Genomic DNA, 57,671 nt, shown 5'->3' with positions numbered 1-57,671 from the left:
CAAAGAAGCTGCCATGAATCCCCATCTAAAAGCATGGATATCTCTAATCCCTCCAGCATCCTTAACATCTCCCAACAAAGGACAAATCGACTGACCTAAGAAAGCCCCGATATTGATTCCCATATAGAAAATAGTAAAAGCACTATCTAATTTTGTTTTCTCTTGTTTAGGATATAAACTTCCCACCATACTCGAAATGTTTGGCTTGAAGAATCCGTTACCAAAAACAATAACTCCTAAGGCAGAATACATGATGATTTTAGCTAAAGGTAAATTATTTTCAAATATACTTCCGCTGGTAAACAACAACATTTGTCCTGTTGCCATTAATAATCCACCCAATAATATACAATTTCTATTTCCTAAAAAACGGTCTGCTACAAAACCACCCAACATTGGCGTTAAATAACAAAGTCCAAGAAAACCACCATAAATCAATGAAGCTTCTTCCTCCTTCATTAATAATGAGTTCACAAGAAATAAAGTCAATAAAGCTCGCATCCCATAAAAATTGAATCTCTCCCACATCTCCGTTCCAAACAATACCCAAAGTCCTTTTGGATGCGCAGTTTTTACTTGAGTTTCTCCCATATTATTCATTATTTGTTTAAGGTTAATAAAGTTATTCTATAAATTTTCTTTGATAAAGTTAGTCATTTTATTATAAAGCTGAATTCTCGTCTTACCACCGTAAATACCGTGGTTTTTATCAGGATATATCTGAGAATCAAATTGCTTATTTGCCTGAATTAATGCTTCCATCATCTGCATTGAATTTTGCACATGAACATTATCATCTGCTGATCCGTGAATCAATAAAAACTTACCTTTTAATTTATCAACATGATTTATTGGCGAATTTTGATCATAACCACTTGCATTTTCTTGTGGAGTCTGCATGTATCTTTCTGTGTAAACGCTATCATAAAAACGCCAGTTCGTTACCGGAGCAACTGCAATTGCCATTTTGAAAACATCGTTTCCTTGAAAAATACAGTTTGACGACATAAAGCCTCCATAACTCCATCCGAAGATTCCAATTCTTGAAGCATCAACATACGGATAAGCTCCAATTACTTTTGCAGCATCGATCTGATCTTCAACTTCATATTTCCCAAGTTCCTTTTGAGTTACTTTTTTGAAATCAGCACCTTTAAAACCTGTTCCTCTACCGTCTACACAAGCAACAATATAACCTTGTTGAGTAAGTGATAAAAACCAATAATCATCTGAATTATTCCAATCGTTGTTTACTTGTTGAGATCCCGGACCAGAATACTGGTACATGAAAACTGGATATTTTTTAGAAGGATCAAAATCTTTTGGCTTTAAAATCCATGCATTAAGCTCGTTCCCTTTAGCTGTTTTTAAAACAAAGAATTCTTTTGCTGGAAGATTATAAGCTTTCAATTTATCGGCAAGAGCCTGATTGTTTTCGATTACCTGAATTTCTTTTCCAGTTTTTGCCTCGTTTAAAGTATAAGTTGTAGGCTGTAAATTACTTGAGAAAGTATTAATAAAAAATTGGAAATTAGGACTAAAAGTCGCTGCACTTGTTCCAACTTTTGAAGTTAAACGTAATTTATTTTTTCCGTCTAAACCAATACGATAAATATCTCTGTTTATTGAACCATTCTCCGTAGATTGATAGAAAATAGTTTTATTTTTTTCGTCGAAACCATAGTATGAAACAACTTCCCAGTTTCCTTTTGTAACCTGATTTTTAAGTTTTCCGGTTTTATCGTAAACATAAATATGATTAAAACCGTCTTTTTCACTTGTCCAGATAAAACTATTGTCTTTTAAGAATGTCAAATTATCTGTAACATCAACATAAGCTTTGTCTTTTTCATTTAAAACAACTTTTGCAGCGGCCGTTGTTCCATCTACAAATAATAAATCAAGATTATCCTGATGGCGATTTAAAACCTGCGCTGATAATACATTATTATCATTTGTCCATTGCAGCCTTGCAATATAGAAATCATTATAATTTCCTAAATCAACTTTTTTAGTTGCATTTGCAGCCGCATCATATATATGTAATGAAACTACTGAATTTTTTTCTCCTGCTTTTGGATATTTAAACGTTTCAACTGTTGGATACAAATCTTTATGAAAAATTGACATAGAAAATTCAGGAACCGCACTTTCGTCAAAACGAATATAGGCTAATTTTTTACTGTCTTTACTCCAGTCAAAAGCACGTACAAATGCAAACTCTTCTTCATAAACCCAATCCGTAATACCGTTAATTACGGCATTTTTCTTCCCATCAGCTGTAACTGTTGTTACTTTTTTAGAAGCTACATCATAGACATAAAGATTATTTTCCCTGGCATAAGCGATTTTAGTTCCATCAGGCGAGAAAGTTGGCTCCTGAATCTGAAAATCAAAAAGCTTAACTAGTGACTTTGAAGCGATATCGTATAAAAAGTAATCTGCTGTAAAAGAGTGGCGAAAGATATGTTTAGAATGACAAGCAATTAAAATCTTTTTTTCCGAAGCATCAAAAGTATAGCTATCAATTCCGTCTGAAAGTTCTTTGTGATTTTTAGTATCGATTAAATTTGATACTTTTTTTAGAGTTGCAAAATCATACAAATCGATCTGCATGCTTCTGCTGGCCTGATCAACATTTAAAACCGTATATTGATCTGTATTTTTTAAGGATTGTAATTCATCCATTCCTTTTGCCCGGAATGTCCCGCCATAAATGTTTTCGACAGTAATTTTTTGTTGTCCAAAGACAGTAGCAACCAAAAATAAAAGTACTACCGTTATTTTACTTGTATTCATTATAATTATTTTAAATATAAAAAGAGCCCAATTTTAGTAAAAAAAATAAACATAATACACATTTTAAGTGTTAAATGTTAAAAAAAATAACGATTGCGTACTTTTCAAACTTTAAATAGATTGCAAACAAAACCCTTAAATTGGTATCTTTGTCAGCACATTATTATTTAATATACTGAGAATGAACTACGCTGTTGCCGGATTTTCGAAATTATCCAAAAAAGAAAAAATAAACTGGATCGCAAATGAGTATTTTTCAACTCCTGAAGAAGCCCTAAATATTATAAGAAATTACTGGAATTCAGACGACAAGCTACAACAATTGCACGATGAATTCATCGAAAACACGATCACAAACTTCTATATTCCACTTGGAGTTGCTCCTAATTTTTTAATCAACGGAAAATACAAAACGATTCCAATGGCAATTGAAGAAAGCTCAGTTGTTGCAGCAGCTTCAAAATCAGCAAAATATTGGTCTACTCGTGGCGGATTTAAGACAACTATAATTAATACTGAAAAGATTGGCCAGGTACATTTTACATTCAATGGAGAAGCTGAAAAACTACAATCTTTCTTTGATCAAATAAAGCCAAAATTCTTTTCTGACACACAAAGCATTACCAAAAACATGCAACAACGTGGAGGTGGAATTTTAGACATCAAACTTAAAGACAAAAGAAGTCTACTTGAAAATTACTACCAGCTACATGCCACTTTCGAAACAAAAGATAGTATGGGTGCTAACTTCATTAACTCTTGTCTGGAACAATTTGCTACAACTTTAAAAGAAGAGTTTCAGCAATCTGATCTCTTTTCAGATGACGAAAATATTAAAGTAATTATGAGCATTCTATCCAATTATGTTCCGAATTGCCTTGTAAGAGCAGAAGTTTCATGCGCAGTTGAAGACCTAACTGAAAAACACATTACCAATCCACAGGATTTTGCAGAACGTTTTGTTCAGGCCGTTCAAATTGCCGAAGTTGAGCCTTTTAGAGCTGTAACCCACAATAAAGGCATCATGAACGGGGTTGATGCTGTAATTCTCGCTACAGGAAATGACTTTAGAGCAGTTGAAGCAGGAGTTCACGCTTATGCTTCTCGAAATGGTCAGTACTCAAGTTTATCGCATGCTAAAATCGAAAACGGAATATTTACTTTCTGGTTAGAGATCCCACTAGCCTTAGGAACTGTTGGCGGACTTACTTCTTTACATCCGTTGGTGAAATTATGCTTGGAAATGCTTGAAAAACCTTCTGCACAAGAATTAATGGAAATTGTTGCCGTTGCAGGCCTGGCGCAAAATTTTGCTGCATTACGTTCGTTAACTACGACAGGAATTCAGGAAGGGCATATGAAAATGCACTTAAATAATATCATTAATCAATTTGAAGCCAACGAAGAAGAACGCTATTTAATAAAGTCACATTTTAAGAAAAATGCAGTTTCTCATAGCGCTGTTGCTGAATTTATTAAAAACTTAAGAAAATAAAACAAATAAAAAATTCCAAATGTTTTAGTTTGCGAATAAAAATTCCAAATCCCAAAAATAATTGGAATTTGGAATTTAAATATTGGAATTTATTATAAAATATATCAGGGCTAAAAAATACCGATGAAAAAGACCTTTTACAGTAACGGAAAACTTTTAATAACAGGTGAATATCTAGTTTTAGACGGCGCTAAAGCATTTGCATTACCTACAAAATTTGGACAGGATTTAGTTGTTAAAAATGGTTTCAACAAAGAAATACAATGGAAAAGTTACAATTTTGATGATAATCTTTGGTTTGAAGACACTATTTCATTTTCAGAAATTATAAACAATGTTGATACAAAAATAGAAACTATTAAAACTACGTTGATTACTATTCTACATGAAGCCTATCTTTTAAACACTGATTTCATAAATAATGCTGAAGGGTATGAAATTAGCACACATTTGACATTTCCAAAAAATTGGGGACTAGGCACTTCATCTACATTATTAAACAATATAGCACAATGGACCAAGACTGACGCTTATACACTGCTTAAAAATAGTTTTGGAGGCAGTGGTTATGACATTGCGTGCGCTCAAAACAACACACCAATTATCTATCAAATAGAGCAAAACACTCCAATTGTAGAAAAAACAGAATTTAATCCCGAATTCACTAAAAACATTTTTTTTGTTTACCTAAATAAGAAACAAAGTAGTAAAGTAGCAATCACTGCTTATTACAACAATAAAAATGAAAATTTAGCTAAAAACATCCTGGACAACAATAAAATTACCGAAGCTATTCTCGAAGCAAAAACACTTAACGAGTTTGCCCATTTTGTAGAAAAACACGAAATTCATTTGAGTAATATTCTTGAACTGGAAACTATTAAAGAAATTGCATTTCCAGATTTTAATGGCGTAGTCAAAAGTCTCGGCGCTTGGGGCGGAGATTTTGTAATGGCAATTTCAAAAGAAAACCCAAAAGAATATTTTACAAGCAAAGGATATGAAACAATCCTTACTTATGACGAAATGATTTTACAGATGTAAATCGAGGTACTATTTAAAAACAAAAAAGTGAATTTAATAATTCACTTTTTTGTTTTTAATATCTTTTGTTTCCAAACGACGAACCTTTTGACTTTCCTGCTCATTAGATTCAATAAGCGTATTATGTAAACGTTCTGCCATTTTTTCGATACTATTATTAATAGAATCGTATACTAATTCCATCCTACGATGCTTCTCTTCTTTTACCGCTTTTAAGACATCTTCAACAAAAGTCTTATCATATTTTTCGGCTACAGAATCGCGTGTATTAGTCAGTCTTATAACATAATCGTTACTTAATATGGTGACTTTAAAATGCTGTTCTTCGTTACTTAAATAGTACTTACCTCCTAGCTCATCGACATTGATGTCGGTGCTGCTTACTTTTAAAAGTTCCGTTATTATCCCATAAATATGGTTCTCTATTTTGGAATATACTCTAGGCTTTCTTTTAAAAAAGTTAAACACAAAAAACATTAAACACTTGATTATTAAGGTAATTTTTTGTCATTTTTCCACACATTTTAGTTAACATTCATTAAATCAAATCTAATTTCCTAAAACGAAAATTCGAGCAAATTAACTGTTAAATTTTGAATATCACAAATTTTTTAAATTATATTTCGATTATTCCTATATAATTAAATAAAAAAGCGTAAGTAATTATTATAAAAAACAAGTAAAAGCAAAAAACCCGAAACATTTAAATGTTTCGGGTTTTATATGATAATTAAATACTAAATACTAGTAGTTAAATTGCAGTCTGTTATCTTCAATTTTAGCATTGTTTTTCAAAGCTGGTAAAATTCTGCTTCCATCAGATGCGCTTTGAGCTTTTACTTTAGCAACATATTCTGCATGATTAGCAATTGCCGGAGCTTTTACAGTACTGATATTTTTTACAACATATACACCAGTATTTCCTTCAATTGGAGCAGAAATTTTGTTTGCAGTCAAAGCAAACGCATTTCCAACAACTTTTGGTTCTTGTCCAACTCCACCAGGTAAAACCGGATTATCCATAGTAACGTTTGCAGCTTGTTGAACAGCTACACCAGCACTTTTAGCAATAGCTTCAAGGCTTGATCCTGTCATTTTAGCTTTTAACATTTCAGCTTTTTTCTTGTTTTTCAATATTGGCTCAACATATGGTCTAGCTAAAGTTACAGATACTAAACCAGATTTGTTTTCACTTTTGTATTGAGCAATTACGTGACCAATATTAGCTAATTCAAAACGTTTTACATCTCCAATGCTAGTTTCTTTATCAAATGCCCATCTTACGATGTTACGTTGATTCCCTAATGGACCAAATGCTTCGTCCATAGCTTTTGCAGTAACCGGAGCAGCAACTTTTAAACCTAATTCTTTTGCTGTAGCAGCAAAATCTTTATCAGCAGCATCCATTTCGAATTTAGTAGCCAATGTAAATACTTTATCAGAAGTAGCTTCAGATGGCTCTATTTTTTGAGCGATTGTAGCTAAACGAATTCCGTCTTGTTTATCAGTGATTTTAATAATGTGAAATCCAAAAGGAGTTTCTACCAAACCAACTTTTCCAATTCCGTTACTGAATACAAAATCATTGAAAGGTTTTACCATTTGGTTTGGACCAAAATATCCTAAATCACCTCCCTGTTGCGCAGATGAATCATCAGAAGTTGTAAAAGCCAACATCATGAAACTATCAGGATTAGCCTGAACCTGTGCTAAAACTTCTTCAGCTTTAGCTTTAGCCTCTTCTTTAGTTCTTTTTTCTTTTTGGTTTGGAGTTTGAGATCCTTCGTAACCAATTAAAATATGACTAGCTTTTGCGTTTACTCCAGCTTTAAACCCTAAAGATTTAGAGATAGCGTAGTATCTTCCAAAAACATAAGGTCCGTAAATTGCACCAGCAGGTAAGCTGAATAATTTATCAGCGTCTACTGCAGGCAAACTATTTTTAGGTACATAAGTAGAATCGTAAGGAACATCAGAATTTGCGTTTACAAATTCAGCGATGTTAGTTGCATTTCTAAAACCTGCCAAAGTATCGTTTTTACCAGTCTTAGCATTATAAACAACGCTTCCGTTTAATAATCCAGTGATTTTAGCTTTAATTTCTGCTTCATCTTCTTTCGAAGCTTTGTCTTCAACTAAAACATATTGAATTTCACGAGTTTCATCCGCTTTGAATTTCTTCTCGTTTTTCTTCATATAATCAACAATTTCATCATCCGAAATTTTAACTTCACTATCTTTAATAGAAGAATACAATGCACCAGCATAAGCAAAGTTTACTTTGTTAGCTTCCATTTCGTATTTCAACTTTCCTTCACTAGCAGTTGTGTAAAGTCCAGATTTAACTAAAGTATTGTAAATTTGATATTTTGCATTTAATTCAGCATCTTTTTCTTTTTCAGAAATATATTGTGCTGCTTCAGGATTTGTTTTGAAATACTCTTTAAATTTCACAACATCAAACATACCTGCTGCATTTAAGAACATCGGGTTTTTTCCAATGTTAGGATCAGCTTTCAAAACTTCAAGCAAGTGTTTTTCACCAACTCTCAATCCTAATTTATCAAACTGAGCTGATAATAATGCGATTGAAACTTCTTGATCCCAAACTCTGTTTGCAGCTTCAGTGGAAGTTATCCCTTGCCCACTTTTTTCAACATTACTAACTTTAATTCTAAAGTCTTCAAATGAAATATCTTTTCCGTCGATGCTTCCCACATCCTTTGAACTTTGACTAAATGTCCCTTTACCGATTAGATCTTGTATTATAAATGCAAATAATGCAAGTGCAATAACTCCTATCAATAAAGCGGAACGCTGTCTAATTTTTGCTAAAACTGCCATTTTTATTATCGTTAATTTTATATTCAGTTTGCGAAAATACAATTATCTAGTTAATAACAATACAACTAGCAATTTATTTTGCACAATTTTTTTAATTAATAAAAGAAATCACTCTTTTACTGTCATTTTTACCAATTCAATTTTCTTATTTGTAGCTTCTTCTATCACAAAATGATAGTGATCTATTGTAATTTCTTCCCCTTTCTGAGGAATTTCCTTCGTAAAGTTTACAATAAATCCTCCCAGAGTACCGTAAGAGTCTTCTTCAGGAATCATCAATTTATAAGTCTCATTCAAATATTCCACATCTAATCTGGTAGAAAACAAATACTTACCCTCTCCTAATTCCTGCTCAATTAGTTCTTCATCTAAATCGTGCTCATCTTCAATTTCTCCGAATAGCTCCTCCACAATATCTTCTATTGTAACAATTCCGGAAGTACCTCCGTATTCATCTAAAACAACAGCAACATTTTTTCTCTTTTTAATCAAAATGCTTAAAGCATCTTTTATCAAAATAGTTTCAGGAACAAACTCCACAGTCATTAAAACTGATTTGATCGTTTTTGGCTTTTTAAACAAATCAAATGAGTGCACATAACCCACAATATCATCTAGTGAATTTTGGCTCACTACTATTTTAGAATAACCGGTCTCAATAAAAAGCTCTTTAAGATCAGCTATACTATCAAATAAATCTATATCAACAATTTCGGTACGTGGCGTCATAATATCACGCGCTTTTACGCCCGAAAATTCTAATGCATTTTGAAAAATCTGAATTTCAGAATCCACCTCATCATCATCTTCAACTGAATTCATTTGTTCTGTGATATAATTCCCAAGCTCTACTTTACTAAAATACAATTGTACCTGATCTCCTTCTGTTTTCAAAAATTTCCTCAAAACAAAGTCAGAAATCCAGATAAAAAAGGTAGAAATATAATAGAATAACCTGTAAAATAAATAAGCAGGAACAGCCAAAATCTTAATTAATGAATTGGCATAAATTTGAAAAAAAACTTTCGGAAGAAATTCAGCCGTAATCAAAACTATAAAAGTTGAAATAATAGTCTGAATCAATAAACTGGTAATATCTGAAAAATAATAACCCACTTTGGCTATACATCTTAAAACCAAATCACCCATGAAAAACCCGTAGATTACCAAAGCAACATTGTTACCAATTAACATTGCGGCGATAAATTTTGAAGGATTTTCAGTAAGTTTAGTTAGAATTTGTGAAGCAAAATTATCTTGTTTCTTTTCGATTCCAAGATAAATTTTGTTCGAGGAAATAAAAGCTATTTCCATTCCTGAAAAAAAGGCAGATAGTATTAAACAAAGTATTATAATACTAATTTCCATTTTTACTGTTTTTTATAATGATCGTCAAATTTTTTAGCGTATTTCCTTCTAAAGAAAAACATAAAAACACTTACTGCGGCAATTCCAAAACTTAACCAAGGACCTGCAGCAGGATCATTTAACTTTGTAATTCCATCATATATAAAAGCAACTGCAATTAACAAGTAAAGGTATTGCGTATATTTTAATAAGCCCATAATCTATAATTTTATTCTTCGGCTTCTAATTCGCCTGTTATTCGTTGTGAATTTATCACTTTAAAATCTTTACTAAAATCAATTCCCTGACCATTTGAGACTCCTTTAGCATCGGTAAGTTTGAACTTTCGCTCCGTGTAAAACCATTCGTTTTTCTGATCAAAATACAGCTGCTCTGTTTCGAGCATCTGACCTGTCTCTGAAGTAATTTTGACTTTTCCCTGCAAATCTATAATACCGGTCTGTTTATAGGAAACTGCGTAATTTGCTACTATAAAAGTACGCTTTTGTTTTTTATCATACAGTGTAACATCAATTCCTTTTGGAAATTCAGTAAATGGAAATTCAAGATTAGAATAATCCAGCATTTTTCTGCTTTTCAAAACTCCTGTAATACGTCCTGAATCTGTATATTTTATATTGACTGTATCAACATCACTTCCTGGAACGAATTCTGAAAAGTTAATCTTTTGAACTTCCTTAAAATTACTTTCGCATCCAAAAAACAGTGTCACAGCAAGAACTGTGACAGCGTTTATAATATATTTCTTTGGTAAATTCATTTGCCAAATGTAGTAAATTGTAATGAGCTTAAAAAAACATAAAAGCTTATGCCTAGTTGAATTTACTTTTCACGAACCATCTGTCGTTAAAAGAGAAGCTTAAACTAAAATTGAAGTAATTTTCCTGAATTAAACCAGCATCCGTAGTTCCTCTTTTACCAAATTCAAGACCTAAATTCACATTTGAAAATTGTCCTGTAATTGGGAAACCAGCTCCCAATGTCATTCCGACATCATTAATTGATTGATTATTAATTACCAAACCAATTTTTTCATATTTTAAACCAGCTCTATAAGTAATTCTGCTGAAGTAACTTGAAAACGAAGTATAGTTTGGAATATAATAACCTCCAATTGCATATTTCGAATATTTCTCGTAACGAACATCATCGCTGGAGTTATAGTAATTAGCATATTGCCCATCACCCTGAAAAGCTAATGTAGTACCAACTAACCATTTTCTTGCTTCCCCAACCCCAACACCAATCGTCAATTTATTAGGCAATTTCAAATCAGTCTCCGTTTTTGGATATTCATAAGGATCTGGATCTCCAGAAACAAAAATAATTCGTTCGTTATCAGACCTTAAAGTACTAGCAAAAGTATAACTTAAACTAGTAAACAAACTCATCTTTTTATAAATCTTTCTCTGATACATCGTACCAATATTAAAATTCAGACCAGACAATTCAGATTGATTCGTTTCACGTGTTGCACTTGCAACGTCCGTAATACCCTCAACACTTGTTGTTGTAATTTGCCCAAAATTATATTGCGCATCTGCTCCAATATTCCAGTTTGGCATTATTTTATAACCCAGACCAAAAAACACTTTATTAACACCACCTTTTCCTTCAAACTGACTATTTGTGGCACCACTTACATCTGAATTGTTATTTAAAATTTTATACCCAACAGAAGACAATGGCACCAGACCAAAAGCAGCTCCAAATTTACCCATTGGAATTCCCACTGCTAAATAATCAAAAGTCGCTCTTTGTGCTTTTTCAGATTGGTTACTATTTTTTAACGTAGATGTTCCAAAACTTCCTCCAACCGTAAATGTAGTTTGTATTAAACTTGCATAACTTGAAGGATTATCAATATTCAAGTGTATACTATCTTGTTCTACTGACACACCACCCATCGATCTATTTTCGAGTGTGCCTTTAAATCTTGCATCACCAATTCCGTAAAAAGAATAAGGAGAAGCTGTACCTTGTTGAGCAAATGAAACGAACGAGATAAGTAAACAAGCACTTATTATAATTTTTTTAATCATTGTCGATTTTATATTGAAATGTTTGGTTCAAACTTTCCAGTAGGAAATTTGAATTGGCAAATATGGTATTTTTTAATCGTTTAGCCAAAAATTCTGCATCGCCACCCGTTAAAATTATTATAAAATTTGAAAAGTTCTGCTGATATTCATCGATAAAACCATCAATCTCATAGACGAACCCGTTGACAACTCCAGAATGAATTGCCTCTTTAGTAGAGTTTCCAATATAGGATTCAGGAGCATCCATCGTCAGCAAAGGCAGTTTGGCAGTATAATTATGTAATGCTTCATAACGCAATCTCAAGCCTGGCGAAATCGCTCCGCCCAGATAATTATCATTTTCGTCGATGAAATCGTAGGTTATACAAGTTCCGGCATCAATAACCAATCTATTTTGTTTTGGGAATTGCAAAGTTGCTCCGGCTGCCAAAACCATTCGATCAATTCCTAAAGTTTTTGGCGTTGCATACTTATTTATAAAAGGAAAAACATCTTCATGTGTTAAAAAATGGATTTTTAACTGATTTTCGAATGTCAAAAAAGATTGTTTTTCGACATTTCCGACTGAAGCAACAACCAAATCCGAGCAATTTTGAAATTTTTCTAAAATTATTTTTATTTTTTTTTCGAGCTTATTTTTCTCAAAAACAAAATTTTCAAGAACAGTACTACCCTCAAAGACAGCTGCTTTAATTCGAGTGTTTCCAACATCAACCGCTAAAACCATGTTTGTTTTTTTATCACTGCGAAGATACGAATTGATTTTTTTAAAAAAATGTTTTGGATAAACGAAAAATGATTCTATCTTTGCACCCGCATTGAGCACAACACGGTACCTTAGCTCAGATGGTAGAGCAATGGACTGAAAATCCATGTGTCCCTGGTTCGATCCCTGGAGGTACCACGTTTAAAACCCGAATAGAAATATTCGGGTTTTTTGTTTTTTAATACTTTTAGGGAAATTTTGAAATTCCAATTTTTTAAAATTGCTTCGCCTGTTCGCTAGCGCTCGAGTCCAAATTCCAATTAGGATTAACCGCAAGGATTAAGGCTTGTATATTCACTTTCTATTTACATACGATGTTCCAACGATTGAAACCATAGCGCCCTTTGCGTAAATCTTAGCGTTCTTTGCGGTTAAATTTGCTCGGTTTGAAACTTAAATACTATTAAAAAGTGTAAAGTCAACAATTAACCTGTTTTTGTTAAAAAAGTACCAACTAAATAAAAAAATATCTTATATATTCGTAAAATGATATCTTAATTTTTTATTTATTACTAAAAACATAGATCATTTTATGAGCAAAACTTCTACGAAAGGCATTTGGAAAGTTATTTCGGCTTCTTCAATGGGAACCATGATTGAATGGTATGATTTTTACATTTTTGGCAGTTTAGCTGTTGTTATTTCAACCAAATTCTTTCCCAGTGATAATCCTACAGCTGCATTTTTATCGACTTTAGCGACTTTTGCTGCCGGATTTGTAGTTCGACCTTTTGGTGCTTTGTTTTTTGGAAGACTTGGAGATATTATTGGACGAAAATATACATTTATGGCTACCTTATTATTAATGGGTGGTTCTACCTTTTTAATAGGCTGTATTCCGAGTTATGAAACTATAGGTTTTTTAGCTCCTTTATTAGTTTTAATTTTACGTTTATTACAAGGACTTGCTCTTGGTGGCGAATATGGCGGCGCAGCGACTTATGTTGCAGAACACGCCCCAGCTGGTGAAAAAGGATATTGGACTTCCTGGATCCAAACTACTGCAACTGTCGGTTTATTTATCTCTTTAATGGTCATATTGGCAACTAAAAATGTGCTTTCTGCAGAAGATTTTGATAGCTGGGGATGGCGCGTTCCGTTTTGGGTTTCTATCGTAATGGTTGGAGTTTCTTATTTGATTCGAAAAAACATGGATGAATCTCCAGTATTTGCAAAAGCCAAAAAAGAAGGAACAACAAGCACGAATCCGCTTAAAGAAAGTTTCGGAAACCGATATAATCTAAAATTTGTTTTATTGGCTCTTTTTGGCGCTACAATGGGACAAGGAGTCGTTTGGTATACGGGGCAATTCTACGCCATGAGTTTTATGAAAACGGTGATGAATGTAGATTCGTCGCAAGTTGATGGCCTTTTAGGGATTGCACTTTTAATAGGAACTCCGTTTTTTATTGTTTTTGGATGGTTAAGCGATAAAGTGGGTAGAAAATATATTATGATGCTTGGAATGTTACTCGCGATTTTATCCTACAGATCTATTTACAAAGAAATGTATAACACCACTAATGTAAATTACAAAACCGAAATTGTTGAAAAAACAACCAAAAATGTTGAAACGACCAAAAATAATGACATTTTAACAACTATTTCTAAAACCTATACAGACGGAACTTCGTATACAGAAAAGAAAACACATTTTGCTAATAAAAAAGAATCACAAAGTACTATTTCGATCAAAATAAATTCTGAAGATGAATGGATATTAATTTTCTGGGTTTTTATTCAGGTGTTATTTGTAACAATGGTTTATGGACCAATTGCTGCATTTTTAGTAGAGATGTTTCCAACAAAAATCAGATACACTTCTATGTCTCTGCCCTATCATGTTGGAAATGGAATTTTTGGAGGCTTGCTTCCTGCAATTTCAACCTACTTTGTAACACATGCAAAAGCTAGTGGAAAAGCCGATTTTTACCTTGAAGGACTTTGGTATCCTATCATTATTGCTTCAGTCTGCTTTATAATTGGAATGGTTTACATTGATAACAAAAACAAAACGAATCACCTTTAATACCTACATAGAATATGAATACAATTAAAAGAATTTTAGGTGTTTTATGGGTTATACTCTCCATTGCCGCTGCTTATTTTTGTGTGTTTGAATTTGGCTTACCCAAGTTTTTATCAGACAAACAAGATGATTTGGTCTTCGGAATTATTATCCTATTTATCCTCACCCCATTAATCGTTTTAGGCTTGGGAACGTTTGGCTATTTTTCTATGATCGGAGAATACGATCAAAAAAAATAACCAAAATCAACTTAAACTTGAAAGGGCTGTCAAAAAATTGACAGCCCTTTCGCATTACTAAACTAACCAAACATTCCTTAATTAGGAAATACTTTTATTTTATTTCTTAATAAATTTCATTACCTGAACTTTATTATTTTCATCTATAGCCTTTACAACATATAATCCTGTTTTTAATTCGCTTACGCCATATTGAAAATCTGTATTTCCATTTGGAGAAAAGCTTTTTACCAATTGACCAGATATTGCATAAACCTGAACTTTTGCCGGAGCAATATTTAAGGTAAAATGATTTAATACCGGATTTGGATATAAATTAACTGAGTTCTCTTTTTCAAATTCAGGAATTGCCAGATTAGCTGTTTTGTTTCCATAAATTCTATATTCTCCCGGCGCTAAATTGATTGTAGCGTTAACATCAGTTACATTCATAGAAGTATTATCCATTAAATTATACCATGTCCCGGTGTATTGAAAACCAGTGGCTACATTTTTCGCTGTCACATCAAAATTGGCTAAAATCAATACATCTTTTAATTGTGTTACAGCAAGATTACTGTTTGTAATTTTTATATTAACCGTTACAGTATTAGCATTTGCCATTGTAGCGGTACCCAAAAACACTGGTTCCGTTACTTTAAGGTTAATCATTTTTGCCCAATCGTAATAAATTTTATTTCGATTCGTATTTCCTAACCAATTTTCTGCCCATTGTGGCTGTGGTTTCGTATCTAATTTACAATCGCCTGAAAGCGTTCCCGAAGCATCATTTACACTTCCATCTTTACAGGTAAAAATAGAGTCATCCCAACCTAATTCACCAAAATGCCAAATCATTTTTGGCCCTGGAATCAACAATGAAACTGCTCCAATTGCAGACATTCTTGACAATGCTGTATTCAATGTTTTTACGTTATATGTTCCTGCAGCATTTCCGTATTGTACATTTTTATACATCAAACGTTCTTCGTCATGACTTTCTGCATAACCCATTAAACGGTTTGCTGTAAAACCACGGCTTGAACTCATCATTCTCGAAATATTATTCTCTGTAGGGTATCCCATTGACAATTGATTGTATTGATCTGTCATTTTTCCCCACATCATAATACCTTTACTCGGCGTTTCAGTGATTTTGTAGTTTGCCCACTCCTGTTCTTCAGCATCAGATCCTAAATGCTCGAAAATAGTATAATGTGTAGGATCAAGACCCCATGAATAATCAGCATATTTTTTCAAAATATCTACCCTATCTTGTTGGTATCTGTTTGTACAAGCCTCATCTGCGGCTGTACAAGCCTGAGTAAAACCTTTAGTTAAATCCCAACGGAAACCATCAATTTTATACTCTTCAATCCATTGCTTAACCACACGCTCAACATAATATTGTGTTTTTAACGATTGATGATTAAAATCCTCCCCAACACTATAACTATGTTTTGCTACTGTATTGAAATATGGATTTTCTGCTGTTGGCGAACCAAAACCATCTCCATCAGCATCATTCATCCACATTCTTACCATAGGATTTCTTCCAAAGGCATGATTTAAAGCGACGTCAAGAATAACTGCAATTCCGTTTTGATGACATAAATCGATTAGCTCTTTTAATTTATCAGAAGTACCGTAAAATTTATCTAAAGCCATGTGGAACGAAGTATTGTAACCCCAGCTCTCATTGCCCTCAAATTCCATTACTGGCATTAGTTCGATTGCATTTATTTTAAGTGTTTTAAAATATTCTATTTTATCAATTAAACTTTGGTAGTTTCTTGCAGCATCAAAATCACGTACTAAAACTTCATACACAACCAATTTATCTTTTTCTGGTTTTGTAAAATTAGTTACCTGCCAATTATATGGAGTTTTTCCTGTTTTAAGAACTGTAACCTCAAAATTTTGCCCTGCCGGATAAACTGGAATATTTGGATATGAAGCCGCAGGAATTCCAGCATCATCATAAGGTGACAAAACCAAAGTTGAATAAGGATCTGCTGTTTTTACCATTGAAGGAGAGTTTGCAAGCGGAGTTGCATCAACTACCCAATATTGATATGTATTATTTTCTCCAGAAACTAATCCCGTTAATTCTAGCCAAAATTTCCCAGATGTTGGATCCTTCTTCATCGCATAAGCCGAAGAAGGCTGCCAATTGTTAAAACTTCCGGCAACGTATACAAAATCTTTTAAAGGCGCATCTAAAACTAAAGTTGCTCTTGTAGCATCAGTAGCATTATAATTAATTCCATCAACTAATCCAGAAGGCATAGCTTCAGAAACAGTATTTGGATTTACAATTACATTAAATTTTTTCGTAACTGTTGTAACTCCTTGCGTTACATTCAATTCATAACTTTGGTTATCTATAATATTGGTATGATTAAATGTATAGGAAGAAACACCTGCACTTGTATTAATTATCGTTCCATTCGATTTTAGCGTATAAGTAGCAACCCCATTTGTATTTGTAGCTGAAATATTAAAACTAGAACCAGAAGCAAGAATGGTATTGCTGTTTTCAGCGGGAGAAGTTAATGTTACTTGAAAAGAACCTACATTAAGAAAAAAATCAGTACATGATGGCGCTAATTTTAATGTTTGCGATCCGTTTGCATTTCTGAACACAAGACCCATTTTGGTTGCCGCAGTTTGTTGAGCCGATGATAATCCAAAATATACACTTGGTGTAATTGTAATACTCCAAGTACCATTTCCGTCTTTTGTCATCACTCCCACTCCATCATCAAGACCCCAATTTCCTTTCGTGGTCTGCCATGGATTCGCTTCAGTTCCTATTCCCGAATGCATATACACCTTCGTAGGACTACTTCCCATTGTATTACATGTACTTGAAGTAAAAGAAGCTGTAATAGTTATAGGTTCATTAACCTGAAATACGGCTGGCGAAACTGTTATTTGCTGAGAATTTGTAACAATTGATAATAAAAAGAAAAATAATAGTAATGTTTTTTTCATAATTTTAACTTTTTGATATGCGAAATAGGATAATTATAAAGATAATTTATTAATAAACATCTTAATTATAACGTTTTCGAAATTACCTTCGCAAACGTTGTAGTGTTTAAAACTTTATTTAAATTTTAAGGGTTATTCCTTATAAAAACAAAAGGGATATCTAAATTTGATAGCCCTTTTTATTTAATATATCATTTATAAGTTACAATGTAACAAACGCAGTTCCATCAATATTTACAATTAATGTTGGTTTTGCACCAGCAGTAACACTAAAGTTAGCTCCTGTTCCTCCATCACCAACAAAAAGTAAATCACCTACGTTGAATGTCCATCCACCATCAGTTCCATTGATATAAACACCAGTGTTTCTAGATCTAAATTTCATTTCTCCAGGTGTAATATCTGTTCCTGCGTATGACCATTTATTAGTTGCAAAATCATAGCCCATTGCACTTTCATCATTCCATCCGCCAGCAGTAGCAGCACCGATAACACCCCATTGCATTTTGATAACTTTAACTTTCATAGCATCCATGTCAACACGTACATAATACAATCCTGATCCATCAGCTTCAGCAACTTTAAGATCACTGCTTCCTCCTGAATTAGTTAAAGCATATTCTTGTCCTCCTGAAACAGCTGCAACAGCTCCATCAGTACCGTAATTACCATTATCCCATGTTTTTCCGTCACCAGTGAATTTGAATCCTTCTCCAGCAGCAACTTTAACAAAACCTTCAAAAAGTTTAGTTGTTCCGTCTCCAATATATTTTAAAGCAATACCGTTTTTCTCATCCCATGCTGATTGTCCATAATAAGCTTGTGGCGCACCAACTAAGAATAATTTAGGAACAATAACAGTAATATCTTCAAAAGCATTAATTTTCATTAATTGAGGTAAAGAATATCCTATTGATTGTGATTTATCAGCAATTGCTTTTACTCTAACATCAACTTCTGCTAAAGCTCCAAATCCTAAAGATGCTTTTCCATTAGCTACAAGTGTAGCATTCAATCTTGTTAACGCACTGTTTAAATCTCCAAACGTAAAGCTTTTTGTAGGTGTTGAAACACTTTCAGCAAATACATTTACAGCATCAGAAAAATCACTTCCAGCAGGAGCAATTTGAATGTAATAAGAAACTGGACCATTATATTCTAACTCTGCTGCTGACCATTTAAAAGTTCCTGCCTCGGTAGCCTCGTTAACATCTTGTTCAACTACATATTCAGCTGGTGCCGGTAATGCTTCTAAAACAGGCAATGTTGTTATTTTTTCTGTACCATTTACAATGATATCCGGATCATCATCACTACATGAAGTTATAGTAAATGCAAGTAGTCCTAGTAATAAAAAAGTTAATTTTTTCATTTTGATTTATATTTTTATATTATTAATATCCTGGGTTTTGTGGCAATAAATTTTTATTTGCATTAATCGCATATTGAGGAATTGGGAACAATCTGTGGTTAGCATCAGTATCTGATTTCTCCCACCAAATGTTTTCAAATTTACCGTTACGGATCAAATCCTGGCGACGGTGTCCTTCCCACATCATTTCTCTACCTCTTTCTGCTAAAATATCATTCAATGTATATCCACTTGTTTGAGCAATACCTGCTCTGCCTTTAATTTCATTAACTAAAGCATCACCAGCACCAGCACCATTTAACCAAACTAGAGCCTCCGCTTTCATTAACTTAACATCCGCTAGTCTGAAAAGAGGGAAATCATTACTTAAATTATCTCTAGCACCTGCTGCAATTTCCCATTTTACTGGTCTTGCACCGGCCATTCTAATTTGCTCTTGTGTATTAGTTCCTAATGACATTTGCAGATTTGGAATATTAGCTGTAAAAACTAAACTTGCATTTCCTGACTTAGGATCCTGGATATTATCGCCAGCTTTTGTTTTTTGTTGTCCAACAAGGATTCCTGCTAACCTTTTATCTCCAGAAGGAAACGAATTATAATGTGCTTCTAAAGTTGCGAATCCATTCCATGGAGCTGTACTCATATTGAAAGTCTGTTGAGATAAGTCAATTAAAGTACGCATATGAAGATTGAAACCTTTGTAAGTATCCTGATCATAAGCAATTGTATAGATATTTTCTTTACAATTTTCATTTTGAGTTGCAAATGGTGCTAAAGGATTAGCTTCTAAAGAATACCCTAATGCTAATACCTTATCACAAGCTGCAATAGCTTTTTCCCACATTGCAGTACCAGTGTAAACTTTTGCATTTAAATACAATTTAGCCAAAAGTGTATATCCCATACCTTGCGTAATATCACTTCTTACAACACCATCATCGCCTTGTTTTGGCAATAACGCTACATTATCTTCTACATCTTTAACAATGGCAGCAAAAACTTCTGCTCTTGGAGTTTTAGAAGGAAATTCTTCAGCCCCTGTAAAAGTTGTTGGAAAAGGAACATCTCCAAAATTATCTATAGCTAGATAGTAATAATAAGCTCTTGAAACTTTTACCTGAGCTAAAACTTTAGCTACCCTTGGGTTTGCGGCAGAAGCTGGTGTTAAAGTTTCAATTGCATAATTTGCCTGAGGCACTGCAGAATAAATCATTCCATATAATTGAGTGACAGCTTCAGTTTGAGGTCCCCAAGTATGTCTTGATAAAGCTCTCCATTTTCCACCATCATCCCAGTCAGCTCCTCTTGTAGGACAAACTGCTTCATCAGAAGTTAATTCCTGAGTAAACCACCATCCTCCGCCATCAAGCATTCCTTGTGTCTTAGCAAAAACAGGTGTAGCAAGATTGATAGCTTGTTCTGTAGTTTCAGGATATTGTTCTCCTGTCAAATACTCGCTATTTGTTGTATCTAAATCAGTACAAGAAAAAGCTAAAAAGCTTAAACCTAATACCGTTATTTTATTTTTTAGTTTCATGATTTTTGTATTAAAATGAAAGATTCAAACCAAATGTTAAGGTTCTTGTTTTAGGATAGTTGTTGTAATTATCTATTCCAAAAAAGATTTCTTTATTGTCTTTTCCTCCAGAAAAATTAACCTCAGGATCCGCACCACCATAATTCGTTAAGGTAAATACATTGTTCATAGAAGCATAAAAACGAAGTTTTGAAATTGCAGAAGCAAATGACGGGTTTACAAAAGTGTAACCTAAGTTAATATTGTCTAACTTAATAAAACTTGCGTCTTCAATGTAATATGACAAAGCGCTATAAGCTCCCTGAATTCCAGCATCATTCAAAATTAATGCTTCATTGTTTACACTTCTGGTTCCTACCTGATCAGGATTTCCAAAAACCTGATTCGTTGCATTGTAAACATCATTTCCAACAACGGCTCTAAATGACATACTCATATCCCAGTTTTTGTATTTAAGATAGTTACTCCATCCCATTTCAAAATCTGGTAAAGCATTACCAATTACTTTTTTGTGATCATCAGAATTAGCTACATCTTCTAAATAGTGTAATTGATCGTCATTTCCTTTGATCAACCACTTCCCATTAGATACTCCAGCGTACTCATATCCGAAAAACGTACCTAATTTATAACCCGCCTGCATTCTTTGTGTTGGTACACCAACTAATCCAGGTCCAGAAATATAACCTGTATTAATAAACGAATAATTATAACGGTCATTTCCTAAAGCAATAACTTCTTGTTTGTTTTGAGTATACACTACTGTTGTACTCCAGCTAAAGTCTTTACCGTCAACTACTTTACCTGTCAAAGTTGCTTCAATACCGGTATTTTTCATTTCTCCACCATTAATAAAAGTAGTATTTGAGAAATTTGTTTCAGTTGGAACGTTTGTATTAGCAATCAACATATCAGTAATTTTTTTACTGTATAATTCAACTGACCCACTTAATCTGTTATTAAATAAACCAAAATCAAGTCCAAAGTTGGTCTCCGTATTTTGATCCCATTTTAAATCAGGATTAGCATTGTGATTATAACCATAAGCTACTAATCCACCTTGAATAGAAGGTCTAACTGCTAAATCTTTAGCATCAACTGGCAAATTACTATTTCCAGAAATACCCCAGCTTCCTCTGAATTTTAATAAATTCAATGCGCTTACGTTATCTCTAATGAAGTTTTCGTTAGCAATATTCCATGCAACCTGAACTGATGGGAAATAACCCCATTGTTCATTCTCTCCAAAAATAGATGAACCATCTCTACGAATCATTCCTGTCACGTAGTATTTAGATTGAAAGTCATAAGTTGCTCTTGCAAACATACCAATGTCTTTACGCTCATTTTTATATGAAGTCAAGTTACCCAAAACAATAGTTTCGAAATTTTGAAAATTATCAGAACCTAAAGTATTAGAAGTAGAGTTGTTAGCTTCCATAGCAAAACCATCACTTCCGGTCGTTCTATAAGAGTAACCTCCCAATAATGTCACATTGTGCGAATCAGCAAACGTAGTTTTATACGTCAAAGTAGCCTCAACTAAACCTTGCTCCCAATTAGCATAAGATCTTTTTCCATATCCTAAATAAATTGGAGTTTCAGTAGTACCTGTAAAAACATAGTTGTAAGTAGGCTCAAAATAAGTACTTTCACTATCGTTTCTTAAATAACTACCAGAAACTTTACCTACTAACCCTTTTGCAAACTCATAAGACAAACCTAAATTACCAGAAAGGAATTTAGCATCTCTATTGTTCTCAATATTATTAATTGATTGCATTGGGTTATAATAATTATTTGTTCCCGGTGCTTCAAATAACGCTCCATCAGCTCTATAAACTGGATCGGTTGGTAGCCTTTGAAAAGCCTGGTAAATCACCTGATCTTTTCCATCAGTTCCATAATTTACATAGTCATTGTGTTCTATAGTAGCCGAAAGCCCCATATCAAAAACTAACTTATCGTTGAATGCTTTTTGAGTCACGTTTAATCTACCAACAGTTCTCTTTTTTCCTGAGTTTCTAATAACTCCTTCAAAATCACTATTAGAAATAGATCCTCTGTAATTTCCTGTCTCACTTCCTCCAGAAACAGCTAAACTATTAACTTTAGTAAAACCGGTTCTGAAAATTTGATTTTGCCAGTCTACATTTCCACCATTATCAGTAAAATCGATACTTGGATGTGCTGCTATGTAATCTCTATATTGACCTGCAGAAATAAAATCTTGCTCATTAGCAACCTGATCTGTAGCTATAGATGAATTAAATTCAATTAATGTTTTTCCTGATTTTCCTTTTTTAGTTGTAATGAAAACCACTCCATTTGCTCCATCAGCACCATAAATTGCAGTCGAAGCCGCATCTTTAAGGATATCATAAGAAGTAATATCGTCTGGAGAAATCGTTGTAGGATCTACACCTCTAACACCATCAACTACATATAAAGGCGAACCTCCGGCAGCAAAACCAGCAGCTCCACGAATACGAACATCAAAACCTTTATTTGGGTCACCCCCTTGTTTTGTGATCGAAACCCCTGCTGCTTTACCTTGTAATCCCTGGATAGGATCAACTAAAGTTCCCTGATTTAGGTTTTCAGCAGTAACTTTAGATACCGCACCTGTTACATCCTTCTTTTTTGTAGAACCGTAACCTACCTGAACTACAACTTCTTTAAGTTCATTTGCATCTTCTTGTAAGGTTACAGTTAAATTTTTCTGTCCATCATAGATAACGGAGTATGTTTTGTACCCAATGAAAGAAACAACAACTTTGTCTCCTTTTTTTACATTAGGTAACTGAAACTTCCCGTCGAAATCTGTAGAAGCACCTCCTGGCGTGCCCTGAACACTTATATTTACTCCTGGAATTGGTTGTCCGGACTTTTCGACAACAGTACCACTTAGCGTACTTTGAGCGAGTACAGTAAACGGCAGCAGTAGGAATAAAAATAACAACTTTTTGTAAATTGTTTTCATACTTTTTGTTTAAATTAGTTTGAGTTTGTGATTGTTAGTTAAGTTTTTAATTTTACTTCGAATTTCAAAATTAGGAATATTTTAACACGCCCAACAAGAGGCAATTTTAATTGGTTTACGAAAACGTGATAGTGTTGAAAACTTTCTGTTTTTTGTAATCTTTTAAGTCAAAAAATGCTAAATCATAAAATAAAAGATATCTTTATTATTAATTAGATTTTTTTCAATACTACATATGAAACGTAAAATCACGCTAAAACAGATTGCAAAGGAACTGGACGTTTCTATTTCAACTGTCTCAAAATCACTAAGAAACAGCTTAGAAATAGGAGAAGAAACACGCTTAAAAGTGCAGGCTTTTGCCAAATTTTACAACTATAAACCCAACAATATTGCCCTTAGTCTAAAAAACCGGAAAACCAAAAGTATTGGCATTATCATTCCGGAAATTGTACATTATTTTTTCTCTACTGTAATCAACGGAATTGAGCAGGTTGCCAACGAAAATGGTTATAGTGTTGTCATCTGTTTATCTGATGATTCTTTTGATAAAGAAGTCCTAAATATGGAGATGTTAGCCAACGGAAGCATCGACGGTTTCATCATGTCACTTTCTAAAGAAACCCAGTATAAAGGTGACTTTCATCACATTACCGAGGTTATAAATCAGGGAATGCCAGTTGTAATGTTTGACCGTGTGACCAACGATATTTTGTGCGATAAAGTTATTATAGATGATAAAGCTGCGGCTTATGAAGCAGTTCAGAGCCTGATTGATAATGGACGAAAAAAGATCGCATTAGTCACTACTGTCGACTATGTAAGTGTTGGAAAATTAAGAACCGATGGTTACGAAAAAGCGCTTTTAGACAACGGATTACCTTTCAACGAAGATTTAATTATTAAAATTGAAGATGTAGATACTTGCGAAATAACAATTAGCCAACTTTTGCATGACAGGGCTTTTGATGCTGTTTTTGCTGTAAATGAACTTTTTGCAGTAACAATTATCAAGACTGCAAGCAAAATGGGACTCAAAGTTCCTGAAGATTTGGCTGTAATTGCTTTTACTGACGGAATTATTTCTAAATACTCAACACCAAGCATTACAACCGTAAGTCAGAGTGGTGAAAAAATGGGAAATAAAGCTGCTAAAATGCTAATTGAAAGGCTTGAAGCAGAACACGACGATGATGACGAAGAGAACGAAAATTACACTACAGAAGTAATCGAAACTCACTTAATAAAAAGAGAATCTACTGACTAAAATTCTTAAAATCAACCCTTTCTAAAGCCATAAAAAATATTTATGGCTTTTTTGTTAGCATTTATCTAAAAATAATTTATACTTTTACGGCCGTCAAAGCTTTTACTTTTACTTCGAAAAAACAGTAAGTTTTGATAAGCAAAGCGCTTATCGTCTAATTAATTTTTTAATTACGATAATGGAAAAGCGTAAATTAAGTTTCTGGGAAATTTGGAACATGAGTTTCGGTTTCTTAGGAATACAATTTGGTTTTGCACTGCAAAACGCAAATACTTCAAGAATTTTTGAAACCCTTGGTGCTAAAATTGATGAAATTCCAATTTTATGGATTGCTGCTCCTGTTTCAGGTTTAATAATTCAGCCCGTAATTGGTTATTTCAGTGATAGAACCTGGACTCGTTTAGGCAGACGTCGCCCTTATTTTTTAATTGGAGCCATTTTATCATCTGTTGCTTTATTCATAATGCCCAACTCTCCAACTTTATGGATTGCTGCGGGTACTTTATGGATAATGGATGCGTCGATAAATGTTTCGATGGAACCTTTTCGTGCCTTTGTAGGTGACAACTTACCTGAAAAACAACGCACTTTAGGTTTTGCAATGCAGAGTTTCTTTATCGGAACTGGTGCTGTTGTAGGTTCTGTTTTGCCGTATCTTTTTACAAATGTCTTTGGAGTAAGCAATACTGCTCCTGAAGGAATTATCCCCGATTCGGTTAAATGGTCTTTCTACATTGGAGGTATCGTATTTTTACTTTCGGTTTTATGGACTGTTTTTAAAACAACCGAATATACACCGGAAGAACTTCATGAGTTCGAACTTCAAAGCAAAAAAGACAGAGAAGAAATCATTAATCCCGAAACAGAATCTAAAAGCAATATTAAAAGGCAATTGTTTTTGGGAGTATTATTGGCATCAATTGGATCTTTAGTTTCCTTTTTGATTTTCGAAAACAGTTTAGCAAAAGAACTCTATATTCTCTTTGTTGGTTTAGTTTTTATGGGCGTTTTATTTATGATAGCTTCTCAATTAAGAAGCTCTAAGATAAATAATGGTTTCACCATAATCATGACTGATTTATTGAATATGCCCGCCACAATGAAAAAATTGGCCTGGGTTCAATTCTTTTCTTGGTTTGCGCTTTTCTCTATGTGGATTTATACTACACAAGCGGTTACACAACACATTTTTGGAACAACAGACACGACTTCAAAAGTTTACAATGATGCGGCTGACTGGGTTTCTGTATTATTTACAGTATACAACGGAATAGCGGCAGCGGTTGCATTTTTACTACCCATTATAGCAAAAAAAGTGGGTGTTAGAGCAACACATTTATTAGCTTTATGTGCGGGAGGTGTTGGCTTAATTTCTATTTACTTTATTGGTGACAAGCAAATGCTTATCCTTCCAATGTTAGGCGTTGGTATTGCATGGGCAAGTATTTTGTCTATGCCATATGCCATGCTATCTGGTGCTTTACCAGCCGCTAAAATGGGCTATTATATGGGTGTTTTTAACTTTTTCGTAGTTATCCCACAAATTGTAGCTGCAACAATCTTAGGATTTGTTATCAAACAATTCTTTCACAATGAACCTATTTACGCTCTAATCATTGGCGGTGTATCCATGATATTCGCAGGATTGCTTACGCTGAGAGTAAATAACAGAACTAAAATTGAAATTCATGAATAGAAAAGCATTCATATTCGATCTTGATGGCGTAATCGTTGATACCGCCAAATACCATTTTTTAGCCTGGCAAAAAATAGCTCAGTCTTTAAATATAAATTTTACGCTTGAAGACAACGAATTACTTAAAGGCGTGAGCCGTGTACGTTCGTTAGATATTATACTTGGATTAGGAAATGTTCAGGCTTCGCAGGAAGACAAAGACAAATGGTTAATTCAAAAAAATGAAGATTACTTATCTTATTTAGTTGACATGGACGAAAGCGAGATTCTTCCTGGAGTTTTTACAATTCTGCAATTATTAAAAGATAAAAACCAGGGAATTGCATTAGGCTCAGCGAGTAAAAATGCCCGACCAATTCTTGAAAAAACAGGAATCCTTTCGTATTTCGATGTTATTGTTGACGGAAATGATGTTACCAATGCAAAACCGGATCCAGAGGTTTTCTTAAAAGCGGCTCAATTATTAAATATTGATCCAAAAAATTCAATTGTATTTGAAGATTCTGTTGCCGGAATTCAGGCAGCAAACATAGGAGAAATGGTAAGTGTTGGAATTGGTGAGGAAACAATTTTACATGAAGCTGATTATATTTTTAAAGATTTTACCCAAATCACAACAAGCTTTATTGAAAAACTAATTAATTAGAAAATGTGCCAATTAGATAATTAGATAATTCTCCAAACTTGAATTTTCTAATTATCTAATTGACTGATTATCTAATTGGCTTGAAAAATAAATCAACTAATTAAAAAAGTAAAATAGTACAAACGAGCAATTAATCAGATAAATCAAAAAAGAAAGCCAAAGAGGTAATTATCTAATTATCAAATCGGCACATTTTCTAATTAAAGAATTATCTAATTGCCCAATTATCTAATAAAGAAAAAATGAATCAAGATTATATAAAACCAGACAATTGGTCCATCATAGAAGAAGGTTTTGATGTTGAAAGAGTAAAATCGTCTGAGAGCCTTTTTAGTATCGGAAACGGTGCTATGGGACAACGTGCCAATTTTGAAGAAACATACTCTGGTGAAACTTTTCAGGGAAGTTATATCGCCGGAATTTATTACCCGGACAAAACTAAAGTAGGCTGGTGGAAAAACGGCTATCCAAAATATTTTGCGAAAGTATTAAACGCTCCAAACTGGATTGGAATTGACGTTAAAATCAACGAAGAAAACTTAGATTTAAATACTTGTACGGAGGTTAAAAACTTTCGTAGAGAATTGAATATGAAAGAAGGATGGTACAACCGTTCTTTTGAAGCGACATTAAAAAACGGAACTGAAATTGCCGTAAACATTCGTCGTTTTCTTTCTTTGGATTTGGATGAAGCCGGAATTATCAAATACGAAATTACGCCTTTAAACAAAGATGCCAAAATTGTTTACAAACCTTATATTGACGCCGGAGTTACGAATGAAGATGCCAACTGGGAAGAAAAATTCTGGGAACCTCTTGAAGTAAAAAAAGGTGCAAATGAAGCTTTTGTAACGGCGCAGACTTTTAAAACGCATTTTAAAGTTACGACTTTCATGCACAATACGATTTTTGCAAACGGAGAAAACGTAAACATTTCGCCTTCAACAATCGATTCAACTACAGATAAAGTTCAGTTTACTTACGGAACCATTATCGCTAAAGGACAAACCTCATCTATTCAAAAAATTGGTGGATATACCGTTTCTTTAAATCACGAAAATACTTTGGCTGCAGCCGAAAAAACAATTAAAGCTGCCGTTACTTTAGGATATGATGCCTTACTTCAAAATCAAATTGACGCCTGGAGCAAAATCTGGGAAATGTCAGATATTACCATTGATGGCGATGTAAAAGCACAACAAGGAATTCGTTTTAACATTTTCCAATTAAATCAAACCTATTTAGGAAAAGATTCTCGTTTGAATATTGGACCAAAAGGTTTTACCGGAGAAAAATACGGCGGTTCGACTTATTGGGACACTGAGGCTTATTGTATTCCGTTTTACATGGCGACAAAAGACCAACAAGTTGCAAGAAACTTATTGACGTACCGTTTCAATCAATTGGATAAAGCGATTGAAAACGCAAAAGACAATTTAGGTTTCAAAAACGGAGCGGCGCTGTATCCAATGGTTACCATGAATGGAGAAGAATGCCACAACGAATGGGAAATCACACACGAAGAAATTCACAGAAATGGTGCGATTGCTTTTGCGATTTACAACTATTACCGTTTCACAGGAGACTACTCTTATATTCCAGAAAAAGGTTTAGAAGTTTTAATCGGAATTGCGCGTTTCTGGCATCAAAGAGCTTCTTTTTCTAAAGAAAAAAATCAATATGTTATTTTGGGCGTTACGGGTCCAAATGAATACGAGAATAACATCAACAATAATTTCTACACCAATTATATTGCAAAATGGTGTATTGATTATGCATCGGAACAAATAAATAAAGTGGCGTTGGAATATCCAGCTGATCACAAACGTGTTCTTGAAAAAGTGAAGTTATCTGCTAATGAAATTCAGGAATGGAAAAAAGTAGCTAATGACATGTACTTCCCTATTTCAAAAGAATTGGGTATTTATTTACAGCAAGATGGTTTCTTAGACAAAGATTTGGTTCCGGTAAAAGATTTAGATCGTTCACAAAGACCAATCAATCAAAAGTGGTCATGGGATCGCGTTTTACGTTCTCCTTATATTAAACAAGCCGATGTTTTACAATGTTTCTATTTCTTTGAAGATCATTTTTCTAAAGAAGAATTAGAACGCAATTTCAATTTTTATGAGTCTTTTACGGTTCATGAAAGTTCGCTTTCGCCTTGTGTACACTCGATTCAGGCTGCCCATTTAGATAAAATGGATATGGCCTATACTTTCTACTTAAGAACTTCTCGTCTGGATTTAGATGATTATAACAAAGAGGTAGAAGAAGGTTGTCACATCACGTCAATGGCCGGAACTTGGATGAGCATTGTGGAAGGTTTTGGAGGAATGCGTGTTAAAAATGACCAGCTTCATTTTGCTCCGAAAATTCCAAAAGAATGGAAAGGCTATTCCTTTAAAATTAATTTCAGAAATCAAATTTTGAAAGTAGCTGTAAATCACAACGAAACAACTTTTACCGTAGACGGGGACCAGGATTTAACTATTGTAGTTAACGGGAAACCTGAAATTGCAGGTAAATTTGCACAAATAAATTAATACTCTTAAAATCAAAAAACATGAAAAACTTATTTTTCGCAAGTTTAATCTTGTTTGCTTTTAGCTCAATTGCAAAAGCACAACAATTAAAATCACCCGAAGGAAAGTTCGTAATGGAATTTTCGCTTCAAAACGACGGAACGCCAACTTACAGCTTAAAATACAAAAACAAAGAGGTAGTAAAAACAAGTAAATTAGGTCTTGAACTTAAAGATGACAAAAAATCTTTATTGAATGATTTTACTGTTGTGGATACAAAAACAACCACTTTTGATGAAACATGGAAACCGGTTTGGGGAGAAGTGGACAATATCAGAAATCATTATAATGAATTGGCTGTCACTTTAAATCAAAAAGGAACGGACAGACAAATCGTAATTCGTTTCCGTTTGTTCGATGACGGACTTGGATTTAGATATGAATTCCCAACACAAAAGAACCTTACTTATTTCGTAATCAAAGAAGAAAGAACTCAATTTGCAATGGCGGGCGACCACACTGCATTTTGGATTCCGGGAGATTACGATACTCAGGAATACGATTATACCAAATCGAAATTATCTGAAATTAGAGGTTTGTCTCAGAAAGCATACACAGCAAACGTTTCTCAAAAGAACTTTTCTCCAACAGGAGTTCAGACTTCTTTGATGTTAAAAACAAATGATGGTTTATACATCAACTTACACGAAGCGGCTTTGATCAATTATTCTTGTATGCATTTGAATTTAGATGACAAAAACATGATTTTTGAATCTTGGTTAACGCCAGATGCAAAAGGAGATAAAGGTTATATGCAGGCACCGAGCCACTCTCCTTGGAGAACGATTATGGTGAGCGATGACGCAAGAGAAATCTTAGCTTCAAAAATGACTTATAATTTAAATGATCCATCAAAAATTGATAATACTTCCTGGATTAAACCAGTAAAATACATTGGTGTTTGGTGGGAAATGATTACAGGAAAAAGCTCTTGGTCATACACAAACGATTTTCCAACAGTACAATTGGGTGTTTCTGATTTCTCAAAAGCAAAACCAAGCGGAACACACGGAGCGAACAATGCTAACGTAAAAAAATACATTGATTTTGCTGCTGCAAATGGTTTCGACGCTGTTTTGGTTGAAGGATGGAACGAAGGCTGGGAAGACTGGTTTGGACATTCAAAAGATTATGTTTTTGATTTTGTAACGCCTTACCCGGATTTTGATGTGAAAGGTTTGCACGAATATGCAAAATCTAAAGGAATCAAAATCATCATGCACCATGAAACTTCAGGTTCAGTTCGTAACTACGAGCGTCATATGGATAAAGCGTATCAATTCATGAAAGACAATGGATACGATGCTGTAAAAAGCGGATACGTTGGAGACATTTTGCCTCGCGGTGAAAACCATTACGATCAATGGATTGTAAACCATTATCAATACGCAATCGAAAAAGCAGCTGATTATAAAATTATGGTGAATGCTCACGAAGCAGTTCGCCCAACCGGAATTGCGAGAACATACCCAAACTTAATTGGAAACGAAGCTGCAAGAGGAACAGAATATCAGGCTTTTGGAGGTTCTAAACCAAATCACGTTACGGTATTGCCTTTTACACGTTTAATTGGAGGTCCAATGGATTACACTCCTGGAATCTTCGAAATGGATATTAGTAAAATGAATCCTGATAACAAATCACATGTAAACAGTACTATTGCAAATCAATTGGCTTTATACGTTACGATGTACAGCCCATTGCAAATGGCGGCTGATACTCCAGAGAACTATAACCGTTTTCCCGATGCTTTCCAGTTCATTAAAGATGTGGCTTTAGACTGGTCAGAAAGTAAATATATCGAAGCTGAACCAGGCGATTTTATTACAGTTGCCCGTAAAGCAAAAGGAACAAACAACTGGTTTGTTGGAAACGTAAACGGAGAAACTGCCCGTACATCAAACATCGATTTCAGTTTCCTTGAAAAAGGTAAAAAATATACTGCAACAATTTATGCTGATGCAAAAGATGCGCATTACAAAACAAATCCGCAAGCTTATACGATTAAGAAAATTGCCGTAACAAATAAATCAAAATTATCACAGTTATCTGCTCCAGGAGGAGGTTATGCAATTAGCATAATTGAAACTAAATAATTTTAATTAACATTATAAGAATGTAAGTCCATTTAAATAGAAATCTCCCCAATTTTTATCTTAGATGTTCTTACATTTCTTATATAGTTTAAATCCATCTTCACTATGAACATCCAAAAAATAGCATTTCAAACCAACCACATTTTCTACAAAATACTCCTATTTGTTCTACTATTTTCCGCTTCCGCGAAAGCGCAAATTCAGAAAGTTGAACCGCCATTTTGGTACGCTGGAATGAAAAATCCGGAGTTGCAGATTATGTTCTACGGAAAAAATATCGCACAATATGAAGCTTCGGTTTCTAATAATATTGTGATTAAAAATGTAGAAAAAACAGAAAATTCAAACTATCTTTTTGTTACAATTGACACACAAAATTTAAAAGCTTCAGAATTAGTTTTCTCTTTTAAAGCCAATAATAAAGTTGCTTTTACTCAAAAATATTCCCTTAAAGAAAGAAGAGCGAATTCGGCTGACCGAAAAAGTTACGATTCATCAGACTTGATTTACCTAATCATGCCGGATCGTTTTGCGAACGGAAATCCGAAAAACGACACCAATGCTTCTTTAACTGAAAAAGCAAATCGTCAGGAACCAGCAGGTCGTCACGGTGGAGATATCGAAGGAATCATCAAAAACTTAGATTATATTTCGTCTCTGGGCGCAACAACAATTTGGAACACGCCTTTATGCGAAGACAACGACAAACAGCATTCTTATCACGGATATGCACAGTCTGATGTTTATAAAATAGATCCGCGTTACGGAACGAATGAAGATTACGTTCGTTTATCATCAGAATTGCACAAAAAAGACATGAAATTGGTTATGGATTATGTTACCAATCACTGGGGAATTACCCACTGGATGATGAAAGACATGCCTACTAAAACCTGGTTCAATCAATTTGAAAACTTTACGCAAACACACCACAGACGTGAGGTGATTACCGATATTCATGCTTCAAAAATTGATCAGGAAGTTTGTGTTGATGGCTGGTTTGTACCTTCTATGCCAGACTTGAATTTGAGAAATCCTTTAGTGGCTAAATACTTAACTCAAAATGCTATTTGGTGGATTGAATATGCCAATTTGGACGGGTTTAGAGTTGATACTTATAATTATTCTGACCAAACGGCAATGGCCAATTGGGCAAAATCAATTACAAATGAATATCCTAATTTCAATATTGTGGGTGAAATCTGGATGCACAATCAGGCGAATTTAGCGTATTGGCAAAAAGACAGTAAAATTGGTGCCATCGAAAATTACAATTCGAATTTACCAAGTGTGATGGATTTTACACTTCAAAGTCAGGTTACTTCTGCATTTAATGAAAGTGAAGGAACTTGGGACAATGGAATGATTAAATTCTACAACAATTTTGCAATGGATTATTTATATCCAAATACAAATAACATTTTGGTTTTTGCTGAAAATCACGATACCGATCGTATGAATGATAAGTTTAAATACGATTTTCCTAAATACAAACTGGCAATGACTTTATTGGCTACAGTTCGTGGAATTCCACAAGTTTATTATGGTTCAGAAATTGGAATGGGCGGTGACAAAGGCAAAGGCGATGCAGATATTCGCAGAGATTTCCCTGGCGGATGGGCTGGCGACAAAAACAATGCCTTGACTGCAGCAGGAAGAACAGCTGAACAAGCGCAATACTTCGATTTTACTTCAAAATTATTCAACTGGAGAAAATCAAATGAAGCTATTCATACCGGTAAAATGACACATTATATTCCGGAAAACAACACTTATGTTTATTTCAGATATAATGATAAGAAAACCGTAATGGTGGTTTTCAATAACAATGCAAAAGCACAAACGGTGAAGACAAACCGTTTTAAAGAAAACATCAAAAACTTTAAATCTGGAAAAGATGTTTTAACTGGAAAAACATTTGATTTAGCCACTGAAATTGCTTTGGAGCCAAAATCAGCTTTGGTTTTAGAATTGGAATAAAACTTAACTGCAAAGTTTTTCCGCCACGAATTCACGAATTATTTTTGACAATCTTTGAGAATAAAATTCGTGAATTCGTGGCGGAACTTTTTTATTATAAATCTTCGTTAAATTCAGAATAAATGAAAAAATACACTTTCCTTTTTTTACCTTTAGTATTCTTAATCACGAGTTGTTCTGGCTCAAAATCAGTTTCAATGAATAACGAAAATACTTCAAAAACACCTTTCGTCTGGGAAGGGGCCAATGTTTACTTTTTACTTACCGATCGTTTTTATAATGGAAATACCGCCAACGATGTAAATTTTAACCGAACCAAAACTCCAGCAAAATTGCGTGGATTCGAGGGTGGAGATATTATCGGAATCACAAAAAAAATCGAATCAGGATATTTTGAGAAACTAGGAATAAATGCCATTTGGCTTACGCCGATTGTAGAGCAAATTCACGATGGCGTTGATGAAGGAACAGGTTTCAGCTATGGATTTCATGGTTATTGGGCAAAAGACTGGACCGCTTTAGATCCGAATTTTGGTACCAAAGAAGATTTAGCAAAACTGGTTCAAAAAGCACACGAAAAAGGTATCAGAATTATTCTGGATGGTGTAATCAATCATACCGGACCTGTAACTGCTGAAGATCCCGTTTGGCCTTCGGATTGGGTTAGAACCGGCGTAGTTTGCGATTACAAATCATTCGAAAATACAACGATGTGTACTTTAGTGGATAATCTTCCGGATGTCAGAACAGAAAGTACACAAGAAGTTCAGCTCCCTCCTTTTTTAATTGAAAAATGGAAAAAAGAAGGCCGTTATGAAAAAGAAATAGCTTCGTTGGATGAGTTCTTCAAAAGAACTAATTATCCAAGAACACCAAAATATTACATTATAAAATGGCTGACAGATTATATTGTTGAATTCGGAATTGACGGTTACCGAGCCGATACCGTAAAACATACCAACGAAGACGTTTGGGCCGATTTTAAAAAAGAATGTGATTACGCTTTTGAAACATGGAAGAAACACCATCCACTACAAGTTTTAGATCAAAACCCGTTTTATACAATTGCCGAAGTTTACGGTTACGGAATCAGTGGTGGTCAGGATTACGATTTTGGAGATAGAAAAGTAAATTATTTCCAGAATGGTTTCAACAGTATGATCAATTTTGAATTCAAATGGAATGCCGCTCAAAACAATTATGAAGGTTTATTTTCTAAATATTCGAATGCTTTAAACAATGACTTAAAAGGATATTCTGTTCTTAATTATATGTCGTCACATGACGATGGACAACCTTTTGACGCCAACAGAACAAAAGGCATCGAAGCTGGTACAAAATTATTATTATCTCCCGGAATGTCACAAGTTTATTATGGAGACGAATCTGGACGATCTTTAGTTGTAGAAGGGACAAACGGCGATGCCACTTTACGTTCCAATATGAATTGGGACGATATTCTGAACAATCAGGAAACCAAAAAAACACTTTTGCATTGGCAGAAATTAGGGCAATTCAGAAAAAATCATCCCGCAATTGGCGCTGGAATTCATCAGCAAATTAATTCGGAATTTTATGTTTTCTCCAGAACTTTTTCTAAAGGAACTTTCGAAGATAAAGTCGTTATTGGTTTAGATTTACCAAAAGGAAAAAAAGAAATTTCGGTAAATACTATCTTCGAAAACGGAACAAAATTAAGAGATACTTATTCAGATCAAAACGTCGAAGTTATTGATGGAAAAGTGACTATTGATAGTGATTTCGACATCGTTTTATTGGAACGTACTTAACCGCAAAGGCCGCAAAGCTTTACGCTAGGTTCGCAAAGTTTTTTGCCACAGATTAATGGATTAAATTGATTTTTATAATCTTTTTAATCTGTGGAATCTGTGGCAAACTTTTTTACCTAATCCTTGCGACCTTTGCGTAAAACTTTGCGACCTTTGCGGTAAAACTTTCTAGACATGCTTAAGATTGCACATCGCGGTGCCAAAGGCTACGAACCCGAGAATACTTTACAAGCCTTTCAGAAAGCATTAGACTTAAATGCTGACGGAATCGAACTCGACGTTCACTTAAGCGTTGACGGGCACATAATCGTAATTCACGACGAAACGATCGACAAAATGACCAATGGAAAAGGTTTTGTAAATACCTTATCTTTGCCGGAGTTAAAATCGTTTTTGATTGCTGACAAGCATGAAATTCCAACTTTAAAGGAAGTTTTTGATCTGGTAGATAAAAAATGCCTGATCAATATCGAATTGAAAAACTTCGATACTTTTTCTAAAGTTGTGGCTTTAATTGAAGAATATGTTTCAGAGAAAAATTGGAAATATGAGCATTTCATCGTTTCAAGTTTTGATTGGAATGCCTTGCAACATGTACATGATTTAAACCAAAATATTCCAATCGGCGTATTAACTGAAACGGATCTGAATTTAGCTTTGGCTTTCGCCGAAACAATAAAAGCAAAGGCCATTCATCCTTATTATCATTTATTGAATGAGAAAAACACTAAGGAAATACAAGAAAAAGGATTTCTGGTTTTACCCTGGACAGTAAATATTGAAGAAGACATTCAAAAAATAAAAAATTTAAAAGTAAACGGAATCATCACTGATCTTCCAGATAAAATATGAGTCAAAATTTCGACATCCTAATTGTGGGCGGAGGCGCTGCAGGTTTTTTTACCGCTATTAATATTGCAGAGAAAAATCCGAAACTGAAAATTGCCATTTTAGAAAGAGGAAAAGAAGTTCTTTCTAAGGTCCGCGTTTCCGGTGGTGGAAGATGCAATGTAACGCACGCTTGTTTTGAACCGAATGAATTGGTTAAATTTTACCCGCGTGGCGAAAAAGAACTTCGAGGTCCTTTTCATCAATTTTGTTCGGGAGATACAATTGAATGGTTCGAAAAACATGGTGTGGAATTAAAAATTGAAGACGACGGGAGAATGTTTCCCGTTTCAAATTCTTCACAAACCATAATCGATTGTTTCTTAAAAGCAACTGAAAAATTAGGCATAAAAGTATTGACGGGTCAAAGCGTGCAATCGATTTACAAAGCAGAAAATCATTGGAAAATTGATACGCAAAGCGATAAATTTATTGCTGAAAAATTAGTTCTGGCGACAGGAAGCAATCCAAAAATTTGGGAAATGCTGCAAGAGAAAGGACACGCGATTATCAGTCCTGTCCCTTCCCTATTTACTTTCAACATCAAAGATCCGCGAATAAAAGAATTACCCGGCGTTGCGGCGCAAGTTACCGTTAATGTAAAGGATACCAAACTAGAATCCACCGGACCTTTGTTAATCACACATTGGGGAATGAGTGGTCCAGCAATTCTAAAGCTTTCAGCTTGGGGCGCCCGTATTTTATTCGACAAAAATTATCAGTTTACGATTTTTGTGAATTGGTTAAATGATGTGGATACAGAAGATGCGGAGAAAATCCTAAAAGACTTAAAACAGGAACATGCCAAAAAAGCCGTTTCAAAAAAATCTCCTTTCGACTTTCCGAATCGTTTATGGGAAAGTTTGGTTTTGGCTTCTGAAATTGAAGCTGAAACAAAATGGGCTGATTTATCTAAAATTCAATTGCAGAACTTAGCTGCTCAATTGACAAAAGCAAAATTTCAGGTAAACGGAAAAAGTACTTTTAAGGAAGAATTCGTTACGGCCGGCGGCATCGATTTAAAAGAAATCAACTTCAAAACCATGGAAAGTAAATTACATCAAAACCTTTATTTTGCAGGCGAAATTGTAAACATCGACGCCATTACCGGAGGTTTTAACTTTCAAAATGCCTGGACAAGCGGGTTTATTTTAGCCAATACTATTTAAGAGAATGAAATACAAAGGAATTATTTTTGATTTAGACGGAACCTTAGTCAACTCATTAGAAGACATTTCAGACGCCATGAATAATGTTCTTACTAGTCTAAATTATCCAACACATACTTACGATGCTTACCAATATTTTATTGGAAGTGGATTAAGAAATTTGGTCAGCAAAGCTTTGCCAGCATCAAACAATTCTGAGAATGAAATCGAAGTTTGTTTCGAAAATATGATTGCGGAATATCGTGAAATTTGTACGCTAAAAACAAAACCTTACGCAGGAATTGTTGAATTGCTGGATGATTTAGTTTCGCGAGATATCAAATTAGCAGTCTTCTCAAACAAAGCAGATGAACTTACGAAAAAGATAGCGTCGGAAATATTCCCGGATTATTTTAACACTGCCGTTGGTTTAAGCACTGAAGCACTTAAAAAACCAAATCCTTTTGAAGCCCTTGAAATAAGCAAAAACTGGAATTTAAAAACAGAAGAAATTATTTTTATAGGCGACTCCGATATTGATATGTTGACAGCAACTAACGCCAATATGTTTCCACTAGGTGTTTCATGGGGTTATCGCACAGAAGAGGAATTAATCGCCAGCGGTGCCAAATTGGTAATAAATACACCTTCAGATTTAATTGAAATATTGTAAAAAGTCTTCAGTAGCAGTTTTCAGTCGCAGACTTTGCAACTGAAAACTGAGACTGAGACTGAAAACTCCACAAAATTCGAATTAACAAGAATTTACAGATTCTGTAAGTTTTCGTTAAGACAATTCTAATAATTTTACTATCAACTAAATACCATTAGATGAAAGTAAAATTACTTACCACAATTTCTTTTTTCACTTACCAGCTGAGTATTTCTCAAACCGAAAAATTATTAAACGGAAAAGTTTATTCGCAAAACATTTTGCTTAAAAATGTTGAAGTAATTAACAAAACTGCTAAAACCAGTACACGAACAAACGAATTTGGAGAGTTTTCAATTTTAGCAAAAGAGCAGGACAGTTTATTGTTTTTTTCAAAGAATTACTTATTTACAAGATTGAAGCTAACTTTAAAAGATCTGGAAAAAAGCTATCTCACTGTTGAGATGAATCCAAAAGCCGAAGAATTAGAGAATGTTATAGTTTCAAGATCTGTTTTTACTAAAACTGAAATTAAAAAAATCGTCAATAATAAGGAAGAAATAAATAAGATTATAATTAGAAAGAAATTTGATGAAGTAACTTCAAAAGTGACTGTTTATGACGGGAAGATTAAAAATGGATTAGATTTCAGTTACCCGATCTTTGATAAACCAAAGAAAAAAATTGAGCCTCGTGACGACCGCTTTAGAAAACTAGTACTCGCTTCTTGTCCCTCTGAATTCTTCGTTAAAAACTTAAAAATAATCTCTGAAGAAAAAGAAATTTTTATAAAATTCTGCGATGCCGATCCGAAATCTAAGACACTTTTAGAACATCCTAATGTTTTAGCAACAATGGATTTTTTGTACGCCAAAAATGAAGAGTTTAAGAAATTGGAAACGAAAAACCTTAATTAGATGAAAGTAAAATTACTTACCACAATTTCTTTTTTCACTTACCAACTTTCAATTTCGCAAACTGAAAAATTGCTGCACGGAAAAGTTGTTTCTCAAAACAACGTTATTAAAGGTGCCGAAGTAATTAATAAAACAGCACAGACAACCACCACTACTAATGATTTGGGAGAATTTTCAATTGCAGCAAATGTAAAAGACAGCTTATTTTTTATCTCTGACGATTATTTCGTTTCAAGATTAAAAGTAACCTCTCAAAATATTGAAAGCAGCAATCTGGTAGTAAATCTGATTATTAAACCTGAAGAATTAAATGAAGTAGTGGTTTCAAATATAAAATTTAAACCGATCCGGCTTACATCTCAAGAAATTGAAGAAATTAAACTCAATTCTGGCAAACCTACAGGATTTGGAACGATCACAAACGGAATTGATTTTATCCATATCGGAAAAAAAATATACGCTCTCTTAGCAAAAGAAAAAGAAATCAAACCTAAAAGCCCCGAAATTGATTTTAAAAAACTCGTTGCAACATCTGTTCCTCCGGATTTTTTCACAAAACAACTTAGTTTAAAACCTGAAGAAAAAGAACTATTTATTGAATTCTGCGATGCTGACCCAAAATCTAAATTGCTACTAGAGCAACCAAACGTTTTAGCTACAATGGATTTTTTATATGCTAAAAACGATGAGTTTAAGAAATTAAAACCAAAAAACAACAATTAGATGAAAGTAAAATTACTCACCACAATTTCCTTTTTCACTTACCAACTTTCTATTTCCCAAACAGAGAAACTACTTCACGGAAAAGTTGTTTCTCAAAGCAATGTACTAAAAGGTGTCGAAGTCATTAATAAAACAGCCAAAACAAGCACAACTACAAATGCGTTAGGAGAATTTGCTATTTTGTTAAATGTCAAAGACAGTTTGATTTTCTTTTCTAAAAATTATTTCTTTTCAAGATTAAAGATAACCTCCCAAAACATTGAAGTTAATAATCTGGTAGTTAATATGGTCTTAAAACCCGAAGAACTGGATGAAGTTGTCATAACCAAAATTAAATTCCCAAAAATTGAGTATGATGCAGAAGCGATTGCCGAAATAAACATTGACAAACAGGCCAGAGATTTAAAACGCTTTATTCCGGTTTACGATGGCTCAATACCAAACGGAATGAATTTTGGAGCAATTGGTGGTGGGCTTTTTGGTTTATTAAAAAAAGACAAAGAAGAGCCTAAAAAGAAGATCCCTGAAATGGATTTTAAAAAACTTATTGCAACCACAGTCCCTGAAATTTTCTTTACAAAAGAACTAAAATTAACTTCCGAAGAAAAAGAACTCTTTCTTCAATTTTGTGATGCCGATCTAAAATCTAAAACGCTTTTAGAGCATCCGAATGTTCTGGCAACAATGGATTTTTTGACTGCTAAAAATGATGAGTTTAAGAAGTTGAAATAGATTTTTTTAGTTTTTTCCATTTTATAAAAAAGGCAATAAAAGCAACTAATAATATAACGGCAATTATTAATAAGATTATTAAACTTGTTTCTATTCGATAAACATAATTTAAATCAATCGATTTATTATTTTCTCTTAACGCTTTAAGTTGCTTGCCATAAATCATAGCTTTTTGACGATAGTATACATAATCAACTTGAGCACTATTAATCATTCTCGCAATGATAAGATCGTCATCATAACCATACATTCTCGCAAGTTTATAAACTCGAAAAGCGTTTTCATGTTCTCCTATCAGCTCCACAAGATTTCCTAGCTCAAAAAGTAAAATTGAAATAATTTTATCTTTAGGCTCAATAAATGACATTCTCTCATTTACTTGAAAATAAATCACTTTTGCTAATTTTTCAACTTCTTCTTTTGATAATTTAGTCTGAGGTAACCCTGTATTTCCGAAATTTGTATTGATTAAAAATGAGCCCGAAACAGTATTCAAATTCTTGATTTTTGCTTCTAATATTTTTAAATGAAGCCATTCAGAACCATTGTGAGATTCAGGATTAATTTCAATAGATTTTTTAATCCACTTATATGCTTTTTGATTGTCACCCATTAATTCATAAAGCGTCCCAAGATTTGATGCTGTTGAATATCTATTGGGGTTTGTTTTCTCAATATTCAAATACAAATTTAAGGCATCCTTGTATTTTCTTTGAACAATCAAAAGATACCCTTTGTCAGATAAGTAATCTATATCTTTTGTTTTATTATACGCACTATCAAGTTGTTTTATAATTTTAGGATAATCATTCGTAAAAAAATTATGTCCATGAGGAACCAATCCTCTGTAATCAAGATAAGCATAAGCTCCGTTTTTAAGAATCTTGGTTTCGCCATTCAAACAAGCAAAACCTTTAAATGATATTAAAACTAAAACAACCAGAAAAAATTTAAATTTATTCATAGAGGAAACGCATTGATTAAACCTGAAACCTGAAACAAAGAAAAACCTGACACGAGGCTTTAGCCGAACTGGAAAAGCAAACAAAATTTTACCTATTCAACCACCAAATACTCGCATTCAAAACCGCTGCAAAAGCAACCCAAGCCATATATGGAATCAATAAATAACCTGCAGTTTTATTGATTTTGATAAATTTTAAATACGTTTCATAAATCATAAGCCATAAAAGTGCAATTTCGACCAAAGCTAACATCGGGTTTTTTAATCCGAAGAATAAATAAGACCAAATGGCATTCAGCGTTAACTGAATAATAAAGAAAAGCAGTGCTTTTTTTACAACTTCATTTTGTTCTTTGATTTTATCCCACACTAATCCGGCAGCGACCGCCATTAAAATATAAAGTAACGTCCACATTGGCATGAAAATCCAATTTGGCGGATTAAAAATTGGCTTTATTAAAGTTGGATACCAGGTTTCTACACTTGGTCTTGTTACTGTACTGGCAGAATATCCTACCGCTAAACAAACCAATAAAGCTATTGCAATTTTTATGTATTTATTCATTTTATTAAATTTTGAATCAAAAATAGTCAAAAGAAAAGTTTAAACCATATAAGTTATATCAGTTCATTCTAGTAAAGCCTGCTTATAATTTCTTATATAACTTATATGGTGAAAAAATTTAAAAACTATCTTTGCCAAAATTTTATATTTCATGTTTACAGCAGCTGATTTTATTCCTAAAAAATATACTTCTACAATCGAAAACGGAAATTTTGAGTGGAGCGCTCCCAGCAATATTGCATTAGTAAAATATTGGGGGAAAAAAGACAATCAAATTCCGGCAAATCCTTCAGTTAGTTTTACGTTGAATAGCTGTAAAACAGTTACCAAATTAGGTTTCGAAAAAAGAGTAAACCAAAATTCCTTTTCTTTTGATTTATTATTTGAAGGAAAACCAAAAGAAGATTTCAAACCGAAAATTCAGAAGTTTTTAGAGCGAATTGAAGTTTATCTTCCGTTTTTGAAGGATTATCATTTTACGATTGATACGCAAAATACGTTTCCACACAGTTCAGGAATTGCTTCTTCGGCATCTGGAATGGCGGCTTTGGCAATGAATTTCATGAGTTTGGAGAAAGAGCTAAATCCGGAAATGACAGAAGACTATTTCTTCCAAAAAGCTTCTCTTTTAGCCCGTTTAGGTTCTGGAAGTGCTTGTCGAAGTGTAAAAGGAAAGGTTGTCGTTTGGGGAAATCAGGCAAATATTGAGGGAAGTTCAGACTTATTTGGAGTTGAATTCCCATATACGATTCATGAAAATTTCAAGAATTACCAGGATACTATTTTATTGGTTGATAAGGGCGAAAAACAAGTTTCGAGCACGGTTGGACATGATCTAATGCACAATCATCCTTATGCTGAAAGACGTTTTGCGCAAGCCCATGAAAATCTGGATCAGTTGATTGCTATTTTTGAAAATGGAAATCTGGAGGAATTCATTAAAGTTGTTGAGAGCGAAGCGTTGACTTTACACGCGATGATGATGACTTCGATGCCGTATTTTATTTTGATGAAACCAAATACTTTGCAAATCATCAATGCGATTTGGAAATTCAGAAATGAAACCCAGATTGCGGTTTGTTTTACGCTTGATGCCGGTGCAAATGTTCATGTACTTTATCCCGAAAACGTTAGCGCTAAAGTATTACAATTTATTAAGGACGAATTAGTTGTATTTTGTCAGAATGGTCAGTACATTTGCGATCAAATTGGAGAAGGATCAATTGCATTGTAATTTTCCGTATCTTTAATTAAAATTTAGATTTTTAGACTTAAAATACATTATGAAAGGACCATTATTTTACTCAAAAATATTACTCTTTGGAGAATACGGAATCATTCGTGACTCTAAGGGACTTTCTATTCCTTATAATTTTTACAACGGCGCTTTAAAGAAATCTGAAGAACCTTCAGCAGAAGCTTTGGCATCAAACGCAAGTTTAAAACGATTCGCATCTTACCTTGAAACTTTGCAGACAGAAAAACCTGAATTGGTTGCTTTTGATTTGACAGCTTTAAAAAATGATGTTGAAACCGGAATGTATTTCGATTCTAGCATCCCTCAAGGTTACGGTGTTGGAAGCAGTGGTGCACTTGTTGCTGCGATTTACGATAAATATGCAACTCAAAAAATAACAGTTTTAGAGAATTTAACGCGCGAAAAACTGTTACAATTGAAAAATATATTTTCTCAAATGGAGAGCTTTTTTCACGGAAAAAGTTCTGGTTTAGATCCTTTAAACAGTTATTTAAGCATTCCGATTTTAATCAATTCTAAAGATAATATCGAAGCAACCGGAATTCCAACTCAAAGTTTTGACGGAAAAGGTGCTGTGTTTTTATTAGATTCAGGAATTGTAGGCGAAACGGCTCCAATGGTAAACATTTTCATGGAAAACCTAAAAGACAAAGGTTTCCGTGCGATGCTTAAAAACCAATTCGTAAAACATACTGATGCTTGTGTAGAGAATTTTTTACACGGCGACATGAAATCTTTGTTTACCAATACTAAGAAACTTTCAAAAGTTGTTTTGAATAACTTCAAACCAATGATCCCGGAGCAATTTCACGGAATCTGGCAAAACGGAATTGACACAAACGATTATTATTTAAAACTTTGTGGTTCTGGCGGCGGTGGTTATATTCTTGGATTCACCCAAGATTTAGAGCGTGCTAAAGCATCTTTAAAAGACTATAAACTAGAAGTAGTTTATCAGTTCTAAAAATTAAGTGCTTTTTTAGATTTTACTGTTTTAGTACAGTGATTTTATTGTTTAGTGGTATAGAAACGAATAAGTAATCATTTCTAAATTGTTAAAATTAACTTTAACTAAAATACAACTTCAGCAAAAAATCTTAAATTACACCCCACTCTAAAACTTTAATCAAAAAATGTTAAGCAGACAGCACAAACTTTTAGTAATGAAAATTGTTAGTTTGTTCTCTGTGGTGAGAGGCTATAACATTCCGATTATTGTTTTGGCACAATATTTATCCGCAATTTTCATTCTGGCTCCAGAGAAAAGAGCTCTCGATATTTTATTGGATTTCAATTTATTTTTGATCGTTTTTGCTTCAGCAATTACAATTGCTTCAGGTTACATAATCAATAATTTTTACGACAGCCAAAAAGATTTAATCAACCGACCAAACAAATCAATGCTGGATCGTTTGGTAAGTCAGAAAACAAAGCTTTCTGTTTATTTTACATTGAATTTCGTTGCTGTTTTAATGGCCTTCATTGTTTCCTGGCGTGCTTTTTTATTCTTTTCGGCTTATATTTTCCTGATTTGGTTTTACTCGCACAAAGTCAAAAAATATCCAATTGTTGGAAATTTAATGGCGGCGTTTTTAGCAGTTATTCCATTTTTTGCAATTCTTTTATATTTCTACAATAAGATTTCATTTGAAGAAATTGAAGATCATATGAGTCATTTTATGGTGATTTCGGCACATGCGGTTTTCTTGTTTTTATTGTTGCTGATACGCGAAATGATAAAAGATTTAGAGAATCTTAAAGGCGATCTGGCGAACGACTATCGAACGATTCCCATACTTTATAATGAAACGGTTTCAAAACAAGTTATTACTGTGTTGACTATTTTCACTGTACTTCCCGTTTATGTTTTGATCAACATTTATGATGTGGGTTATATGGACATTTACTTTTATGTTTGCTTTGGTGTTTTGTTGTTTTTCCTGCTCTATTTATGGAAATCAAATTCTAAAGAGCAATATTTATTACTGCATAATGTTTTGAAATTCCTGATTGTGTCGGGTGTTTTTTGCATTGTTTTGATTAATCCGAGTGTTTTGTGGCACGGAAAAGCTTTAATTTCAAAATTCTAGTTTAAGTTATTTCACAGAGATTCACTAAGATTTCGCAAAGATTCACAAAGCTCTTTTAAAAACTTTGCGAATCTCTGTGTGAACTCGGTGAATCTCTGTGGAATAACAACAATTCAAAGTGGCCAAAAAGCCCAAATACAACTCTCTCAAACCCCAAAAAACAATAGCTATTAATCTAAGAACAATGAACTTAAGATTATTTAGCAAGAATAAACTATCTTTGCACAAATTACAGAATTTATGAACAATAAGGAAGGCAATAATAAAAGAGGCGGTTCGAGACCAAATAGCTCGAAATCAAACTCTAGCAAGCCAAAACCTCCTATGGCGAAACGTGCGCAAGGGCCAAAAAAAGTGAAGCCGGCTGTTAAAGCTGCTGAAGAAGAAAAAGCAGAAAAAATTAAAAAACAGAATCAGGCTCCAAAAAGACAGAAAGCAGCAGACGAGATTCGCTTGAACAAATACATCTCGAATTCAGGTGTTTGCTCGCGTCGTGATGCCGATATATACATTCAGTCTGGAAACGTTAAAGTAAATGGCGTTCCGGTTACTGAAATGGGTTATTTAGTAAAATTAAACGATGTTGTCAATTTTGACGGGGTTACTTTAACTCCTGAAAAGAAAGAATACATCTTGTTGAACAAGCCTAAAAACTTTACGACTGCACTTGACGAAGGTCAGGAATATCGTAACGTTCTGGAACTTGTTCGCGGTTCTACAACAGCAAAAATTGCTCCGATTGGAAGAATGGACAAAAACACTACTGGTTTGTTGTTATTCACCAATGATACAGATATGATTCGTAAATTTACTTTACCGAGTCAGAAATCGTCTAAAATTTATCAGGTTTCGCTAGACAAAAACTTAAAATTTGAGGATTTAGAAAAAATCAGCAAAGGTTTGGTTCTTGACGGACACCGCGTATTTGTTGAAGAGGTTAGTTATATTGATAATGAGCCAAAGAGCGAAGTTGGGCTTAAATTACGTTCATCGAATGTAAAAGTGGTTCGCGCTATTTTCGAAAACTTCGAATATGATGTTTTACGTATAGATCGTGTATCATTTGCGGGTTTAACCAAAAAGAATTTACCAAGAGGTAACTGGCGCTTTTTGACCGAGCAAGAAATTATCAATTTGAAAAACGTTTAATAAACGATTCAAATTCAAGAATATAAATCCTGTTTTACTTTTGTAAGATGGGATTTTTTTATTTAGAAGCTGAAAAAGTTGTGTCCAAAAAGGGTAAAAATAGATCTTCCCATAGATTGGTTTTTGTCTTCCACTACTTCATGACATGAAAATCCTAAGATAATTTTGATTCCGGGTTGGATACTGTTTAGAATTTCTCTTTTTTGTTCTTCAAGAAGTAATTTTAAACTGTCTAGTAATTGCATGTTGTTCTTAAGGTAAGAAACTACTAGTAAGGCTGAGAAGTTAAGTATTTCTCTTGCGGTTTCGCTTTTGATTCCGACTTCGTTTGAAATCATTTCAGAAATTCTTCCTTTTTTTTCAGTGAAAATTCCTTTCAATATTGCATTTCCTTCTATTCGGTAGCAGTCATCGACTGATAAGATTCTACCTGATGTAAAATCGACTTCCTGGTAAAAAGTGGAATCGTCTGCAATTAAGGTGGTCAATTCTTTATAGAAACCCGATTCGCCGGCCCTGTTATACAATCCCATTAAAACGGTTCCGATCGAGACATCGATTCCTTTGATTAAGAGTGCATCATTTTCAAAATAAAACTTGTTCAACTTGGAAACAACATTAGAAGAAATAAAACGTCTAAGTTCAATTTGTAGGTTAGGAGTCATACTTAATTTATTTAAAAAATTATTTATACTTATTCAAAATAATCGATAAAAGGGGCGTTTTTATCGTTTATCAGGATAAAAATATAAAATATTTTAACATTTCCAAAGATTAAGTTAAAAATTTAATGGTGGATTTAACATTTATTTTCATCAAAAACTTCGCATCCCCACTAAACATAACCCTTTCGTTATCAAAATAAAAAGAAAATATTTTTTAAAAAAATCAAATTTTTCCCTAAAAGTTCTTAAAAAATAGGAAAAAACTTAAGTCAATGTTACATAATTAAAACAATATGTTTCGATATTCCCATGTTACACGCAAAAAAATACCTAGAAAAATAATACAAAACATAAAATTGATAAAACTGGAAGCAAGAAACCCCAGCAAAGATCCGGTTGCGGCTTTTAATGCTCTTTTGTGGTTTTTCGAATCATAAATAAGTTCGCCAATAAACGCACCAACAAACGGTCCGATGATAACGCCAAACGGAATTGGAGCCAAAATTCCAACAACTAAACCAATATTAGTTCCCCAAATTCCATACGAACTGCCACCAAATTTTTTGGTTCCTTTTGCCGGAATTATGTAATCCAAAATTGTAATTGTGATAGTTATTAAAAGCGTAATTCCAAGAACCCAATAGTTGTTTTCGACTGCTTTTGTCAAATACAGCAATAGCAATCCAACCCAACAACTCGACAAACCAGGTAAAACAGGCAGAAAACTACCAAAAATCCCAATAATAACGCATATAAATCCAAGTGTGAACAATAGTAAATCCATATATTTTTTTGTAAATTTGTCTTGCAACCGTCAGAAAAATTAGACAATGCATAGACTTTTAAAATTATCTTTTATTTGTTTTTTGATTTTTTCAATCAACGATAGTGCTTATGCACAAGTTAAAAAATTAGCTGTCGATGATCAATTAATCCAGGACAGTATTTATAAAAGTAATAAGAAAAAGGTATTAAATTTTTCCATGAAGGAATTTGACGAGCTTTTCTTCGAATATTTTAATCGAAAAAATGATCCAAATATTACTTTAACAAAAACCGAGTTTTACAATTATACCGTTCAGATTGCTACTTTTTCAGATCGTTTGGCGCATTTGTATCCTGATCAAAAGGAAATTGCTGCGACAAACAAAGAAAAATGGCTTTCAGAAAGCTACGAAGAATATTTGCAATACAAAGCTTCTCAAAAAAAAATAATCGTATTTTTATAATCTAATTAGTTTACAATCAATATTAAAGCCTTGAAGCAGTTTCCTATTTTTTTAGTTTTTATTATTTTCAATTCTTGTCAATATTTTGACAAGCAGGTTCCGTCTGAAAAAGAATTACTTCAAAAAGAGTTAAAAGCCATCAACTGGAAAGAAGTTGACGAATATCCTTCAGTTGCTGAATGTGAAAAAATAGCCGACAAAAAACTGCGCCAGCAATGTTTTTTTGAAGTTATGGGACAACTTATTGAAGCAAAACTAGACATCGATACTTTATCAATCCTTTATCCGGAATTGGATACCATCGAAGTCAAAGTAACCGTTTTCCCAAACGCTACGATGAAATTTGAACCACAGTTTCCTAAAGATACTGTGGCTTATGATACCATTAAAATAGACAGTATTCTGCACGCCCGTTTAGTCGATTTCCCAAAAGTAAATCCTGCAATCAAACGCGGAATTCCGGTAAAAACACAATTTATTCTGCCTGTTATCATTAAGGCTAAAGATCAGAAATAAATCATCAGAATTTTAAGGAGCTATTTCCTGCTGTCCTTCCAATCTTTTGCGCCGAACCCCGGCACAAAAGGATTTTCCCTCCCATCAGGGCTAGGGCACTCTTTTTCATGAGAAAGTTTATAGTTTAAACCTTCTCCCCTTCCATTCATAACTTCCAAACAAACTATACAAAGCCACAGCCGAACTAAAAAAAGGATAAAGTAAACTACTTAAGAATAGACTTTTTATTCGGCTTTTTGTCAAGAATTGATTCGTGACATAAAGCAAAACAAAATCAATCCCAAATTTAAAAAAGACAAACAAGACAAATATTGGATAAGACCAAATTCCGAACAGTAAAAAGAAAAAACCAGTTACAAAGCTCAGATTTCCAAGGAAAACAATCAATCCTAAAAACTTTCCAAAAGTACTTTTGTACGAACTTGTTTTCGCCGCCCAGCGCACTCTTTGGTAAAATAAAGCTTTCCAGGTTTCTGTTGGTTTGGTTATTACAATCGCTTCTTCCGCTTTTAAATAATGAACTTCTTTTGGAAATTCCTCTACCGCTTTTTGCAATAAAAAAACATCATCGCCGCTGGCAATTTTGTTGTTTCCCTCAAATCCATTCAGTTTTTCAAACAAAGATTTTGTGTAGGCAAAATTGGCTCCATTACACATAAAAGCTTTATTTAAACCAAAACTTCCTATTGTAGCACCTTGTAAACTCGTTAAATCCAATTGTTGAAAATGATGCAAAAACGAATTCTCACATTCATACGAAACGGCTCCGGCCAACATCGAAACCTGATTTTCCTGTATATAATTATCGAAGATTAAAAGCCAATTTTGAGGCACAATACAATCGGCATCTGTCGTAATTACCCAATTGGTTTTTACGTGCTGCATTGCTGTTGAAATGGCGTCTTTTTTAGGAGAATTTGAAACGCGAATATTGTCAATCAAAGTAACTTGAAACTTGAAACTTGAAACTTGAAACTTTTCTTTAGAACTATCATCAACTAAAATTACTTCGAATAAATCTATTGGATAATTTAAGTTTGAAAAGCTATTTAAAAGATTCGGAAGATTCTCGGCTTCATTTCGGAAGGGAACTATAATTGTGAAACTAGTTTTTGGCTGTAAACCTTTATTCTGATAATTTTTTATTCGGCCAAAGCCAAAAATCAATAGACTTATACTGATAAAATAAATTGGCAATATGACAAATAAAACCAAAATCATTCAGCAACTTTTGTTTTAAAATTCAGCACATAATAACTTCCCCAAACTACTGGCAATACCACATTTAAAAACCACATTAAAGTAGTCACGAAAACTACAATCCATTCGTTTACATGCAAAACTCCGAAGAAATAAACCGCAACGCTTCCTTTTACAGCAAAATCTAAAAACTGAAAAGTGGGTAGTGAAGAAGCTAAAAAGTAAACAACAGCAATCGTTGAAATCAAAGTCCAATAAGGCAAATCGACATCAAAAGCCAGAAACAAAAAGTAATATTGATGCGAGAAAACCAAATAACGCAAAATACCTAAAAGAATATTTTTGCGATGAATTGATTTCGGAATTTCATTGATTTTCTGAATCAGCTTTTCAATGGAATAGCCTTTGATTTTTATTTTTTTTAAGAATATAGAAAATAGAAGAAAGAAAATAGATATTGCGAATATTATTATAACCCATTTCCAATATCCCAGAAAAAGTAAGCCGATTGTTCCAAAGATCACTGTCAAAATCATCTGGATTCCGTTGCAGATTAAATTCAGAAAAACGACATTTTTTGCTTCAGATTTTGGGTAATACAATGCTTTTCCAGCGTACTCTCCTACTCCATTTGGGGTAAAAATTCCGGCGGTTAATGCGGCTAAAACTTGTTTTGTGGCTTCTCCTAAAGAAATTTCATGAATAACTTTAGCCAGATTCTGCCATTTTAAAATCTCAAAATAGCGATTCAAAACACTTAACAGCAATATAAACCCAATTCCTAAAACCGATTGATTTTTACGAAATAAAACAAGGAACTTCTGCCAGTCAAGTTTATCGTTGTTTGCAAGCTGATTGTAAATAAAATAAAATGCACCGCCTACAATCAAAAGTTTGATCAGAAGAACTAGGAATTGCTTAGCTTTGTGAGGAATTGAAATCATGCCGCAAAAGTAAGCAAAACTATTGCTTAAAAGCTATTTCACAAAGATTCGCAAAGGAATCGCAAAGATGCGCAGAGTAACTTAAAAAAACTTTGCGAAACTCCGTGAAAACTTGGCGAAGCTCTGTGTAACTCAAACAAAAAAAAATTGACAAAAGAACGCATCATATTAGGTATAGACCCCGGAACCACAATCATGGGTTTTGGACTGATTAAAGTCATCAACAAAAAAATGGAGTTTTTGCAGTTGAACGAACTGCAATTGTCCAAATATGACAATCATTACCAAAAACTAAAAATCATTTTTGAGCGTACTATTGAACTTATAGAAACGCATCATCCTGATGAAATTGCGATCGAAGCTCCTTTCTTCGGAAAGAATGTTCAATCGATGCTAAAACTAGGACGCGCACAAGGTGTTGCCATGGCGGCGGGACTTTCCAGAGATATTCCGATTACTGAATACGAACCCAAAAAGATAAAAATGGCGATTACCGGAAACGGAAACGCCAGCAAAGAACAGGTTGCCAAAATGCTGCAACAGCTTTTAGGACTGAAAGAATTGCCTAAAAACCTCGATTCAACTGATGGTTTGGCAGCGGCTGTTTGTCATTTCTTTAATTCCGGAAAAATTGTGGCAGGGAAAAGTTATTCGGGTTGGGATGCTTTTGTAAAACAAAATGAAGACAAAGTGAGGAAGTAGTATTCAGTGGTCAGATTTTTAGTAATCAATTATTAGCTAAAAAAAAGATTTTTTTTTAAATATAATTTTCTTACAAAATAATCGTTTTGGATAAAAAACTTAATGAAATTTCAAGATTTACTGGCTTACAAAAAGTCTTTTTCTTTAGCAATGAAGATTTTTAATATTACAAAACAGTTTCCGAAAGAAGAAACGTACTCATTAACAGATCAAATTAGACGTTCATCCAGAAGTGTTCCAGTTACTATTGCTGAAGCTTACAGAAAACGTATTTATCCGAAACATTTTTATAGTAAATTAACTGACTCTGATGGTAAAAATTCTGAAACACAAGTTTGGCTGGAATTCGCTCTTAATTGTAAATATATTTCAAACGAATTGTATAATCAACTTTTATCCGAAAGTATTGAAATAGGTAAATTATTAAACTATATGCTATTAAACCCAGAGAAATTCGGAGTCAGAAAGGAGTAATCGGTGATCCGTTTTTTAGTTATCGTTATAATCTGAATACTAAAAAACTGAACACTGAAATCTGAATACTAAAGACCTGAACACTAAAAACCTGAACACTGAACACTAAAAATGAGCGGTATCTACATCCATATTCCATTCTGCAAGCAGGCTTGCCATTATTGCGATTTTCATTTTTCGACTTCGATGAAGAAGAAAGAGGACATGGTTTTGGCTTTGGCCAAAGAAATTGCCATGCGTAAAAGTGAATTTCAAAATGATGTTGTAGAAACCATTTATTTTGGTGGCGGAACACCTTCTGTTTTGACAAATGACGAAATAAACTTTCTAATCTCAGAAGTTTATAAAAACTATAAAGTCTCAGAAGATCCGGAAATTACGCTTGAAGCAAATCCGGATGATTTGTCTTCAGAACGAATTTTAGAATTATCCAAAAGTCCGATAAACCGTTTAAGCATTGGGATTCAGTCTTTTTATGAAGAAGATCTGAAAATGATGAATCGCGCTCATAATTCGGCGGAAGCCAAAAAATGTTTAGAAGAAGCAACCAAATATTTTGATAATATTTCTCTTGATTTGATTTACGGCATTCCGGGATTAACAGATGAAATGTGGAAACAAAATATTGAAACTGCTTTGAGTTTTGGCATTCCGCATATTTCAAGTTATGCTTTGACAGTTGAACCTAAAACTGCTTTAAGAAAATTAATCGATACCGGAAAAATTGCTGAACCACAGGACGAAGTGGCTTCCAATCATTTTATGATTTTAGTCGATACACTTCAAAAAAACGGTTTTATACATTACGAATTATCGAATTTCGGGAAAGAGAATTATTTCTCGAGAAACAATTCGGCGTATTGGTTAGGTAAAAAATATATCGGAATCGGGCCTTCGGCACACAGTTATGACGGCGAAAAAAGAGGCTGGAATATTGCTAATAATTCGCTTTACTTAAAATCGATTCAGGAAAATATTTCACCTATTGAAACTGAAGTTCTGTCAAAATCGGATTGTTATAACGAATATATTATGACGGGATTACGCACGATTTGGGGCGTTTCATTAGAACGAATCGAAAAGGAATTTGGATTAGAATATTTGGATTATCTGAAAAAACAAAGCCAGAAATTCCTAAACGATGATTTACTTTCAATTGAAAATGACATTTTAAAACCAACTGCAAAAGGAAAATTTCTGACAGATGGAATCGCTTCAGATTTATTTTATCTAAATTTGGAAGAATAAAAATTAGAACGCTGATAAAACGGATGCAAGCAACGCTGATTGAAAAAATCCGTAAAATCCGCGTTAGAATATCCGTAAAATCCGCGTTCCATTATGCTAGCACTTCTTAATAACAAATATCAAATCGACTTATCAAAACCCATTGATATTTCAATTCCGTTAACCAATACAGACGAAAACCCGATTGCCTGGTATATCGAAAAACCAGTTATTGAACCTGTTGTTTTTGGCGACTGGATTGGAAAAGTTTCAGAAGGAAAATCATCAACGAATTTCAATAATATTTTCTTTAATCCGCATGGGCATGGAACCCATACAGAATGTCTGGGTCATATTACAAATGATTTTTACAGCATCAATCAGGCTTTAAAGCAATTCTTCTTTTTTGCCCAATTGATTACAGTGGAACCTGAAAAAATTGGAGAGGATTATGTTATAACCAAAGATCAAATTTCGGCTTCTTTAAATGGAACCAAAACGGAAGCTTTAATCATCAGAACACTTCCGAACCAGGCAGCAAAAAAATCAAGAAAATATTCGAATACAAATCCGCCTTATTTGTCTGAGGAAGCAGCATTTTTCATCCGCGAAAGCGAAATTCAGCATTTATTGATCGATTTACCAAGCGTTGACAAAGAACATGACGAAGGAAAATTATTGGCTCATAAAGCGTTTTGGAATGTAAAAGACACGCATAATGTAAATAAAGACGCCCGTTTTGAAGCCACAATTACAGAAATGATTTTTGTTTCTGATGAAATTCAGGATGGGAATTATGTACTAAACTTACAGATTGCTTCTTTTGAAAACGATGCAAGTCCAAGTAAACCAGTTTTATATAAAATAATTTAGTAGTTTTATAAACAGCAACCAGCAATCTTTTCGAATTGAAACCAATAAAGAAACAAAGCTTCAGCAGTACAAATCATAATACAACTGGATTATGTGTTTTTCTGATCACTTTATTCCTGAATTTCTCCACCCTTTACAGCCAAAACGAAAAATCTCAGGACACTGCTAATTTCATCTATTATCCTGATAAAATAATGATCAGGACAAACTTGAGCACGCAAAGCGACAACTATCTTCTAAATAATAAAAAGGGCGCAAATCTTGATCTGGAAACCAATAATAGCTACAAACTATTTCTAAGTGTCGATTATAAATTTATAGGCTTCAGTTACGGTTTTTACCCAAAGTTTTTTGGCGGAAATAAAGATGAAGATTTAAAAGGAAAATCTACTTTCTCAGATTATAACTTCCGTTTCTTTTTAGGACGGTGGCTTCAAACGGTGAATTATAGCAAAACAAAAGGCTATTATGTCGCTAATATGAAAGATTTTGCACCGGATTGGGTTGAAGGAAAAGATCCGTATCTTCAATTTCCCGATTTTAAAACCTTGCAATTAGGAATGTCGACTTCCTATATTTTCAACCCTAAATTCTCTCTTAAAAGCATTACCACCTTTACGGAATGGCAGAAAAAAAGCGCCGGAAGTTTCGTTCCGTCTTTAATTTATAGTTACAATACCATTCGTTCAAAATCAGACGATATTGACGGTAAACAAAAAGAATTTGATCTTCGTCTTGCCGCAGGATATTATTATAATTTCATTATAAACAAAAGATTTTATGTGGCTTCCCATTTATCGCCTTCCTTAGGTGTAAAATTCATGAAGGACAAAAGCATAGATTCGGGAGTTGAAACTATTGAGAAAGACACCTATTTCACGAGAAACCTTGATGGTGGCTTAAAAATGGGATATAATTCAGACCGTATACTTTTTGGTGCCAGTTTAAATTTCAGTGTTAGTTCTTATAATCAGGATAAATCTACTGTTATCAGTAATGACAAAATTTTTGGATTATTGTATTTTGGCTACCGATTTGATGCACCCAATTTTATTGCAAAACCTGTTGAAAAAATTGACGGTAAAATTAAAATGTAAAATAATAAGGTGCTAAGGTACTAAGGCACCACATTTTCTTAGTATCTTAGAACCTTAGCGCCTCAGAACCTATTCAAAAAAAAATGAATCAGATTACCGTTTCGACCGATAAAAACAAACTAGATGTTCCTTTCATACAAAACTTCCTAAAGGATATTTATTGGGCTGCAGGCCGAACTATTGACGAAGTTCAGACTACTATTGATGCTTCCGTTTGTTTCGGAATCTACTTAGACGACAAACAAATTGGTTTTGCGCGTGTCATTACAGATTTTGTAGTTTTTGGATATGTCATGGATGTTTTTATTACCGAAGAACATCGTGGAAAAGGCTACTCGTCTATTTTAATTGAAAACATGATGACCGAACCCATTTTAAAAAACATTCAAATTTGGAGACTGGCCACAACCGATGCTCATTTTTTATATGAGAAATTCGGTTTTAAAGCTTTGGAACATCCTGAAAAAATGATGGAAAAGAAACTATGAAAACAATTATCAAACTCGAAGAATTAGGTTTATTTATACTCGGAATCTATTTATTTAGTCTTTTAAATTACCAATGGTGGTGGTTTTTGGTGTTAATTTTAGCTCCTGACTTTTCGATGCTTGGTTATGTTTTTAATACTAAAATTGGTGCTTTTCTCTATAATGTATTCCATCATCGGGGAATTGCGGTTTTGGTTTATATTTTAGGCTGCTATTTCAAAATTGAGATTTTGCAGCTTACAGGAATTATATTATTTTCACATTCGGCAATGGATCGTTTTTTTGGATACGGTTTAAAATATGAAAGTGGTTTTAAATACACGCACTTAGGTGAAATTGGTAAATAATAAAGATTATGAATCTGGAAACGTATTACGAATATTGTCTCTCGAAGAAAGGTGTTAGCGAACATTTTCCTTTTGATGAAGACACTTTGGTTTTTAAAGTGGGCGGAAAAATGTTTGCTTTATCTTCCTTATCGCAATGGGAAAAGAACGAACCATCAGTCAATTTAAAATGTGATCCGGAACGTGCTCAGGAACTCCGAGCAGAATATGATGAAATAAAACCAGGCTTTCATATGAGCAAAGTACACTGGAATACTATCGCGCTGAACGGTAGTTTGTCGACCGCTTTTATAAAAGAACTCATCGATCATTCGTATGACTTGGTTTTCAAAAGTTTGACCAAGAAAATTCAAAACGAAATTATCGAACCGAGGTAATTTTTTACCGAACAGGCGGAGCAATTAGAAAATTAGGCATTACATTTGCAGCATCAGTCAAAAACTTAGCAACTCAGTTACTTAGCAATTTATCAAACATGAAAGAACAATTTAAAAAATTTCTAAACGAAGAACAAGATCCAAAAGCGATTGAAAAAATCACCTCAAAACTCAATGATTTATTGATGAAGGGTGAGGAAGTTGGATATATCGCGGTTCAAAAAAAACCAGCAATTACTGTTTTTCCAGATAGTATTGTATTAACAAACAAAAGAATTATTATCTGTAAACCTAAAAACTTAGGCCTTTCAATGGACTTTACAGATTATACCTGGGATGAAATCGTGGGGACTTTTGTAAAAGAAAATATATTAGGTTCCGAATTCTCATTTTCTACAAAAACAGACATTCAGGTTTCAATAGATTATATTCCTAAAATTCAGGCGAGAAAAATCTATACTTATGCTAAAGAACAATTGGACATTTTAAAAAATCCAGTTTCTACTGCGACTCCTATTCAGGAGGCAATTGAAGCAGAATATGAATATGAAGAGGTGGAAGAAGAAGCAGTTGAAGAAGTAGAAACTGAAGAAGTAACGAATTATGCTGAAATTATGCCAGCTGTTACCCCTTCTCCATCTTATGAAACGTATGAACCAATTCAACCTGCACCAACTTCAACAGGAGAACGTAAATTAAGTGAATTATCTAAAGAAGAACTTTTTGATAAGTTACAGAATTATAAAAAACTTCTTGATAACGGATTGATCATGCAAGGTGAATATGATGCTTATAAAAAAGAGATTTTGAGTTATATGTAATTTAGTCAAAAGTCATAAAGTCGAAAGTTTAAAAGTCATTCACTTTATATAAAAAAGAAAGCCAGAAA

51 protein-coding genes and 1 tRNA gene (1 of these 52 only partly in view) are annotated in these 57,671 nt (G+C 33.7%); 33 read left to right on the top strand and 19 right to left on the bottom strand.

The window, feature by feature from the left end:
• Nucleotides 1–591: the 5' portion of a peptide MFS transporter gene (locus tag AC3ITQ_RS07120; RefSeq protein WP_375034516.1), read on the bottom strand. It extends 1,086 nt beyond the left edge of the window; the window shows 591 of its 1,677 coding nt (coding positions 1–591); its start codon is at nucleotides 589–591; its stop codon lies off the left edge, out of view.
• A 36-nt stretch (nucleotides 592–627) separates the two neighbouring features.
• Entirely contained in the window at nucleotides 628–2,799 is a 2,172-nt protein-coding gene (locus AC3ITQ_RS07115; RefSeq protein WP_489237626.1) for a S9 family peptidase, read from the bottom strand.
• Between the two features lie 181 nt (nucleotides 2,800–2,980).
• On the opposite strand from AC3ITQ_RS07115, the gene AC3ITQ_RS07110 reads away from it, so the two are divergent.
• Entirely contained in the window at nucleotides 2,981–4,294 is a 1,314-nt protein-coding gene (locus AC3ITQ_RS07110; RefSeq protein ID WP_489237624.1) for a hydroxymethylglutaryl-CoA reductase, degradative, read from the top strand.
• A 123-nt stretch (nucleotides 4,295–4,417) separates the two neighbouring features.
• Nucleotides 4,418–5,338, top strand: a complete 921-nt coding sequence (locus tag AC3ITQ_RS07105; RefSeq protein ID WP_489237622.1) for a GYDIA family GHMP kinase — start codon at nucleotides 4,418–4,420, stop codon at nucleotides 5,336–5,338.
• A 33-nt stretch (nucleotides 5,339–5,371) separates the two neighbouring features.
• Here the strand turns inward: AC3ITQ_RS07105 and AC3ITQ_RS07100 are convergent, their stop codons facing one another.
• From AC3ITQ_RS07100 to AC3ITQ_RS07070, 7 genes are all read right to left on the bottom strand, one after another.
• Nucleotides 5,372–5,815 carry a hypothetical protein gene (locus AC3ITQ_RS07100; protein WP_072970352.1) on the bottom strand — a complete coding sequence of 148 codons (444 nt, stop codon included), beginning with the start codon at nucleotides 5,813–5,815 and terminating at the stop codon, nucleotides 5,372–5,374.
• A gap of 267 nt (nucleotides 5,816–6,082) precedes the next feature.
• Complete coding sequence (locus tag AC3ITQ_RS07095; RefSeq protein WP_489237620.1) at nucleotides 6,083–8,182, bottom strand: peptidylprolyl isomerase; 2,100 nt, start codon at nucleotides 8,180–8,182, stop codon at nucleotides 6,083–6,085.
• A gap of 108 nt (nucleotides 8,183–8,290) precedes the next feature.
• Nucleotides 8,291–9,550 carry a hemolysin family protein gene (locus tag AC3ITQ_RS07090; protein ID WP_489237618.1) on the bottom strand — a complete coding sequence of 420 codons (1,260 nt, stop codon included), beginning with the start codon at nucleotides 9,548–9,550 and terminating at the stop codon, nucleotides 8,291–8,293.
• 2 nt (nucleotides 9,551–9,552) lie between these two features.
• Entirely contained in the window at nucleotides 9,553–9,747 is a 195-nt protein-coding gene (locus AC3ITQ_RS07085) for a hypothetical protein (RefSeq protein ID WP_489237617.1), read from the bottom strand.
• An 11-nt stretch (nucleotides 9,748–9,758) separates the two neighbouring features.
• Nucleotides 9,759–10,310 (bottom strand): LPS export ABC transporter periplasmic protein LptC, encoded by a 552-nt coding sequence (gene lptC, locus AC3ITQ_RS07080; protein ID WP_489237615.1) that lies wholly within the window; start codon nucleotides 10,308–10,310, stop codon nucleotides 9,759–9,761.
• 52 nt (nucleotides 10,311–10,362) lie between these two features.
• Complete coding sequence (bamG, locus tag AC3ITQ_RS07075; protein WP_489237613.1) at nucleotides 10,363–11,592, bottom strand: BamG family beta-barrel-assembly machinery protein; 1,230 nt, start codon at nucleotides 11,590–11,592, stop codon at nucleotides 10,363–10,365.
• On the bottom strand, nucleotides 11,585–12,319 hold the full coding sequence (locus tag AC3ITQ_RS07070; RefSeq protein WP_489237611.1) for a type III pantothenate kinase: 735 nt from the start codon (nucleotides 12,317–12,319) through the stop codon (nucleotides 11,585–11,587). The genes bamG and AC3ITQ_RS07070 overlap by 8 nt, the downstream gene beginning before the upstream one ends.
• A gap of 104 nt (nucleotides 12,320–12,423) precedes the next feature.
• On the opposite strand from AC3ITQ_RS07070, the gene AC3ITQ_RS07065 reads away from it, so the two are divergent.
• The 3 genes from AC3ITQ_RS07065 to AC3ITQ_RS07055 all read left to right on the top strand — a co-directional run bounded on the left by AC3ITQ_RS07065 (nucleotide 12,424) and on the right by AC3ITQ_RS07055 (nucleotide 14,626).
• Nucleotides 12,424–12,496: transfer RNA gene (locus AC3ITQ_RS07065), tRNA-Phe, on the top strand.
• Between the two features lie 394 nt (nucleotides 12,497–12,890).
• Nucleotides 12,891–14,387 (top strand): MFS transporter, encoded by a 1,497-nt coding sequence (locus tag AC3ITQ_RS07060; RefSeq protein WP_489237609.1) that lies wholly within the window; start codon nucleotides 12,891–12,893, stop codon nucleotides 14,385–14,387.
• A 14-nt stretch (nucleotides 14,388–14,401) separates the two neighbouring features.
• Complete coding sequence (locus tag AC3ITQ_RS07055) at nucleotides 14,402–14,626, top strand: DUF6814 family protein (protein ID WP_072970345.1); 225 nt, start codon at nucleotides 14,402–14,404, stop codon at nucleotides 14,624–14,626.
• A gap of 99 nt (nucleotides 14,627–14,725) precedes the next feature.
• On the opposite strand, the gene AC3ITQ_RS07050 is transcribed toward AC3ITQ_RS07055, so the two are convergent.
• The 4 genes from AC3ITQ_RS07050 to AC3ITQ_RS07035 form a co-directional block, all read right to left on the bottom strand.
• Nucleotides 14,726–17,602: an alpha-amylase family glycosyl hydrolase gene (locus tag AC3ITQ_RS07050; protein WP_489237607.1), complete on the bottom strand. Its 2,877-nt coding sequence runs from the start codon at nucleotides 17,600–17,602 to the stop codon at nucleotides 14,726–14,728.
• A gap of 202 nt (nucleotides 17,603–17,804) precedes the next feature.
• Nucleotides 17,805–18,974: a SusE domain-containing protein gene (locus AC3ITQ_RS07045; protein ID WP_489237605.1), complete on the bottom strand. Its 1,170-nt coding sequence runs from the start codon at nucleotides 18,972–18,974 to the stop codon at nucleotides 17,805–17,807.
• A 22-nt stretch (nucleotides 18,975–18,996) separates the two neighbouring features.
• Nucleotides 18,997–20,514: a RagB/SusD family nutrient uptake outer membrane protein gene (locus AC3ITQ_RS07040; RefSeq protein ID WP_072970342.1), complete on the bottom strand. Its 1,518-nt coding sequence runs from the start codon at nucleotides 20,512–20,514 to the stop codon at nucleotides 18,997–18,999.
• 10 nt (nucleotides 20,515–20,524) lie between these two features.
• Complete coding sequence (locus AC3ITQ_RS07035; protein WP_489237602.1) at nucleotides 20,525–23,497, bottom strand: SusC/RagA family TonB-linked outer membrane protein; 2,973 nt, start codon at nucleotides 23,495–23,497, stop codon at nucleotides 20,525–20,527.
• A 235-nt stretch (nucleotides 23,498–23,732) separates the two neighbouring features.
• Between AC3ITQ_RS07035 and AC3ITQ_RS07030 the strand changes: the two genes are divergently transcribed.
• From AC3ITQ_RS07030 to AC3ITQ_RS06970, 13 genes are all read left to right on the top strand, one after another.
• Complete coding sequence (locus AC3ITQ_RS07030; protein ID WP_072970340.1) at nucleotides 23,733–24,764, top strand: LacI family DNA-binding transcriptional regulator; 1,032 nt, start codon at nucleotides 23,733–23,735, stop codon at nucleotides 24,762–24,764.
• 178 nt (nucleotides 24,765–24,942) lie between these two features.
• Nucleotides 24,943–26,460 (top strand): MFS transporter, encoded by a 1,518-nt coding sequence (locus AC3ITQ_RS07025; RefSeq protein ID WP_489237600.1) that lies wholly within the window; start codon nucleotides 24,943–24,945, stop codon nucleotides 26,458–26,460.
• Entirely contained in the window at nucleotides 26,453–27,106 is a 654-nt protein-coding gene (pgmB, locus tag AC3ITQ_RS07020; protein ID WP_489237598.1) for a beta-phosphoglucomutase, read from the top strand. The genes AC3ITQ_RS07025 and pgmB overlap by 8 nt, the downstream gene beginning before the upstream one ends.
• Nucleotides 27,107–27,348: 242 nt before the next feature.
• Nucleotides 27,349–29,652, top strand: a complete 2,304-nt coding sequence (locus AC3ITQ_RS07015; RefSeq protein WP_489237596.1) for a glycoside hydrolase family 65 protein — start codon at nucleotides 27,349–27,351, stop codon at nucleotides 29,650–29,652.
• 20 nt (nucleotides 29,653–29,672) lie between these two features.
• The gene (locus tag AC3ITQ_RS07010; RefSeq protein ID WP_489237595.1) at nucleotides 29,673–31,787 is read left to right on the top strand and encodes a glycoside hydrolase family 97 protein; all 2,115 of its coding nucleotides are present in this window, start codon (nucleotides 29,673–29,675) and stop codon (nucleotides 31,785–31,787) included.
• Between the two features lie 105 nt (nucleotides 31,788–31,892).
• Entirely contained in the window at nucleotides 31,893–33,767 is a 1,875-nt protein-coding gene (locus AC3ITQ_RS07005; protein WP_489237593.1) for a glycoside hydrolase family 13 protein, read from the top strand.
• Between the two features lie 122 nt (nucleotides 33,768–33,889).
• Complete coding sequence (locus tag AC3ITQ_RS07000; RefSeq protein ID WP_489237591.1) at nucleotides 33,890–35,557, top strand: alpha-amylase family glycosyl hydrolase; 1,668 nt, start codon at nucleotides 33,890–33,892, stop codon at nucleotides 35,555–35,557.
• A 174-nt stretch (nucleotides 35,558–35,731) separates the two neighbouring features.
• Complete coding sequence (locus tag AC3ITQ_RS06995; RefSeq protein WP_489237589.1) at nucleotides 35,732–36,409, top strand: glycerophosphodiester phosphodiesterase; 678 nt, start codon at nucleotides 35,732–35,734, stop codon at nucleotides 36,407–36,409.
• Entirely contained in the window at nucleotides 36,406–37,614 is a 1,209-nt protein-coding gene (locus AC3ITQ_RS06990) for a BaiN/RdsA family NAD(P)/FAD-dependent oxidoreductase (RefSeq protein ID WP_489237587.1), read from the top strand. Before AC3ITQ_RS06995 ends, AC3ITQ_RS06990 begins: the two co-directional genes overlap by 4 nt.
• Nucleotides 37,615–37,618: 4 nt before the next feature.
• The gene (locus AC3ITQ_RS06985; protein ID WP_489237585.1) at nucleotides 37,619–38,266 is read left to right on the top strand and encodes an HAD family hydrolase; all 648 of its coding nucleotides are present in this window, start codon (nucleotides 37,619–37,621) and stop codon (nucleotides 38,264–38,266) included.
• Between the two features lie 158 nt (nucleotides 38,267–38,424).
• Nucleotides 38,425–39,162, top strand: a complete 738-nt coding sequence (locus tag AC3ITQ_RS06980; protein WP_489237583.1) for a hypothetical protein — start codon at nucleotides 38,425–38,427, stop codon at nucleotides 39,160–39,162.
• Nucleotides 39,163–39,885: a hypothetical protein gene (locus tag AC3ITQ_RS06975; protein ID WP_489237582.1), complete on the top strand. Its 723-nt coding sequence runs from the start codon at nucleotides 39,163–39,165 to the stop codon at nucleotides 39,883–39,885. It abuts the gene before it with no gap.
• Nucleotides 39,886–40,617, top strand: coding sequence for a hypothetical protein (locus tag AC3ITQ_RS06970; RefSeq protein ID WP_489237580.1), 732 nt, complete (start codon nucleotides 39,886–39,888; stop codon nucleotides 40,615–40,617).
• On the opposite strand, the gene AC3ITQ_RS06965 is transcribed toward AC3ITQ_RS06970, so the two are convergent.
• Together AC3ITQ_RS06965 and AC3ITQ_RS06960 are read right to left on the bottom strand one after the other, a co-directional pair.
• Entirely contained in the window at nucleotides 40,601–41,581 is a 981-nt protein-coding gene (locus tag AC3ITQ_RS06965; RefSeq protein ID WP_489237578.1) for a tetratricopeptide repeat protein, read from the bottom strand. The genes AC3ITQ_RS06970 and AC3ITQ_RS06965 overlap by 17 nt on opposite strands.
• A gap of 88 nt (nucleotides 41,582–41,669) precedes the next feature.
• Nucleotides 41,670–42,146, bottom strand: a complete 477-nt coding sequence (locus AC3ITQ_RS06960; RefSeq protein ID WP_489237576.1) for a TspO/MBR family protein — start codon at nucleotides 42,144–42,146, stop codon at nucleotides 41,670–41,672.
• 151 nt (nucleotides 42,147–42,297) lie between these two features.
• On the opposite strand from AC3ITQ_RS06960, the gene AC3ITQ_RS06955 reads away from it, so the two are divergent.
• From AC3ITQ_RS06955 to AC3ITQ_RS06940, 4 genes are all read left to right on the top strand, one after another.
• Nucleotides 42,298–43,380 (top strand): diphosphomevalonate decarboxylase, encoded by a 1,083-nt coding sequence (locus AC3ITQ_RS06955; protein ID WP_489237574.1) that lies wholly within the window; start codon nucleotides 42,298–42,300, stop codon nucleotides 43,378–43,380.
• A gap of 49 nt (nucleotides 43,381–43,429) precedes the next feature.
• Nucleotides 43,430–44,368 (top strand): mevalonate kinase family protein, encoded by a 939-nt coding sequence (locus tag AC3ITQ_RS06950; protein ID WP_489237573.1) that lies wholly within the window; start codon nucleotides 43,430–43,432, stop codon nucleotides 44,366–44,368.
• A gap of 169 nt (nucleotides 44,369–44,537) precedes the next feature.
• A complete protein-coding gene (locus AC3ITQ_RS06945; RefSeq protein WP_489237571.1) occupies nucleotides 44,538–45,494 on the top strand; it encodes a geranylgeranylglycerol-phosphate geranylgeranyltransferase in 957 nt (318 codons plus the stop codon).
• Between the two features lie 240 nt (nucleotides 45,495–45,734).
• Nucleotides 45,735–46,643, top strand: a complete 909-nt coding sequence (locus AC3ITQ_RS06940) for a pseudouridine synthase (protein ID WP_072970321.1) — start codon at nucleotides 45,735–45,737, stop codon at nucleotides 46,641–46,643.
• Between the two features lie 62 nt (nucleotides 46,644–46,705).
• Here the strand turns inward: AC3ITQ_RS06940 and AC3ITQ_RS06935 are convergent, their stop codons facing one another.
• Together AC3ITQ_RS06935 and AC3ITQ_RS06930 are read right to left on the bottom strand one after the other, a co-directional pair.
• The gene (locus tag AC3ITQ_RS06935) at nucleotides 46,706–47,308 is read right to left on the bottom strand and encodes a DUF937 domain-containing protein (protein WP_489237569.1); all 603 of its coding nucleotides are present in this window, start codon (nucleotides 47,306–47,308) and stop codon (nucleotides 46,706–46,708) included.
• A 283-nt stretch (nucleotides 47,309–47,591) separates the two neighbouring features.
• Nucleotides 47,592–48,092: a DUF456 domain-containing protein gene (locus tag AC3ITQ_RS06930; RefSeq protein WP_489237567.1), complete on the bottom strand. Its 501-nt coding sequence runs from the start codon at nucleotides 48,090–48,092 to the stop codon at nucleotides 47,592–47,594.
• A 46-nt stretch (nucleotides 48,093–48,138) separates the two neighbouring features.
• Between AC3ITQ_RS06930 and AC3ITQ_RS06925 the strand changes: the two genes are divergently transcribed.
• Nucleotides 48,139–48,537 (top strand): hypothetical protein, encoded by a 399-nt coding sequence (locus AC3ITQ_RS06925; protein ID WP_489237565.1) that lies wholly within the window; start codon nucleotides 48,139–48,141, stop codon nucleotides 48,535–48,537.
• Between the two features lie 30 nt (nucleotides 48,538–48,567).
• Complete coding sequence (locus tag AC3ITQ_RS06920) at nucleotides 48,568–49,053, top strand: hypothetical protein (RefSeq protein WP_194658219.1); 486 nt, start codon at nucleotides 48,568–48,570, stop codon at nucleotides 49,051–49,053.
• Between the two features lie 117 nt (nucleotides 49,054–49,170).
• On the opposite strand, the gene AC3ITQ_RS06915 is transcribed toward AC3ITQ_RS06920, so the two are convergent.
• Both AC3ITQ_RS06915 and AC3ITQ_RS06910 read right to left on the bottom strand, forming a co-directional pair.
• A complete protein-coding gene (locus AC3ITQ_RS06915) occupies nucleotides 49,171–50,274 on the bottom strand; it encodes a glycosyltransferase family 2 protein (protein ID WP_489237563.1) in 1,104 nt (367 codons plus the stop codon).
• Nucleotides 50,271–51,197: a hypothetical protein gene (locus AC3ITQ_RS06910; protein WP_489237561.1), complete on the bottom strand. Its 927-nt coding sequence runs from the start codon at nucleotides 51,195–51,197 to the stop codon at nucleotides 50,271–50,273. Before AC3ITQ_RS06910 ends, AC3ITQ_RS06915 begins: the two co-directional genes overlap by 4 nt.
• A gap of 147 nt (nucleotides 51,198–51,344) precedes the next feature.
• Here AC3ITQ_RS06910 and ruvC point away from each other — a divergent pair, with 147 nt between their 5' ends.
• From ruvC to AC3ITQ_RS06865, 9 genes are all read left to right on the top strand, one after another.
• Nucleotides 51,345–51,899, top strand: coding sequence for a crossover junction endodeoxyribonuclease RuvC (gene ruvC, locus AC3ITQ_RS06905; RefSeq protein ID WP_026982724.1), 555 nt, complete (start codon nucleotides 51,345–51,347; stop codon nucleotides 51,897–51,899).
• Nucleotides 51,900–52,001: 102 nt separating this feature from the next.
• Nucleotides 52,002–52,373: a four helix bundle protein gene (locus AC3ITQ_RS06900; protein ID WP_489237559.1), complete on the top strand. Its 372-nt coding sequence runs from the start codon at nucleotides 52,002–52,004 to the stop codon at nucleotides 52,371–52,373.
• A 111-nt stretch (nucleotides 52,374–52,484) separates the two neighbouring features.
• Entirely contained in the window at nucleotides 52,485–53,621 is a 1,137-nt protein-coding gene (gene hemW, locus AC3ITQ_RS06895; RefSeq protein ID WP_489237557.1) for a radical SAM family heme chaperone HemW, read from the top strand.
• A gap of 93 nt (nucleotides 53,622–53,714) precedes the next feature.
• Nucleotides 53,715–54,473, top strand: coding sequence for a cyclase family protein (locus tag AC3ITQ_RS06890; RefSeq protein WP_489237555.1), 759 nt, complete (start codon nucleotides 53,715–53,717; stop codon nucleotides 54,471–54,473).
• Between the two features lie 35 nt (nucleotides 54,474–54,508).
• Nucleotides 54,509–55,570 (top strand): DUF4421 family protein, encoded by a 1,062-nt coding sequence (locus AC3ITQ_RS06885; RefSeq protein ID WP_489237553.1) that lies wholly within the window; start codon nucleotides 54,509–54,511, stop codon nucleotides 55,568–55,570.
• An 83-nt stretch (nucleotides 55,571–55,653) separates the two neighbouring features.
• Complete coding sequence (locus AC3ITQ_RS06880) at nucleotides 55,654–56,058, top strand: GNAT family N-acetyltransferase (RefSeq protein ID WP_489237551.1); 405 nt, start codon at nucleotides 55,654–55,656, stop codon at nucleotides 56,056–56,058.
• Nucleotides 56,055–56,405: a DUF4260 domain-containing protein gene (locus tag AC3ITQ_RS06875; protein ID WP_489237549.1), complete on the top strand. Its 351-nt coding sequence runs from the start codon at nucleotides 56,055–56,057 to the stop codon at nucleotides 56,403–56,405. Before AC3ITQ_RS06880 ends, AC3ITQ_RS06875 begins: the two co-directional genes overlap by 4 nt.
• A gap of 8 nt (nucleotides 56,406–56,413) precedes the next feature.
• Complete coding sequence (locus AC3ITQ_RS06870) at nucleotides 56,414–56,782, top strand: MmcQ/YjbR family DNA-binding protein (protein ID WP_489237547.1); 369 nt, start codon at nucleotides 56,414–56,416, stop codon at nucleotides 56,780–56,782.
• Between the two features lie 98 nt (nucleotides 56,783–56,880).
• Nucleotides 56,881–57,603: a PH domain-containing protein gene (locus tag AC3ITQ_RS06865; protein ID WP_489237545.1), complete on the top strand. Its 723-nt coding sequence runs from the start codon at nucleotides 56,881–56,883 to the stop codon at nucleotides 57,601–57,603.
• Nucleotides 57,604–57,671: the final 68 nt, after the last annotated feature.

Source organism: Flavobacterium sp. KH_001, assembly GCF_057840745.1.
Note: the sequence above shows the minus strand (reverse complement) of the source record. Positions and strands in the feature narration are given on the sequence as shown.

Excerpts from the sequence above, each read along its gene's own strand:
- AC3ITQ_RS07115 (WP_489237626.1), bottom strand. The coding sequence starts at position 2,799 with ATGAATACAAGTAAAATAACGGTAGTACTTTTATTTTTGGTTGCTACT.
- AC3ITQ_RS07110 (WP_489237624.1), top strand. The coding sequence starts at position 2,981 with ATGAACTACGCTGTTGCCGGATTTTCGAAATTATCCAAAAAAGAAAAA.
- AC3ITQ_RS07105 (WP_489237622.1), top strand. The coding sequence starts at position 4,418 with ATGAAAAAGACCTTTTACAGTAACGGAAAACTTTTAATAACAGGTGAA.
- AC3ITQ_RS07100 (WP_072970352.1), bottom strand. The coding sequence starts at position 5,815 with ATGTTTTTTGTGTTTAACTTTTTTAAAAGAAAGCCTAGAGTATATTCC.
- AC3ITQ_RS07095 (WP_489237620.1), bottom strand. The coding sequence starts at position 8,182 with ATGGCAGTTTTAGCAAAAATTAGACAGCGTTCCGCTTTATTGATAGGA.
- AC3ITQ_RS07090 (WP_489237618.1), bottom strand. The coding sequence starts at position 9,550 with ATGGAAATTAGTATTATAATACTTTGTTTAATACTATCTGCCTTTTTT.
- AC3ITQ_RS07085 (WP_489237617.1), bottom strand. The coding sequence starts at position 9,747 with ATGGGCTTATTAAAATATACGCAATACCTTTACTTGTTAATTGCAGTT.
- lptC (WP_489237615.1), bottom strand. The coding sequence starts at position 10,310 with ATGAATTTACCAAAGAAATATATTATAAACGCTGTCACAGTTCTTGCT.
- bamG (WP_489237613.1), bottom strand. The coding sequence starts at position 11,592 with ATGATTAAAAAAATTATAATAAGTGCTTGTTTACTTATCTCGTTCGTT.
- AC3ITQ_RS07070 (WP_489237611.1), bottom strand. The coding sequence starts at position 12,319 with ATGGTTTTAGCGGTTGATGTTGGAAACACTCGAATTAAAGCAGCTGTC.
- AC3ITQ_RS07060 (WP_489237609.1), top strand. The coding sequence starts at position 12,891 with ATGAGCAAAACTTCTACGAAAGGCATTTGGAAAGTTATTTCGGCTTCT.
- AC3ITQ_RS07055 (WP_072970345.1), top strand. The coding sequence starts at position 14,402 with ATGAATACAATTAAAAGAATTTTAGGTGTTTTATGGGTTATACTCTCC.
- AC3ITQ_RS07050 (WP_489237607.1), bottom strand. The coding sequence starts at position 17,602 with ATGAAAAAAACATTACTATTATTTTTCTTTTTATTATCAATTGTTACA.
- AC3ITQ_RS07045 (WP_489237605.1), bottom strand. The coding sequence starts at position 18,974 with ATGAAAAAATTAACTTTTTTATTACTAGGACTACTTGCATTTACTATA.
- AC3ITQ_RS07040 (WP_072970342.1), bottom strand. The coding sequence starts at position 20,514 with ATGAAACTAAAAAATAAAATAACGGTATTAGGTTTAAGCTTTTTAGCT.
- AC3ITQ_RS07035 (WP_489237602.1), bottom strand. The coding sequence starts at position 23,497 with ATGAAAACAATTTACAAAAAGTTGTTATTTTTATTCCTACTGCTGCCG.
- AC3ITQ_RS07030 (WP_072970340.1), top strand. The coding sequence starts at position 23,733 with ATGAAACGTAAAATCACGCTAAAACAGATTGCAAAGGAACTGGACGTT.
- AC3ITQ_RS07025 (WP_489237600.1), top strand. The coding sequence starts at position 24,943 with ATGGAAAAGCGTAAATTAAGTTTCTGGGAAATTTGGAACATGAGTTTC.
- pgmB (WP_489237598.1), top strand. The coding sequence starts at position 26,453 with ATGAATAGAAAAGCATTCATATTCGATCTTGATGGCGTAATCGTTGAT.
- AC3ITQ_RS07015 (WP_489237596.1), top strand. The coding sequence starts at position 27,349 with ATGAATCAAGATTATATAAAACCAGACAATTGGTCCATCATAGAAGAA.
- AC3ITQ_RS07010 (WP_489237595.1), top strand. The coding sequence starts at position 29,673 with ATGAAAAACTTATTTTTCGCAAGTTTAATCTTGTTTGCTTTTAGCTCA.
- AC3ITQ_RS07005 (WP_489237593.1), top strand. The coding sequence starts at position 31,893 with ATGAACATCCAAAAAATAGCATTTCAAACCAACCACATTTTCTACAAA.
- AC3ITQ_RS07000 (WP_489237591.1), top strand. The coding sequence starts at position 33,890 with ATGAAAAAATACACTTTCCTTTTTTTACCTTTAGTATTCTTAATCACG.
- AC3ITQ_RS06995 (WP_489237589.1), top strand. The coding sequence starts at position 35,732 with ATGCTTAAGATTGCACATCGCGGTGCCAAAGGCTACGAACCCGAGAAT.
- AC3ITQ_RS06990 (WP_489237587.1), top strand. The coding sequence starts at position 36,406 with ATGAGTCAAAATTTCGACATCCTAATTGTGGGCGGAGGCGCTGCAGGT.
- AC3ITQ_RS06985 (WP_489237585.1), top strand. The coding sequence starts at position 37,619 with ATGAAATACAAAGGAATTATTTTTGATTTAGACGGAACCTTAGTCAAC.
- AC3ITQ_RS06980 (WP_489237583.1), top strand. The coding sequence starts at position 38,425 with ATGAAAGTAAAATTACTTACCACAATTTCTTTTTTCACTTACCAGCTG.
- AC3ITQ_RS06975 (WP_489237582.1), top strand. The coding sequence starts at position 39,163 with ATGAAAGTAAAATTACTTACCACAATTTCTTTTTTCACTTACCAACTT.
- AC3ITQ_RS06970 (WP_489237580.1), top strand. The coding sequence starts at position 39,886 with ATGAAAGTAAAATTACTCACCACAATTTCCTTTTTCACTTACCAACTT.
- AC3ITQ_RS06965 (WP_489237578.1), bottom strand. The coding sequence starts at position 41,581 with ATGAATAAATTTAAATTTTTTCTGGTTGTTTTAGTTTTAATATCATTT.
- AC3ITQ_RS06960 (WP_489237576.1), bottom strand. The coding sequence starts at position 42,146 with ATGAATAAATACATAAAAATTGCAATAGCTTTATTGGTTTGTTTAGCG.
- AC3ITQ_RS06955 (WP_489237574.1), top strand. The coding sequence starts at position 42,298 with ATGTTTACAGCAGCTGATTTTATTCCTAAAAAATATACTTCTACAATC.
- AC3ITQ_RS06950 (WP_489237573.1), top strand. The coding sequence starts at position 43,430 with ATGAAAGGACCATTATTTTACTCAAAAATATTACTCTTTGGAGAATAC.
- AC3ITQ_RS06945 (WP_489237571.1), top strand. The coding sequence starts at position 44,538 with ATGTTAAGCAGACAGCACAAACTTTTAGTAATGAAAATTGTTAGTTTG.
- AC3ITQ_RS06940 (WP_072970321.1), top strand. The coding sequence starts at position 45,735 with ATGAACAATAAGGAAGGCAATAATAAAAGAGGCGGTTCGAGACCAAAT.
- AC3ITQ_RS06935 (WP_489237569.1), bottom strand. The coding sequence starts at position 47,308 with ATGACTCCTAACCTACAAATTGAACTTAGACGTTTTATTTCTTCTAAT.
- AC3ITQ_RS06930 (WP_489237567.1), bottom strand. The coding sequence starts at position 48,092 with ATGGATTTACTATTGTTCACACTTGGATTTATATGCGTTATTATTGGG.
- AC3ITQ_RS06925 (WP_489237565.1), top strand. The coding sequence starts at position 48,139 with ATGCATAGACTTTTAAAATTATCTTTTATTTGTTTTTTGATTTTTTCA.
- AC3ITQ_RS06915 (WP_489237563.1), bottom strand. The coding sequence starts at position 50,274 with ATGATTTTGGTTTTATTTGTCATATTGCCAATTTATTTTATCAGTATA.
- AC3ITQ_RS06910 (WP_489237561.1), bottom strand. The coding sequence starts at position 51,197 with ATGATTTCAATTCCTCACAAAGCTAAGCAATTCCTAGTTCTTCTGATC.
- AC3ITQ_RS06900 (WP_489237559.1), top strand. The coding sequence starts at position 52,002 with ATGAAATTTCAAGATTTACTGGCTTACAAAAAGTCTTTTTCTTTAGCA.
- hemW (WP_489237557.1), top strand. The coding sequence starts at position 52,485 with ATGAGCGGTATCTACATCCATATTCCATTCTGCAAGCAGGCTTGCCAT.
- AC3ITQ_RS06890 (WP_489237555.1), top strand. The coding sequence starts at position 53,715 with ATGCTAGCACTTCTTAATAACAAATATCAAATCGACTTATCAAAACCC.
- AC3ITQ_RS06880 (WP_489237551.1), top strand. The coding sequence starts at position 55,654 with ATGAATCAGATTACCGTTTCGACCGATAAAAACAAACTAGATGTTCCT.
- AC3ITQ_RS06875 (WP_489237549.1), top strand. The coding sequence starts at position 56,055 with ATGAAAACAATTATCAAACTCGAAGAATTAGGTTTATTTATACTCGGA.
- AC3ITQ_RS06870 (WP_489237547.1), top strand. The coding sequence starts at position 56,414 with ATGAATCTGGAAACGTATTACGAATATTGTCTCTCGAAGAAAGGTGTT.
- AC3ITQ_RS06865 (WP_489237545.1), top strand. The coding sequence starts at position 56,881 with ATGAAAGAACAATTTAAAAAATTTCTAAACGAAGAACAAGATCCAAAA.